Origin of the sequence: Mycolicibacterium austroafricanum, from assembly GCF_902705885.1 — a bacterium.
Taxonomy (GTDB): Bacteria; Actinomycetota; Actinomycetes; order Mycobacteriales; family Mycobacteriaceae; genus Mycobacterium; species Mycobacterium vanbaalenii_A.
This window is the reverse complement of the sequence record NZ_CACSIP010000017.1, coordinates 55134-105399: the sequence shown is the minus strand read 5'-3', so window position 1 is coordinate 105399 and position 50266 is coordinate 55134. Positions and strand designations below refer to the sequence as shown.

Genomic DNA, 50266 nt, shown 5'->3' with positions numbered 1-50266 from the left:
TGACCTTCAATCATTCGGCTACGACACGCCGGCGCTACTAATCAGGTCCGACTCGTACACCACTCTGCTGGACGCAACCGTGTGCCCCGTAACTATCAGCCAAGTCGCGAAACCCAGTTAGCGAGTTTCACATTGTCGATCAATAGACAGCCAGAACCTTCGGTCTGTACCAAGTTGCCTCATGCCAAGATGCGCGCGATCAGCGGTTCGTTCGTCGGCGATCGCAGGGCGACGGCCTGCCGCGACGGGTCGGCGAGCTTACGCGCGATGGAGCTGCCACCGGTAAGACTCGGATCCGTTCAGCGGCAGGAAACCCTCGTCATTCGGCCGTCGCTTCACCGATCTGTTGCACCGCGTTCCGGTAGTGCCGGGGTGAGGACCCGACTTCACGCCGAAACGCTGTGCTGAAGGCGCTTTCTGACTCATAGCCTGTTGCGGCTGCTAGCTCGGCGTTCGACCAACCGCCGTTGCGCAGGGCGTCGCGGGCTAGTCTCATTCGCCACTTGATCAGGTAGGTCAACGGCGGTGTACCGACCTTGGCCTTGAACGCTGCGGTGAATGCTGAACGTGACATCTGACCGATCTCAGCTAGTTCGGCGAGAGTCCATCGGCGGCCTACGTCGGCGTGCATCGCCCGCAGCGCCGCCCCGACGCCGTCATCGGCTAGTGCTGCGAGCCAGCCGCTGGGTTGTTCGGTGTGGTGGGCATGCGCCCGCAACATGTGGACGAGAATGATCTGTGCAAGGTGCTCCAACACGAGAGATTTTCCGACACTGGGCGATTCGATCTCGAAGACGAGTAGCGAGGCGAGATTCATGAACAGCGGTCCGCGAGGATCGCCGGCTCGGACATGGACTACCCGCGGGAGCACATCGAGCAGCACCGTAGCGTCGCTGGCGTCGAACGTGAAGTCGACACTGCACGTATAGGAGTCTTCATCCAACGTATTTCCGATGCGAAATCCTCTGCCTATCGTGTTGCGCGCGAGCGTGGTGGCCGGCCGCGCTGGCATCTCGTCGAGTGAGCTGCTCAGCGTGTAGGGCGGAGGGTGGCCGAGCAGATAGAAGTCCCCTTCGTTCAACTGCACCGGCTCGAGGCCGTCGAGGCTCAGCCAGCACTGGCCGTCGACGACGACGCCGAGTCGGACGTGTGGGAAAGGAGCAAACCGCACCGCCCATGGACTGGCGGCATGCAACGGCGCAGGCACAACCGTGCGCGGGCGTAGCAGTCCCATGACGTCGGTTATCGGATCGCGAGAACCGATCACCGCGGATTCGGTGGACGATGGATAAACAATTTCGGACTCCACGTTATGGACCGTACCGAAGGACGCGCTGCATAGTCAGTGTCAGTGCAGTACCTGGTGGCACGTCGTGGCGGGTGCCATTGCCGGGTGCGACCCCCTGATGCGAAGGAGTGAACTGTGCGTTATCGATATCTCGGCCGATCGGGACTGCGTGTTTCGACACTTTGTCTGGGGACCGGCAACTTCGGAACAGGCTGGGGACATGGCGCAGATCCCTCTGAGGCGCGAGCCATGTACGACCAATATCGTGCGGCCGGTGGAAATTTCATTGATTCCTCCAGCAACTATCAGTTCGGTGACGCGGAGGTGTATCTCGCCGACATGATCGCCTCTGATCGCGACGAGGTGGTGTTGGCAACCAAGTACTCAACGGGCACCACCATGGACAGCGGGCTGCAGATGACCGGTAACGGCAGGAAGGCAATGGTTCAGTCACTGGAGGCGAGCCTGCGGCGGTTGAATACCGATCGAGTGGATCTATTGTGGGCACACGCTCCCGACAACGGAACTCCTATCGAAGAGATCATGCGCGCATTCGATGATCTTGTCCGCTCTGGCAAGGTGCTTTATGTCGGACTTTCGAATTTCCCGGCATGGCGGGTGGCGACGGGCGCGACGATCGCCGCGGCACGCGGCTGGGCACCTGTGGTCGCCATTCAGACGGAATACAGCTTGGTCGAACGGGCTGCAGAACGCGATCTGTTGCCGATGGCCGAAGGCTTCGGACTAGGGGTACTGGGCTATTCGCCGCTCGGGGGAGGCATGTTGACCGGAAAGTATCGCCGGGGAGAAAGGGGTCGTGCGCAGAGTTCGATCAGCCAGTTTCTTCACCGAGAAGACGACGGCATCAAGGCTGCCATCGTCGACTCGGTTGAAGCACTCGCCAGAGACGCGAACGCCTCTGCCGAGACGGTGGCGATCAGCTGGTCGATGAGCAAAGGAGTCATCCCCATCGTCGGTCCACGAACGGCCGCGCAGCTGACCACCAATCTTGCAGCGGCACAACTTCATCTGCTCCCCGAGCAGATCGACCGGCTCGATACTGCCAGCGCGATCCAGTTGGGCTACCCGCATGACATGAAGGCCGACCCCGGTGCCGTCCACGCCGTCACGGGCGGGAAGGCGGGCCTTCTCGATACCCCTTCCGTCGCCACCCCATAGACCCATCAAGCTCAGTCCACCACGTCCGCTCAGTCTCATATCGGAAGAAAACAAGCAGCCCCCGAGACCGCGTTCAACGAAAGAGGTGACCGAGCACCTCGGCTGCTGTCGGATCCGGGAAAGGGTGGGTTCCTCAAGGGGACCGTTGGCTGAGACTCGCTGCACGTTGTTGGAGGCCGAACAGAGACCTCAATTGGTTGCTACTTGATCCCAGGCTGGCGCGGCGCGGGGGCGAGAGGCGCGCCAGCAAGGTTCTCGACGTCGGAGTGCCCACGTGATTGATTGTCAGCCAGGAAAGCTCGGCTGTTCCGAGAAGAAATGCGATGCAACGTCATTGCAACGTGCCGCGGCTACTATCTGGCTCCAACTCATCAAGGAATTGCCGAGATGGGCCATCCAACAAAACAATCGCCGGACGGATTAGGAGCACCATGTCCACTGTGCCTACGAATCAGCTCGAACTCATCGTCGCTGACTCGAGTCGTCTTCCCTGGGACATCCTCGAAGTTCCTCAGATCGAAGCCAAGATTCCGGTCAAGGTCCTGTTCAGCGACCCCGACACCGGCATGGAAGTGTTTCTCATCCGCTACGCGGCCGGCTTCACCAACACCTGGCACACCCACCCCCATGCGCACGGCATGTACGTGCTGGACGGAGTCCTCAACACGCACAAGGGCGAGTACGGGCCAGGAAGCTTCGTGTGGTTCCCGGAGGGCGGTTGGATGGAACACGGCGCCACCGCCGACAACGACTGCACCATCATCTTCATCACCAACAAACCCTTCGCCATCTGCTACGAGGTAGACGACGACCACCCGTACCCGATTCACAGCTGAGAGCTGACAGGTGGGCGATGTTTGAATTGGAATGGGCAAGAACCCATTCGCCTGGAAGCGTCCTAGTGCACAACGGAATCTGTGGTTGACCAGTAGCTGACATGCATGCGTTGAATCCCAAGGCCGCGACAGTGGGCTCGGCGGTCTGTGGGCGCGCGCCCCGAGCCGGCCTTGCCCACGTCGTTGTCTTGTGGACGGCGCCTGTTCTGACACCGACTCAGAAACCGCGCGGCCACCGGCGGCCCGATTCCGTATTACGCACATATTGCGCACCTATGCCGAGGGGAAACAGGGCCGTATTCCGCTGATAACCACCGCGCAACAGTCACGTTCTGTAATTGCATCTGGTCGGAATGGTTCGACCATCCAGGCTCGGTCGGGCAGCAGGACCCGCCGACACCGTCTAGCGCAACTACGGAGTGCACCATGGCTTTTGACGCATCCATCGCCGAGAACATCGCGACCTCCCTGGCCGAGATCCCGCACCCGTCGCTGCCCAAGGGCGCCAACATATATGGCGGCACGAAGATCTTTCCCGACTACCAGGCCGAAGAGGGCGAGAGTTACTTCACCCTGGTGCACGGCATCGCCCACGAGTCCTCGGTCAGCTTCGTCGCCGTCCTGCAGGCAACCCGCGCCTTGCGGAAGGGATTCGAATCCGCCATCTACTTCTACGGCCCCGGCGCCATCAACTGCCTGGCCACCCGCGGGTTCCCGACCACGGGCGATTCTGGCTTTCCCGGTGAGCAGAACATCAACGACGCATTGGCCACGTTCATCACGGAGGGCGGCACCGTGTTCGCGTGTCGATTCGGGCTTGCGCTGCACGGAGGCCGCGAAGAGGACCTGATCGAAGGTGTCATTCCCGCGCACCCACTCGACGTCCAGGATGCCCTCATCTACTACGCACGCAAGGGCGCCATCATCAATTCCACGTACATGGTGTGACGTCGTGATAACCACTCTTGCAGCGGTTTCCGCGAACTTCACTCGAGACCTGGACCAGAACTACGCCCTGATCGCGTCGCTGGCAGATCAGGCGCGCGACCGTGGTGTCGACTTCCTGGCGCTGCCGGAGGCGGCCATCGGAGGTTACCTCTCCTCGTTGGGCAATCACGGTGACACGGTGAAAACCACCAGCCGGTCGTTGCCACCGGCCATCCGGGTCGACGGACCCGAGCTCCGGCGGGTGCAGCAGCTGGCCGGCGGACTGGTGGTTGCCATCGGTTTCTGCGAACTGGCCGATGACGGCGAAACCCGTTACAACGCAGCCGCACTGCTCGACGGCGAAAACATCTACGGTGTCTACCGCAAGGTGCACCAGCCGCTGGGGGAGGGCATGTCGTACTCGGCGGGTGACCGCTACGACGTTCACGACACTCCAGCCGGTCGGATCGGACTGCAAATCTGCTACGACAAGGCTTTTCCCGAAGCGGCCCGCATGATGGCTCTCGACGGAGCGCAGATCATCGCCAGCCTGTCGGCGTGGCCGGCCGCACGCACCGCTACCGCGGGGAATCTGCAGGAAGACCGGTGGACATACCGCTTCAACCAGTTCGACATCGCCCGAGCACTGGACAATCAAGTGTTCTGGGTGTCGGCCAATCAGAGCGGCACGTTCGGCTCGCTGCGCTATGTCGGTAACGCCAAGGTGGTGGACCCGGGCGGCAATATTCTGGCCACCACCTTGCTGGACGGCGGGATGGCAGTCGCCGAGGTGGACGTTGACGCGACGTTCAGCACGGTGCGGGCGGGCATGTTCCACCTGCGCGACCGCAGACCAGACGTGTATGGCCCGCTGACCGACGCCGACGCCGCACGATGGGCGGAGCCCGCCCATGCCTGAGATGACCTTCGACATCCGCTGGCCCGACGGATCCACGCAGTCGTGCTACTCCCCGAGCCTGGCGATCCACGACTTCCTCACCACGGGGCAGCGCTACACCGTCGGTGAACTGCTGGACCGCACCAACACCGCGTTACAACAAGCCAGCGACCGGGTGCACGCCAAGTACGGCTTCGCGTGCACCTCCGCGGCAGCCACCGGTGAACAGATCATGCTCTCCGCCCGACGCTTCCCCGCAGACGCCGAGATCGTGGTCGTCGCCATGCAACCCGGATTGGAGCCGTCGTGACCACCTCAGCGCATGTTCCGGTCGCGATCGTCGGCGGCGGACAGGCCGGGCTATCGGTCAGCTGGCACCTCAGCCGCGCCGGTATCGCTCACGTGGTGCTCGAGTCCCACACGCCGGTGCACGCCTGGACCGACAGTCGTTGGGACAATTTCACACTCGTGACCCCGAACTGGCACTGCAAGCTTCCCGGTTACGTGTACGACGGCCCGGACCCGGACGGGTTCATGACCCGCGACGAGGTGGTGGCCTGGCTCCAGGGATGGTTGCAGACCTTCGAGGCGCCCGTCCGTACCCACACCCGCGTCAGCAAGCTGGTGCAGCGGGGGGAGGGCGGGTTCGCTCTCACACTCGAAACCCCCTCAGGGGCAGAGCTGCTCACGTGCGATGACGCCGTTGTCGCGACCGGCGGATACCCACTGCCGGTGATTCCGGCCTATGCGGGCTCGTTGGATGCGGGCGTCGTCCAGATCCACTCCGAGCAGTACCGCAACGCCGAGCAACTGCCGGACGGGGCGGTCCTGGTGGTGGGCACCGGGCAGTCCGGCGCCCAGATCGCCGAAGACCTGCACCTCGCCGGGCGTCAGGTGCACCTGGCCGTGGGCAACGCACCGCGGGTAGCCCGGTTCTACCGTGGTCGTGACTGCATGACATGGCTGTCCGACATGGGGCTGTATGACCGGCCGGCGCAACAGTATCCGGGTGGCAGAGCCGCGATCGAGAAGACCAACCACTACGTGACTGGACGTGACGGCGGGCGGGACGTGGATCTGCGGCAGTTCGCCGCGGAGGGGATGCGCCTCTACGGCACGCTGGCCGATGGCAAGGACACGACACTGCGCTTCGAGCCGACCCTGCGGTCAGCCCTCGACTACGCCGATTCGATTTACAACTCGATCTGCTCGGACATCGACGCCTACATCGAACGCGAGGGCATCGACGCGCCACCTGTCAGCCGTTACGAGCCGGTGTGGGAGCCTGACGCCGAGACCACCACGATGGATCTGGCGGCCGAAGGGGTCACGAGCATCGTGTGGGCCATCGGCTACCGACCGGACTACCGGTGGATCGAGGCGAGCGCTTTCGACGGTGGCGGCAGGCCCATGCAGACCCGTGGCATCACCTCCGTGCCGGGGCTGAGCTTCGTCGGCCTGCCGTGGATGCACACCTGGGGATCAGGCCGGTTCCTCGGGATCGACCGCGACGCCTCGCACATCGCGGCCACCATCACCAGCGGCTACCACGAATCAGTGCTGCAGCTCGCCGTTGGACACTGAGTCGGCCGTGAACTCCTGGCCGGCCGTCGATTCGAAACTCCGCAGGTAAGGTCCGCCGCAGTGCCTTCCGTACACCGATCCCGTCCATCGCGTAGGAGGGCCTGAGATGTCCGTATCCACCCGAGTTGATCTGGCGCTGCTGGGTTTTCGCGGCGCACCACCGGTCAGCCGCACCGCGGGTGCCGGTCCCAGCGGGGACGGCCATCTGGTGATCGATGGCCTCAATGCCGCCATCCCGCAAAATCCCGACAGTCCCTTCGTCTTCGACGGCACGCGGGTGATCCTCGACGGTGAGGACACCGGCCTGGATGTCGAGGTGGTCGACCGACCCCGGTTTTACGACTTGAGGACCGCCGAGGGCGTGCCGTACGAGAAGCTGGCCCGGCTGCACGGCCGCAACGTCCTGGCAACCACCGTGGTGCAGACGTGCATTCGCTACTCCGAAGACCAGCGCTGCCGGTTCTGCACCATCGAGGAGTCGCTTCGCTCCGGCGCCACGACCGCGGTCAAGCGGCCCGCCGAGCTGGCTGAAGTGGCCTCCGCTGCCGTGCGACTGGACGGCGTCACCCAGATGGTGATGACCACCGGAACCTCGGCGGGCAGTGACCGTGGGGCGCGCCACCTGGCCCGCTGCGTCCGGGCAGTGATGTCGGCGGTGCCGTCCCTGCCCATCCAAGTGCAGTGCGAGCCGCCGGATGACCTGTCGGTGCTGACCGACCTGCGGGACGCCGGCGCCGACGCCATCGGCATCCACATCGAGTCCCTTGACGAGGACGTGCGCAGGCGCTGGATGCCCGGCAAAGCCGGAGTGTCAGTGGAGCGCTACCGCGAGGCCTGGCGCGAGGCAGTCCGGGTGTTCGGCCGCAACCAGGTGTCCACCTATTTGCTCGTCGGGCTCGGCGAGGACCCCGAGGCGTTGATCGGCGGCGCGGCGGAACTCATCGACCTGGGCGTCTATCCGTTCGTGGTCCCGTTCCGTCCGCAGGCCGGTTCTCTTGCGGTGGACGTCGACGGAGCCCGGGCCCCGGCAGCCGGGGTGGTCGAGAAGGTCAGCCGGGAGGTGGCGCTGCTGCTGCAGTCCGCGGGCATGAGCGGTGCCGATCAACGGGCGGGGTGCGCGGCCTGCGGAGCGTGCAGCGTCCTCCAGAACCTGGGGGCCTGATGATTCCGTTCGCCGCAAGCGACCACGCCCCCGTCGGGCTGTCCATCCTGTGCGGAACCCCGCGCATTCCGGCGCCGTTCCTGATCAACCCCGCCTCGAACGCTGCTGAGCTCGCCGCATACCGGCGGCTGCGGCGGGAGGAGTTCGTGGCGCAGCAGGGCCTGTTCGCCGGCAGTGACCGCGACGACCTGGACGACGATCCCCGCACGGTGGTGCTGGTGGCCACCACTTCCGACGGGCAGGTGCTCGGCGGTGTGCGACTGGCGCCGGCCACCGCCACCGATATCGGCTGGTGGACCGGCAGCCGACTCGTCGTCGACCGCGCCGTCCGCGCCGGCGGGGTGGGTCCTTCGTTGGTGCGGGCCGCCTGCGCGTACGCCGAATCGGCGGGTGTGCTGCGCTTCGAGGCGGCGGTGCAGCCGCGCTACGCCCGACTGTTCGACAGCCTGGGCTGGACCCTGCTCGGCACCCGGCTGGTGGCCGGACAGGAGCACGCCTGGGTGTGCTGGCCCATGGACCCGATCCAGCGGCTGGCCGCGACCACCAAGTCGTTCCTCGGCGACGCTCTGGCGCCGCTGCGGGCAGTGCCCGGCGGTTTGGGCCCGGCCGGTTTCGTCGGCGACGACGGGGTTCCGGTTCCCGGAAGCGATCTCATCGCGGCCTGTGACGCGATCATGCCCTCGATGGTGGAACGCGATCCCGAGTGGGCGGGATGGTGCGCGGTCCTGGTCAACGTCAATGACCTGACCGCGATGGGCGCCAGCCCGGTGGGCCTGCTCGATGCCGTCGGCGCCCCCACCCGCTCCATCCTCGACCGGGTGATCGCCGGTGTCGCTCGCGCCTCCGCTGCCTGGCAGTTGCCGGTCCTCGGCGGGCACTCCCAGGTGGGCGTCCCCGCGGCGCTGTCCGTCACGGCGCTGGGACGAAGCAGTGCACCGGTGCGTGCGGGCGGGGCGGCGCCGGGCGATGCGGTTCGGCTGACAGCGGACACCACCGGCGGCTGGCGAACGGGCTATTCTGGCAGACAATGGGATTCGACCAGCGGACGCAGCAGTGCTGAGCTGGTCACAATGACAGCGATGGTGGCAAGGGCGGCCCCCAAGGCGGCCAAAGATGTCAGCATGGCCGGTATCGCCGGCACGCTCGGCATGATGGCGGAAGCATGCGGCACCGGCGCCGAACTCGACGTGGCGGCGGTGCCCCGCCCCGCCACGGCGACTATGGGCGAATGGCTGACGTGTTTTCCTGGCTACGGCATGCTGACGGCCGGGCCGCAGTCGCCCGCCCCGCAGCCCGCCGGAGTGGTGAGCGCCGAATGCGGTGTGCTGACAGCCGAACCCGGAGTGCGGCTGCGCTGGCCGGACGGGGTGATGACACGCGTGCTGGCGCCTGCGGTGACCAATCTGGGTCCGTCGTAAGGTTCACGCAATGACGTCGGTGATCCTGGCTGCGGTGGCTGCACACTTCGGGCGCGACCTGCCTCGGTGTATTGACAAGGTGGTCGGCATCGCCGCAGCCGCGCGGAAGGAGGGCGTCGACCTGCTGGTCTTCCCTGACGCCTGTCTCGGCGGTTACATCGGCGACTTCCGGACGCCCGACCCCGAGGATCCACCGCCCGCGCTCGACTCCGACGGACCCGAGATCGCCGCTGCGATCGCGGCGGCGGGACCCATGACAGTGTGCCTGGGGTACGCCGAAGCGGCCCCGGGCGGCGGCCGGTACAACGCCGCGATCTGCGTCACCGGCGACGGCGTGCTGGGCACTTACCGCAAGGTGCACCAGCCGGCGGGTGAAGCGTTCACCTACCTTCCCGGCGACGAATTCTCGACCTTCGACACTCCGGTGGGCAGACTCGGCATGCTGATCGACTACGACAAGACATTCCCGGAGGCTGCGCGCACGCTGGCCACCGCCGATGCGCAGATCATCACCGCGTTGTCGGCCTGGCCAGCGAGCATCACCGACCGCGCCTCGCGGCTGCCCGCCGACCGCCAGGCCCGGCTGTTCGACCTGTACGACTGTGCGCGGGCAGCCGAGAACCAGGTGGTGCTGGTGTCGTCGAACCAAACGGGTGTGATGGGTAATCTGCGATTTCTCGGCCAGGCCAAAGTGGTGGGACCGGGCGGTGACATTTTGGCCACCACCCGGGCCAAAGGCGGGCTGGCCAAGGCGGAGATCGACGTGGACGCCGAGATCAGCCGGGCCCGCAAAGTGCTCAATCATCTGGCCGAGCGACGGCCCGATACCTATCGGAGTGGGCTGTGACGATGCGCGTCGCGCTGCTCACCTATTCCACGAAACCGCGTGGCGGCGTGGTGCATACGCTGAATCTGGCAGAGGCGCTGGCCGCTCGTGGAGTGGCGGTGACGGTGTGGTCGCTGGCTCGCGCCGGGGACCGCGGTTTTTTCCGAGCTGTTGATCCCGCGGTGACGGTGAAATTGGTTGAGTTCACTGACCTGCCCGGCGACTCCGTGACCGACCGGATCGTGCGGTCCATTTCGACTCTGCGAGCGGCGTTCTGTGCCGACGACTTCGACATCATCCATGCGCAGGACTGCATCAGCGCCAATGCGGTGGGCCCGTGCATCCGCACCATCCATCACCTGGACCAGTTCACCACCCCGGTGTTGGCGCAGTGTCACGAGCGCGCCATCGTCGAACCGTACGTCCGGATCTGTGTCTCCGCGGCCGTGGCTGCCGAACTGCACGCCGGCTGGGGGCTCTCAGCCGAGATCATCCCTAATGGCGTTCAGGCGCAACGGTTCATCGACGCCGCTTCCGATACACCGGCGTTGGAGCGCTGGCAGACCCAGCTCGGTCGCTACGTGCTGGCAGTCGGCGGCATCGAACCCCGAAAAGGCACTATCGATTTGGTGGATGCCATGGGGCTGGTGCAGCAGCGAGACCCAAGTCTGTCCTTGGTGATCGCCGGCGGCGAGACGCTGTTCGACTACCGCGACTACCGGGCAGCGTTCGAGCAGCGATGCGCGCAGCGCGGTGTCGCGCCGGTGATTCTCGATACCGTCGAGGACGCGGAACTTCCGAGCCTGGTGGCCGCGTGCGAGGCATTCGCGTTTCCGTCCACCAAGGAAGGTTTCGGTCTGGCGGCCATGGAAGCCCTGGCGGCGGGGCGCCCGGTGGTTGCGCGGGACCTGCCGGTGCTGCGGGAGGTGTTCGGCGGCGCAGTGTCTTTCGCTGGTTCTGTATCCGGCTTCGCGGCCGAACTGCTGGCGGTCATCGACACGCCGCCGGATCCCGCGCCGGCATTGGCGTTGGCGACGAGCATGACCTGGGATGTCGCAGCTGCTGCGCACATCGACCTCTATCGGCGCCTGTGCTGAACTTCGATGCCGTCTCGGCGCAGGCAACCTTGCCCCACGCCAGTCGTCTCTTGGCGTTGGTGCGGGTGCGGGTGCGGGTGCGGGGGAGTGTTCGCCGAACGTCCGATTTGATCGGCCGGCAGATCGCCCTTGCCGGCACTCGGCATCGCCGCGCGCCGCGGTGAGGGGCAACCGACCTCGGCGTCCCTTGCCTGAGGCCACTTCGCACCGTTAGGAAACACTGATGGGTATCGAACAAAACAAGACGATTGCCCGCGAGTTGGTGCTAGGTCTGAGCCCAGAGCACGGCGACACAGCCTTTGACCTTCTCCATGAGGACGCCGTGTGGACCGTGATGGCACACCCTGAATCCTTCCCGGTCGCAGGTGACATGGCGAAGGCGGAGTTCGTCGAGCACATCAAGCGCTTCCGTCAAGCAATACCTGGCGGGATTCAAATCACCGTCACCGGGGTCACCGCCGAGGGTGACCGGGTAGCTGTCGAAGCGGAGTCGACGGCTACTCTCTCAAACGGCAGGATCCTTAATCAGTTCTACCACTTCCTCTTCGAGATCGAGGACGGCGAAGTGCGCAGGGCCAGAGAGTACATCGACACGGCGCACGGTGTCGCCGTCCACCGTGATTGACCCCTTCTTCGACGGGCGAAGTTGTCCCGTTCGTGACAGGCCGGCGTGGATCGATTGCCTAGCCGGTAGTGGCTGGAAATCAATGACGGCGTCGTCACAGTAACGAATTAATCGAGTTGACTAGCGCGGAAGCCGGACAGCTCTCCAGTTGTCCTAGCTTATGCCCCAAAACAAGGACCGTGAAACCAGAGATTTGTTATCTTCGCAGGGGAGGCGCCGACTCCGCTCGCGATTGGAGGGAAAGCATGGCACGCGTTGCCCAGTCGCCTCATGACAGCTGGACATGGATCTACCTGCGGCCGAACGCCAAGCTGACCTCCGGTGGCAACTCGAACCGCCGACAGGACCTCGTCGGTGCCTGACCGAGAACCAAGCCGATGAGCTACACGCGCCCGTCTATTTGCCGGTTGTGTCACAACGGCTGCGCGATCCTGGTGGAAGTCGACAATGGCAAGGCCGTGCGCGTTGTCGGTGACCGTGACAACCCGGTGTATGCGGGATACACGTGTCTGAAGGGTCGCCAGCTGCCACTGCAGCACAGCCATCCAGACCGGCTGCTGCATTCGCTCAAGCGGCGCCCTGACGGCACCTTCCAACCCATCCCGGTCGAGGAGGCGATGGATGAGATCGCCGAACGACTTGCACGGATCATCGACCGTCACGGTCCTGGTTCAGTGGCGAGCTACACCGGCACCATGGGTTACGTCGGTAGCGCGGCTACCGGACCCGTCGCGGAAGCGTTCATGGACGCCATCGGATCGCCGATGCGGTTCACTCCCAACACAATCGATCAACCCGGCAAAGCGATTGCGAAAGCTCTGCACGGGATGTGGATGGCTCCACCGCATGGGTTTCACGAACCGCGGGTGGCACTGCTTATCGGTGCCAATCCGCTGATCAGCCATTCGGCGGGAGCGCCGGCCGGGAATCCGCGAAAATGGCTGAAAACCGCGATTGCCCGCGGGCTCAAACTGATCGTGATCGACCCGCGCCGTACTGAGACCGCGCGCAACGCCTTCATCCACTTGCAGCCCAAACCCGGCCACGATATTTCGTTGCTCGCTTCGATGATGCGCATCATCATCGATGAGAATCTCTACGACAAAGACTTCGTTGACGATAACGTCTCCGGGTTCGACGAATTGCGTCGCGTCGTTGATCCCTTCGTTCCCACCGAAGTAGCACGGCAAGCTGACGTCATGGTCGAGGAGTTGATCGGCGCAGCACGGTTGTTCGCCGCCGCTGGACGTGGGTACACGATCGCCGGGACAGGCCCCAACATGAGCGGGCGGGGGACGTTGCTCGAGTATCTGATCCTGAACTTGGAGGCGTTGTGCGGACACTATCTGCGTGCCGGTGAGCGGGTACTCAATTCGTTGACATTCATGCAAGAGCAGCCCCCCAAGGCGCAAGCGATACCGCCGTTCCCCGGATACGGGTTCGGCGAGCAGATGCGTGTGCGTGGGTTGGGGATGACGCTCGCCGGCATGCCAACGGCCGCAGTATCGGACGAGATCTTGATCGATGGCGAAAAGCAAATACACGCTCTGTTTTCCATCGGCGGTAATCCGGTGGCGGCATGGCCGGATCAGCTCAAGACGATCGACGCGCTGAACCGGCTGGAGCTCCTCGTGCAGACCGATATCAAGATCTCTGCCACTGCCCGTCTCGCCGACTATGTCATAGCCCCCAAGGTCGGTCTTGAGACGCCCGGAATCTCGGCAGTGACTGAACTATTGAAACTCACAGCAACCGGCATCGGGTCGGCCGTGGCCAATGCCCAGTACACGCCCGCGATAGTGCAGCCGCCGGATGGGGCTGATGTTGTCGAGGATTGGGAGCTGTTCTACGGGTTGGCTCAGCGTCTAGGTCTCCAACTTACGCTCGACAAACTGGTTGCCCTGCCGCTGAGCGAAGCATTCCCACTTGACATGAAGAACAGACCCACCACCGACGACCTCTTCGACCTCATGACGCGTCAGGCTCGGATCCCATTCGCTGAGATCAAGGGTCATGTGCATGGGGCTGCGTTCACCGAGCCTGCTGTGACTGTGGCAGCCAAGGATCCTGATTGGCCCGGCCGACTCGAACTGGCCGACGCTCAGATGATGGCAGACCTCCGCGAAGTGGCACGAGAGCAGTTTGACACTGAAATCTCGCAATCAGCCACGGGTTTCGACTTCCGGCTGATAAGCAGACGTATGCTGCACGTCTACAATTCGTCGGCTCGGGACCTGCCCGGAAATGACGAATTTCACTACAACCCGGCATTCATGCATCCCGCCGATCTGAATCAGCTGGGCCTGACGCCTGGTGACGTTGTCCAGATCCGCTCTGAACGCTCCGCGATTCTCGGCGTAGTCCAGATCGACACCTCGTTGCGCCAAGGGGTGATTTCCATGACGCACGCGTTTGGTGACGCACCTCAGTACGACGATGCTCTCGGTCAGATCGGAAGTCCTACAGGGCGACTCAGTGCCAACGACCGCGACTACGAGCCTTACTCTGGTCAGCCGCGCATGAGCAACATCCCCGTCTCGGTACGAGGGTTCACGGAAGTCGCACTGAACTGACCAGTCATGCGGATACAGCCACCGGCTCACACCACCGACCAAGCGGCACACCGCTGTCCGCGCGGCGAAGGGGTCAGAGCACCGGCAGCAGGTGTCGTAGGATCGCCGCCGAGCTGGCGGCCACTTCGTCGACGAAGGCCGCGAAATCGAATCGCGAATCACGCCCGGCGAGATCGGACAGCGCCCGGATCAGCAGCCACGGAAGGCCGAACGCCGCGCACACCTGAGCGACAGCTGCGCCCTCCATGTCGACGGCGCAGCCGCCCAGGTCGGCGTACAGCCGCTCGCGGGTGCGCTCGTCGTGCAGGAACTGATCGCCGGTCAACACGGCACCGTGGGCGATGACGGGAGCGCCGCCGGCTCCGCCCGCCGCCCGCGACACCGGCGGCAGCGGAAACCCGGCGAGCCGATCACGGACCCGGGCATCCAGCTGCGGGTCCACCCGGTAACCCAGGTCTTCGGTGGGGTTGATGAACGGAACGTGACCGGCCTGGTAGAGCCGCAGCCCGTCGGCTTCGATGACGCCGGCATCATGATGGATCGCCCGGTCGGCGACAACGATGTCGCCGATGTTCAACGCAGGATCCAACCCACCGGCGACACCGGAGAACACGATTGCACGGCAACGGAAACGGTCGAGCAGCAGGGTAGCCACCACCGCGGCGTTCACCTTGCCCATGCCGCCGCCCACCAGGACGACGTCGTGCCCGTCGAGCTGGCCCGAGTCGAACCGGGCGTGCCCGATCAGCTCACTGCGGGCCCGGGTCAGCTCGCGACCCAGGTGGGCACGCTCCGGTTCGATCGCGCAGATCAGTCCGATGGTCACCCCACCATTGTCGACCCATTGTCGGCGACTTCGTCACCCGGGCCTCGGCCAGAGCCGGCCGACGGCCGCAAAACGGCAGTGTTGCGGCGTCATTGACGGTATTGGGGGCGGCCCGATGCGTCTGCACCGATAATTTCTCTATGCCCGAACCCTCCAAATCCTCCGATAGCTCGGAACCGACTGGTTCCCGTCGCAGTTTCCTACGCCACCCGCTGGTGATCGCCGGCCTCGCCGTACTGGTGATCGCCGCCGGTGTCGGCGCGTACTGGTTTCAGCCGTGGAAACTGTTCACCAACACCACGGTCGACGAGGCCCCGCCCACCGTGGCTACCGGCGAAGTGTCGCCCGGCCCACAGGTCGCCGCCACGGACGCCGCGACCACCGACGTGGTCGCACAAGGGGACCTGATCACCCAGGAGCACGAGACCACCGGAACGGTGCAACTGCTCCGGCTACCCGACGACTCCCTAGTGGTCCGTGTCGAGAACCTCAGCACCAGCGACGGCCCCGATCTGAAGGTGTGGCTGACCGATGCCCCGGTGACGCCGGGCCTCGAGGATGCGGGGGTCTTCGATGACGGCCGGTGGGTGGACCTGGGTCCGCTCAAGGGAAACCGTGGCAGCGCCAACTACCCGGTGCCCGCGGGCGCCGATGTCGATGGGCTGACCAGCGTGAGCATCTGGTGTGACCGGTTCAACGTGTCGTTCGGCGCCGCGGAGCTGTCTTCGGCGACCTGATCGCGGCGCTCGACGACGCAGCTGCGCCGAGCGGGATAGCACGCTAATAACGTCACAGTGACGAATTGACCGGGTGGAGTGCGCGGCGGCTGGGGGGCGGTGTCCGCCGGTAGCGTGGAACCATAGACGCCGGGGCGACGCGCTTTGCGGACCTACCGCGTACGGGAATCCGCGGCACGCCACAACGCGTCACAAGAAGCGCAGTCGACAGGCAGATGATCGACAACAGTCTGTGCCGGTCGCCGAATTGGTGAAAAGTCGGAGATCGACTGCAAACCCACACGGATCGGACTATGACGGTCGCAGCTGCGCCCAGGCTCGACTCTCAGCGCCTACTTGTTTGCCGATAAGCCACATTATGTCAAGTAAAGTGCGGCATATGACGTTGCCTCCCAATGCCATTCAGCGCGGCCCTATCGGCGATGCGGGTGTGTGACTGACCGTAGTTCCAGTCGCGGGATTCCTGTGAAGTCGGCGGGGTTGCATGTGTACAGCGGCATTGCATGTGCGATTGCGGTGGCCGCGATGAGCGCGTCGTAGGCGCGCGCGGCCGGCTTGCGTCCCGACGCGCGCAGCGCAGCCGCTACGGCTCCAAACGCCCGGGCGCAATCTCCATCGAACGGCAGGACGTCGAAGTCCGCCTCGGCCTGCTGTAGGTGCTGCTGCCGGGCGCTGCGCTCGGCATCGTCGTTGGCGACGTGTGGACCCACGGACAGTTCGGCCAGCGTTATCGCGCTGATCACCGATTCATCGGGAAGCTCGGCCGGGTCGGAGATCTGACCTAATAGGATCACAGTGGAGGTATCCAGCATCCCCCAGCTCTGGGTCTGTGTCATAGCGACGGGTCGATGAGGTTGTCGATGTCACGTCGGAGGGCATCCGGGTTTATCGGCGCAAGATTCTTGCGGCGACGAATCAGCTCCGCAGGTCTCGCGCTAGAACGAGGCAGCGGCCGTAGCTCGGCAACGGGTGTCCCGTCTCGAGTAATGACGATGCGCTCGCCAAGCTCGACACGCCGCAGAACGTCGCCTCCACTGTTACGCAGTTCGCGCACCGTGACCGTATCCATGTTCACATTGTATCACCGGTGAGACGTCCGCGTAGTCCACTTAGGGTGCGCCGTTTTGCACGCGAGAATATGCAGGGATCGAATATGCAGCATTACCAGTAAACCACTTCATATTGCACTGCGCACCAATGGGTTTCGACTCCACCATCACACCCCTGCCTCTGACCTAACTGATACTGCCCCGTTCCAACGCCCACCGATGCTGGAAGGGCAATACCTCGGCAGCGATCTCGAAATCAGCGTCGTAGTGGAGCAGTGTCACATCATGGGCGTTGGCAAGGGTGGCGATCAGGAGGTCGGCCATGCCGACGGCACGATGACGACCGGTGCCGGCCAGCGACCGCTGCGCATTCAATGCCGCCTGCCAGTGTTCATCGTTGGTCGGCAGGTACTCATATGCGAGGCGGCGATCTGACCATAATTGCGCATAGTCCGCGGCGGTCCGGGCGCTGTAGAGCGCCTCGGCATCGAGCTGCGCGGTGGTTGCGACCAATCCGGCCTCGATAAGCGGAGCAAGTCGGTCGGCGACCTCGGGGTGTGTCATCCGTGCCGCAGCACTGGTGTCGATGAGATACCGCGCTACTACCGCCACACGTCACCTCGTTGACCAGGGTCGGCCATCTCCCCCATACCGCCGGACTTTAGCCATGCGATTTGGCGCGCTCGAGCAGACGCCGCTGCAGCCTGCTGCAACGCGATGCGGACGGTATCGGATACGCCGGACGTCTTGAGTTCCTTCTGCGCGGCGGCCAACAAATCATCATCGAGGTCAATCAAACGCTTGGTCATCTCGCCACCCTCACGTATATACGAAGTCTTGATCAAGTATATACGCGCGCACCCTCGGTCGGCTACACCAGCCGTGAACGGAGAATATGCAGCAATCGAATATGCAGAGTTACCAGTACACTACGTCGTATTGCCCTGCTGCCCAACGGTTCTTGGTTACCGCGCAAGGCCGAGAAATGCCATCATCGCTCGCTCGACTTCGACGACTTGTTCCGCAGTCAGTCGACCGACTCGCGCGTGGACGTTCGATCTCCTGACAGTTGTGAGCTTGTCGATCATCACGTCACTGTCTTGGTCGAGTCCGGATAACCGACCGTCTCCGCCGGCTATCCGAATGCGCATCAAAGGCGCATCCAACAGAATGCTGGTCATCGGTGCCACAGTCACTGAACTCGTGGCGTCAAATAGGTCATCCTGAACGATCACTGCCGGACGCGGCTTCGCCGCGTAGACACCTCCCGCTACGGTCCAGACCTCTCCTCGGTTCACTCCTCGTCCCATGGCGTCGAAACAGCCTCGATGAAGTCCTGGTCATCGCTGCTTTCATCCGCCCGCGCCACCAGCGAGGATTGGCGATGAGCCTCGGCGGCAAAACTCTCGGTACGCACGTCAGGCACCCAGACCTGCAGCGGGCGCAGGCCCCGCTCCCGCATGCGCCGTCGGTACTCGCTGACCCTTTCTCTCACCGCCATGGCGACATGTTACATGTAACACTGAATCGAGGTAGCCGGACGGTCAGATTGGCCGCCCGTGGAGCTGCTCCAACCTCGACGCCGCACTTACTGCGCGCTGAAATATGCAGGAATCGAATATGCAGGGTTACCGAGTATTACTCGGTTTTCATCAGATGAATCACGGGCGTCCCGAATTCCCCTCACCCGCCAGAGCTCGATGAATCAGACATCAACCCTCTTGCGAATCCTCAATTTCGATTCGGGGCTAGTAACCATTATAGTCAAGGGCCTCGTCCAAGAAATCAAACTCCACCTGGAACCGCAACGACAGGTTGTTGATCTGGCAATGGAAATCGGCACCATCCTCTGCTTTTCCTATCCACAAGGATTTATTTTTGGAGGATGCTTTTTCATAACACTCGGTTGCCTGCCTCACAAGCTCTGGGCCCTCAGCCTTCGCATATATCGACAGGAATGCGCATGTGATATCTCGCGGGTCGAGCTCCATGTTATTCTCAGCTGCGGGCAGCCATTCTGTCAGGCTATCGAAACCATGCATCCAGCAGACACGATGTAGCGTTGTTCGGGGAAGCCACGGCAGACTATTCACGGCCCTCTTCGAATCTTCTGCGTCCCCCATAACGAACTGGCGGGGCATCACGCCGTTCTTAATCGCAAGTGGCCACGAATATACTGGCGGACTAGCGACCAACGCGGCAAAACGGTCATCATTAGCTGCATTCAACGTACTCTTCAAGCCGCCATAACTATCGCCAGATACCACTAGCCGTTTGGCGTCTACGTCAGGACGAGCGACGAGGAAATCGGTGACTGCATGATAGGCGCCTAACAAATCGGTCTTGGGAAAGTTCTTTGCTGTGATCTCGGGGTTATAGGACCTTGGTTGTACATCGTAAGGCAGATCTATCAGTAATGCATTATACCCTCGCTCTACGGCGTCTTTTCCCCCGAGGAAGAAGGTGTCCTCCTTGTGTGACTCACCGCCGTTGTGGAAAAATATTGTCGGCTTTGGCTTGCTACTGTTCTCTGCCTTAAGGAAAACGCCGGGGAATTTATACCCTTTGTATTCTATTTCCACATACTCATGTGGAAGCTGTTTGGACATGGCGTCAAGGTATTTAGTGAAGCAATGTACGGTCTTGAAATAGACTGGGAAGAACGATTCGTCCGCCGGGTCTATTGCGCAGTAGGCTGCTCGGTAGTACGCGAAGGCTCGCAAGAACGTCTGGCCAGCGCTGATCCTATGCCCTTTCTCCAGGCAGGCTTCAGCGATCGCTTCGTTCTTTTTTGCCTCATTTCCGAATTCCGTCGTCCAGCTCACCGCGGACTTCGGATCGATCTTGCGAGCGACTTTAAACAGCTCTCCTGGCGTACCAGCACCGTAAGCTATCCACCCCACGAACCATTGAAATATGAAATCGAGGTCTTCGTCTTCGGGGTCCATGAAAAATAGCCTGCTCTTCGGATTCATTCGTTGGGCTACAATGTCGCCCTTTTCAACTGATCCCATTTCTCCGGCTCCTTTGGTATTCCAAGGACATCAACCCTCGTTGATGCCGTTCGCTGATATGCTCACGCGCGCCAGGTCGACGCTCGCCGCAGCGGTGAAGATGGCCTCGCGTTGGGCGGCCGATAGCGTATTTCCTCATTCTTCATCCGCGGGCCTGGCCGCCAATCCCCGGTTGCGCGTGTCGATCTCGTCCTGGGTGGCGGGGGCCAGGAGCTCGCCCCCCGGTGCCGCGGTCGCCTGGTGGCGGATGACGTGGGGTCGCTGATCGCGTTCGTATTGCTCCCACGCCTGGCCGAGATCGCCGGGATGCTCGCGCAGGGCCTTCGCGAGGAACCAGGCGCCGGTCAGGGCCAGGCTGGTGCCGCGGCCAGAGAGGGTCGAGGCGCAGTATGCGGCATCGCCGACGAGGGCGACGCGACCGTTGTGCCAGCCCGGCATCTTGATCTGACTCTCGGAGTCGAAGTAGAGGTGTGTGTCCTGCACGGCGGCGTCGACCAATTCCGGGACTCGCCATTCGTGGTGACCGGCGAAGGCGTCGGCAAGTATTCGCTTCTTTATCGCGAGGTCGTGGTAGTCGTAGTCGATCCACGATGATCGAAACATGAAGAATGCCAGGGTCTTTTTGTTGTACGACATGATGCCGACTATGTGCCCCGGGAAGCTGTACATCGGGTTTATGCGGTCGCTCGGGTGATAGCCGGGTAGCCGGGCCATCGCGGTGTAGAAGCCGAGGTGGTGCAGGAACAGCCGTTCAGGTCCGAACGTGAGCCGCCTTACGGCCGAATGCATTCCGTCCGCCCCGACGACCAGGTCGTAGCGGTCGACCGTGCCCGAGGAGAACCTGACGTCGACGCCGGATTCACCGTCGTCGAGTTCGGCGATGGACTCGCCGAGCCGCAATTCCGTCGATGACCCCAGCCGGTCGCGTAGGAGGTTGGTGATGTCGTCGCGGGCAATCTCGATGTCATCGGGGCTGTCGTTGATCTCGTCCACCGGCAGCTCCGCCACCACCGTGCCGTCGCGATCGATGAATTGCACCCGCTGGGTCATGTCGATCCTGCGTTCACGAATCTGCCCGAGCAGCCCCATCTTGTCGGCCACGTCGAGCGCGTCGCCCCGAATGTCGATCGGCGGGGCGTTGCCCCCCAAGTGTTCCGCGCGCTCGACGATGGTGACGTCATGGCCGTCGGCATCGAGGTTGACCGCCGTGCTCAGGCCCGCGACACCGGCACCGGAGATGAGAAAGCGCACCTGGCAGCCCCCTCGTAGATAGGATCCTATGCGTATCCAATGAACGGTAGCGATCATCCTTAGGAAACGCAATGCCTCTTATCCCTGACGCCGCTCCGCAGCGTCGCCGCGGTCGCGCGCTCGAGAAAGCACTTCTGGCTGCGGCATGGGACGAACTGAATGAGCGCGGCTACGATGACTTCACCATCGACGGCGTCGCCGCTCGGGCCCGCACCAGTCGCGCTGTGCTGTACCGGCGCTGGCCGGGAAAGCCGGAACTGGTGCACGCCGCATTGATTGCCGCGATGAAAGAGGATCCAATCATCGTTCCCGACACCGGTAGTTTGCGCGGCGACGTGATCAATCTGCTCCGGCAGGCCAACAGCCAACGCGGCCATCTCGCCGTCACCGTCATGACGCGGCTCGGTGCTTTCTCCCGTGACACCGGCACCAACCTCGCCGACCTGCGCGACCTGCTGGAGGGCGAGCGCGGCGCCACCATGACCAAACTCATCGCCCGTGCGGTCGCCCGTGGGGAGATCCGGTCCGATCAGATCCACGGCCGAGTTGCGCAGCTACCCGCCGACCTGCTCCGTCACGACGTATTGGTCACGCTGGCTCCCCTGAACGACGCAGCGATCGAGGAGATTGTGGACACGGTGTTCTTACCACTCGTCCGGCTCGGCGCCGACGACAACATCTAGATCAGTGTCATCGGCCCACAGGCATTTTGCAGTGCAGGCCAACCTTGGCAGGTTAAATGCATGCACACCAACCATATTCGGCCTGGGGTGGCCAGTAAGGTACGCCGAATTGCCCCTGTGGCAGTGCCGAATGCCCTGCGGTTATTTTGCAACGGTAGACGCGGTGCTGCGGGGGCCGTCGTTTGTCCCGGAACCCGCGGGTCAGGTCGGAGGCAGGTCATTATTCAAGAAGCGTGGCAAAACAACGTCGCCGGCGGCGCGTGTTGCTCGGTCGGCGAGGTCAGCGAATGCGGCCCTGAGCTCCGCAGGACTGACCACCTCGATGTCAGCGTCCCACCGTGCGAGCGTCGCCGCCAGCCCGGCCCAGGACCATGCACCGAGCCGCACGCGGCTGCGGTTGGAATCCAGCGCCTCGACAACACCGTCGCGCACGTAGGGGATGATCTCGTGCGCTGGTCTGTCGAGGATGACCTCGGCGTGGCACGGCCAGGTGTTGATGCTGTCGGAACCTTTGAACCTGGCCTCGAGATAGGACGCTGGGTCCCCGCCGGGGACGTCGCGGGGTGTGAAACGTGGCCCAGTGGGGACGCGGGGTGTCATCCGGTCTACACGGTAGATTCGCCAGTTCTCGCGTTCCGGGACCCACGCCACGACATACCACCTCCCGCCCTTGGCGATCAGGTGGTGAGGGTGAACGCGGCGGCGATTGGGCTGTCCGGCGCTGGTCGAGTCGGTGTCGACCTTGGGTGAGAGATAGTCAAATCGGAGCTCCTCGTGGTTCTGGATCGCTGCGCTGATTGCAAGCAGGGTCTGTGTTTCCGGAGGTGGGGCTTCGTCGGTGGGCGGAGGTACGACGACCATGTCGAGGGCGTCAAGCTGTGTCCGTAGCCGGGCGGGCATGACCTGGCGCAGGGTGGCGAGCGCCCGAGTCGCGGCTTCGTCGATCCCCGCACCCGTCAACGACGCACCGCGCAGAGCGATCGCCAGGGCCACGGTCTGGTCGTCGTCGAACAGCAGTGGCGGCATCTGGCTGCCGGCGTCGAGGCGGTAGCCACCGTCAGGCCCTTTGGTCGTGTGGATCGGGTAACCCAGCTCGCGGAGGCGGTCGACGTCGCGGCGCACGGTCCGGGGGCTGACCTCAAGTCGCTCCGCGAGTTGCTCACCGCTCCACCCGCGGCGGATCTGCAGCAGCGAGAGCAGCGACAGGAGTCGCTGCGACCCGGAAGGAATGGAGCTGGCTGGCATGACTCCATCATCCAGTAGTAGAGGTCATTCACTGTCCTCTTCTGCTGCCACGATGGCGCCGCGTTCCGGAACAAGCCGGATGCCGATGATCAGGAGCCAGTACATGACAGTGACCGCAGTCGCTCACCTCAACTTCCACGGCCAGGCGCGCGAGGCGCTGGAGTTCTACCGATCAGTGTTCGGCGGGGAGGTCAGCATCGCTACGTACGGCCAGTTCGGGATCCCGGTGGGGCCGACCGACGTCGACAAGGTGGTGTTCGGACAAATCCAAGCGGGCAACGGGTTCCGGGTGCTGGCCTACGACGTGCCGGGTGAGGACGCTGTTGCCGGCCCATCCCCTACCACCTATCGCAAGAACGGCACGACCATCACCACCGAGACGTTCTTCCTTTCCGCACAGTCGCAGACTCTCGAAGAGGCCACGAGCTATTGGGATGGCCTGTCCGACGGCGCCAGCGTCATCGAGCCGTTCGGGCCGGCGCCATGGGGTCCCGGTTTCGGGATGCTCACCGACCGATACGGCGTCACCTGGATCGTTGACGTCGCCGCCGCTCCCTGACACCACAATGTCACCGTTCGAGGAGACCACATGCAGTTGCGCAACCTAGGGCAAACCGGTATCAAGGTCACGCCCTACTGCCTGGGCACCATGCTGTTCGGGCCGAACGGCAACGAGGATCGCGCCGATTGCGCCCGGATCATCCATCGCGCTGTCGATGCCGGTATCAACTTCATCGACACCGCAGATGTTTACGGAGGTGGCGTGTCCGAAGAGATCATCGGCGAAGCACTCCGACCCCGCCGCCACGAGGTCGTCCTGGCCACCAAAGTGAACGGCCAAATGGGTGATAATCCCAACCATGCCGGGAACTCTCGCCGCTGGATCGTCACTGAGGTAGAGAACTCGCTGCGCCGACTCGGCACCGACTACATCGACCTCTACCAAATCCATCACCCCGACCCGACCACCGACATCGAGGAGACACTCAGCGCGCTCACCAGCCTGCTCACCAGCGGGAAGATCAGGGCCATCGGCTCTTCGAACTTCCCGGCGTCGCAGATCGTGGAAGCACAATGGGTCGCCGAGCGCCGCGGTCTGTCGCGATTCCGCACCGAACAACCTCCCTACTCCATCCTCAACCGCGGCGCCGAGAAGGAAGTTTTTCCGATCTGCGAGAAGTACGGGATCGGCACAATGGTGTGGAGCCCCTTAGCGATGGGAATGCTGACTGGCAAATACCGCAAGGGCACGCATGTCGATACTCCGCGACTGCACTGGGTGCCGCGACATCTCACCGACGAACACACCCTCAACGTCGTCGAGGAGCTCATCGGGGTGGCAGCAGCCGCCGACCTCTCGATCACCGCGATGGCGATGGCCTTCGCGGTCGCACACCCGGCCGTAACCTCGGCGATCATCGGCCCCCGCACCATGGAACAGCTCGACGGTCTGCTGACGGCAGCCGAGACGGCGCTCGACGATGACGTCCTCGACCGCATCGACCAGATAGCCCCGCCTGGTTCTGATATCGGCCTACTCGACGTCGCGTACCGGACGCCCGCCCAGCGGGATCCACAGCTGCGACGTAGACGCCACGGCTCCCGGTCCGCCGCCTGACACAGCCGACGGCACGATTCACACGAAAGTCGCTGCGGACCAGGCTGTCCGGCCGCTCCCCTGGTCTTAGTGGGTGGCGCAGATCGCGGCGGTCTTGTCACGGCTGCTGGTCGGCGAGATGCCATGCGATCAGCGAGTGCGAAAGACCCCTGAAGGTGCGAGGGTCCATACCGGTGAGATCAGCCCAGCGGTCGAGGCGGTAGGTGACAGTGTTGGCGTGCAGGTGAACGGCGTTTGCCGTTTTGGCAATAGACATGTCAGCTGCAGCGAATGCATGGACGGTCTCTGCAAGGTGCGGGTGAGTTCGAGATGTTGCCACCGCCACTTGGAGGACATCGTGTAGCCGGTCACTGCCGGCGACCACTAGTGCTTCCAGCCAGTTGTCGGCAAACCATGCCACCTTGCCGGCCCCTGTTGTAGTACCTAGCGCGAGATGCGCGTCGGTGAGACTCGTGAGGGCGCCCGCGATTCCCCTTCTAGCCATACCAATTCCGAGCCGCCCGTCGTCCAGTTCCCGCGCAACGAGTTCGGTCCACGAGTCAGGATCAGGGGTTTGGGCCAGAAGCTCGAAGCGACCATCACCGGCTGCACGTGCAACCAGGGGGATGTGGGCTGATCCGACAGCCGAAACCGACTCGTAGGCGACCGCGGGCGCGCCGTCGCGAGGCTGCCAGGCGCAAGCGACGAACATCCCCGAGGGATCGAACCCCAGCCTGGCGGCAACGACCGCAGCTTCTGGGTGCGTACCGCGATCTCCCAGTAATTCGAGAAACTGATGGGCCAAGGTGATGCGTCCCGCATCGATGTCTCGCGCCGCTCTGCTGTGTGCGGCAGCCATCACCTCGGTGGTCCGACTGGTCGCTGCGAACATCAATCGACCCAGTTCGGGCATCACTATGGCGGTTTCGGCGGTGGCCCGCTCGGCGATCAGATTCCAGATCACCTGGTCCCCCGCCTGATAGGCAGCGATCACTGCGTCGATGGGCAGACCTTGTCCTGCGCGTTTCACACTCAGCTCAGCTGCTGCCGCCAACTCCGCGTCGCTGAGTCGGCGGCGCTGCGCCAGCGCGGTCAATCGATTCCGTAACTGTTCCGCCACGTGTGCAACATGCTCTTGATGGGGCACGGCGACGTACGCCGGGACTGCCGACCTGATGCTGTCGGTGACCTGACGAGACATCAGCGGCAACTGACCGATCAGCTCGTCGCAGAGCGACCTGACGGACGACCAGTGTGATGGTTCTTCATGATTTTCACGAGACATGTGCCCTCCTGGCTCAATCTTTGCCGAGTCTGACAATTGTGGACCAGGCGCTGCACCCCGCACACTTAGGTGATATCACGAAGACGCCACGGAATGGATTACACCGACACATGGGCGCAGTTCAGAATGTTCCAGCTCTCGGCTCCACGGTCGTCCCCCGGCGGGACAACCCGACCGAGGAGCGGTACGACCTGCAGGACGGCGCGGTTCAGCTCAGCGGACTGCAAGCCCTGGTGAGGCTGCCGCTGGATCAGCGCCGACTCGATCAGCGCCGCGGCCTCGACACCGGAATTTTCATCTCCGGTTACGAAGGCTCTCCCCTCGCCGGTTTGGATCTTCAGTTGACGCGGCAGTCGGCACGGCTGGACGACCATCGGGTGGTATTCCGTCCCGCCGTCAACGAGGAGCTGGCTGCCTCGGCAGTGCAGGGCAGTCAGATTGCATCGGCGTCCCCGCAGCGGGTGGGAGACGGCGTGGTCGGCATCTGGTACGGAAAAGCGCCCGGGCTGGACAGAGCGACGGATGCCATTCGGCACGGAAACCTCGGTGGAACCGATGGCAACGGCGGCGTTCTCGCACTTGTGGGCGATGACTCGATCGCCAAGTCGTCGACGGTTCCGAGCAGCTCCGAGCCGGCCATCGCCGAACTGGGCATGCCCTGCGTGGTGCCGGCGGACCCGCAAGACATCCTCGATCTCGGCTTGCACGCGATCGCGATGTCACGGATCTGCGGCCTGTGGGTCGCGATGAAACTGAGCACCAACGTGGTGGACGGGTCCAACGAAGTGGCCGTGGACCCACACCGAATCCTGCCCGTTGCACCGGATCGGACCTTCGACGGTCGCGAGTTCGAGCACAAAGTGACCGCCGACCTACTGCAACCCACGCTCGGCCAGCTCGAGTCCACCCAGGTACGCCAGCGGCTGGAGCTGGCACGACGGTACGCCTCGGCCAACCGGCTCGACCGGATCATCGGCGACCCCGACGCGAAGATCGGCGTGGTATGCGCCGGCGCAACTTATCTGGAAGTGCGCGAGGCCCTTTCGATCATCGGAGTCGATGCCGCAACGATCTCCACCAGCGGCCTGCGCGTGCTGAAACTCGGCATGGTGCACCCGCTCGAACCGGGCATCATCGCCGAATTCACATCCGGACTCACCGAGATTCTCGTGATCGAGGAGAAGAAGGCGTTCATCGAACTCGCTCTCAAGAATCTGCTGTACGGCACCCCGAATGCGCCACGCATACTGGGCAAGAGTGACGCCGAGGGCGGCGAGTTGCTCCGCGGCGATTCTGATCTGCCTGCCGACTACATTGCACCGCGTCTGGCCCACGCACTCATCCGGCACAGAGCCGACTCCCCCGCACGGCGCTGGCTCGACCAGCGACAGTCAGCCAGACGCGCACCGAAGATGCTGCCGATCCTGCAGCGGACCCCGTATTTCTGTTCGGGCTGTCCCCATAACAGCTCCACGCGAGTCCCAGACGGGGCACTGGTCGGTGGTGGAATCGGGTGCCACGGGCTGATCACTCTGCAACCTCCGGAGCGAGTCGGCAGCAGCATCGGACTGTCTGCGATGGGCGCAGAAGGTGCCGCATGGACGGGAATGTCACCATTTGTCACCCAAGAGCACCTATTCCAGAATCTGGGTGACGGCACTTATCACCACTCGGGCTCACTGGCTATCCGCGCAGCCATCGCAAGTGGAGTGAACATCACCTACAAGATCCTCTACAACGACACCGTCGCCATGACAGGCGGTCAGGATGCGGTCGGAAAGCTGCGCGTCCCACAGCTTGTCGACGAGTTGCTCGCGGAGGGTGTGAACAAGGTTGTCGTCACCAGCGACTCCCCAAAAGACAGCCGTCACGCTTTCGGCCGGACTCGACGGTTGCCGGGCAAAGTCAGCATCCGACATCGCGACGACCTCATCGAAGTCCAGGAAGAGCTGGCCGAGATCAGCGGTGTCACCGTCCTCATCCATGAGCAGGAATGCGCTACCGAGCTCCGCCGCAAACGCAAACGTGGACTCATCGAGGCGCCCGTGCAACGGATTTTCATCAACGAGCGGGTCTGTGAGGGGTGCGGAGACTGCGGCGACAAGTCCAACTGCTTGTCAGTGCAACCGGTCGACACCGAGTTCGGCAGAAAGACCCAGATCCACCAGTCTTCATGCAATCTCGACTTCTCATGCATCAAGGGTGACTGCCCGTCGTTCGTCGAAGTCCGGCCCCGCGCATCCAAGCGCACACCGTTCACGTCGGCCACCCAGCAGCTAAAAGATTCAGATCTGCCGGCGCCGATCCCCGTCGTGGGAGCAGACGACTTCTCGATGCGTATCACCGGCGTCGGCGGTACGGGGGTCGTCACCGTAGCCCAGGTCATCGGCGCCGCTGCGACTCACATGGGGCTCAAGGTCACCGGACTTGATCAGCTCGGACTGGCGCAGAAGGGGGGTGCGGTTGTCTCCGATGTTCGCATCTCGTCCACGCAACGGCCGGGAAGCAACCGAATCGGAGCCGGAGGCTGTGACCTCTATCTGGGATTCGACTCTCTCGTCGCGGCGACGCAGAGCAATCTCGAAGTCATTGCACCACAACGCACGTACACGGTGGTATCGACCTCAGCCACCCCCACCGGAGCCATGGTCACTGACATCAGGGCCCAGTTTCCACCGACCCAGGATCTGATCGATCGAATCGAGTGGGCAGGCACCCGCCCCGAGAACATCTTCGTTGACGTTCGCACCCAACTCCGCAAACCATTCGATGGCGATCAGTTCGCCAATGTGTTCTTGCTGGGGACAGCGGTCCAAGCCGGCCTGTTGCCGGTCACCCCCGCAGCCGTCGAATGGGCGCTGCGCCTCAACGGAGTACAGGTCGAGGCCAACCATCAAGCATTTCGGCAGGGTCGGCGCTACGTTGTTGACCAGGCTCGGAAAGACACGGCACGAGTGGCTGCGGCCGCTGACACGGCAGCCATCGTTGACTGTGACAGCGGTTCGTTACGAAACCTGCTCGTCCGCAACCTCTCCGAGCTCATTGCCTACCAGAACAATGCGTATGCGCGTCGCTATGCCGAGGCGGTCGAACGCATGCGAGCAGCCGAGATGCTGGCGTTGGGGTCCAGCACTGTCACCACGGAATACGCACGCCAACTCTATAAGGTAATGGCCTACAAGGACGAGTACGAGGTCGGTCGGCTCCATCTCGACCCCCACCTCGAGCAACGGATTCGCGAAGAGTTCGGCGACGGCGCCCAGTACTCGTTCCTCCTGCATCCACCCGTCTTCCGCGTGATGGGGCTGGACCGAAAGATCAAGCTCGACGCACGCTGGGCCAAAGCAGCATTTCGCCTCCTGTACGCACTACGCATTCTGCGAGGAACCCCTTTGGACGTCTTCGGGCTGGGCAAGGTGCGACGGGCCGAGCGGGCGCTGATCACCGACTACCTGCAGGCGGCCGACGAGGCGGCAGCACGACTCAGCCCAGAGAACGCAGACTTGATCCGCGAACTCATCTCGTTGCCGGAATGGGTTCGCGGATATGAAGAGATCAAGATGAGATCTCTTCAAACCTATTACACCCGACGGACCGCGATCATCGAACGTCTAACAGCGGATGCTGCCAACACCCCCACCACTTCGACCTCGAACACCTGAGGAACCTATGACCACAGATGCCGAATCCATCCAGAACCTTTACACCTCAGGCCAATACGAGATCGACGCAGACCGTTCCAGCATCTCCTTTCAAGGCAGATCACTGTGGGGAATGATGCCTGTCAGGGGCAGATTCGACGACTTCGCCGGTACCGGACGACTACGGGGAGGCGGCGAAGTGACGGGACAGCTCGTTATCGACGTACCGTCTCTGCGCACGGGGATGGCCAAACGCGATCGTCACCTCACCTCGCAAGATTTTTTCCACGCCGACCGGTATCCCATCATCACTTTTACGCTGGCGGAGGTGCGTTTCCTGCCTTCCGACATGGTCGTCGTCGAAGGAAGCCTGCAGGTCAAGGACGTCGTCAAGCAGGTCTCGCTTTCCGCCACATTGCACGCTCCGGACAGCGAATCAGTGCACATCGGTTGTCGGAAACTCTTTGACCGCACCGAATTCGACATTTCCGCCAACCAACTCGGGATGGTCTCAAACGAAGTGGTGATCGACGCGCAACTGCGCTGGACACGCTCCGACTGAACGCCGGATCACATCCCGCGGACAACACCCATCCGAAAGGCAACCCCAGTGCGAACGCCATTATCGAGTGTGGATCATCCGCCAGTCACGTGGCGGCCCACCCAAGAGGAGATACAGAACTCCCGGCTCGCACAGTTCTTGACATGGTGTGGCGCGAACAAGAGGTGTCACGCCATGACCTACCGGCAAGCATGGCATTGGTCAGTGTCCGAGCCGTCAGATTTCTGGGCAGCGGTGCGCGAGTACTTCGATGTCATCGGTGATGATCTTGATGGGCCCGCGTTGGCGGTCGACACCATGCCAGGTGCCGTTTGGTTTCCCGGGGCCCGACTCAACTTTGCCGAGAACGTGCTACGTCACGCGTCCACTCCGAGCATCGCGGACAGGCCTGCCATCATCACCCTGACCGAGGCCAACGAGGAGACGCAGATCAGCTGGCGTGAACTCGAGGCACGTGTCGCCGCGGTGGCTGGAGCGTTCCGCGACCTGGGTATCGGACCGGGCGACTCGGTGGCGGCGGTACTGCCGAACATTCCCGAGGCCATCGTTGCCCTGCTCGCGACGGCGGCGGTCGGGGCCCTGTGGACCATCAGCTCACCGGAGCTGTCTGAGCGTGCGACGCTCGACCGGTTGTCTCAGGTAAAGCCCAAGCTGCTGATCGGCGCGGCAGCGTATCGGTTCGGCGGCAGGGATATCCAGTGCAGGACGGCGCTCGATGGGCTCCGGTCCCTGCTCCCCTCGGTACAACTTGCTGTCCTGGTCGGTGGTGACCCGACAGACGTCGCGGGCCCGGGCAGCAGCTGGATCGACTTTCGGTCATTGACCGCGCATGTGGTGCCCACCCGCTACGAACGGGTCGCTTTCGAGCATCCGCTGTGGGTGCTGTTCACCTCCGGAACGACCGGCCTGCCGAAGGGCGTCGTGCACGGTCATGGCGGGATCACCCTGGAGGCCCTGAAGAGTGGAGCACTCAACCACGACATCGGCGTTGACGACATCTGCTACGTCGCCGCCAATACGTCGTGGATGGTGTGGAACGTCCTGCTGTGCAACATGGCCTGCGGCGCATCGGTGGTGACGTACTCGGGCTCGCCGATCTATCCTGGCGTCGATCGTCAGTTCGAGATTCTCGCCCGGACTCGTGCCACAAAGTTCGCCACCGGCGCTGCCTACCTGACACGAGTGCAGCAACAGATGACCACACCGCCCAAGGACACCTGGGACCTCAGTGCACTCACCCAGATCCTCTCGACGGGATCTCCACTACCTGCCTCGACATGGGAATGGGTGCACGAGAACGTGAAACGCCGCGTTCAGCTCGGCTCATCGTCCGGGGGTACCGAGATCTGCAGCTCCTTCATCGGGCTGAATCCGCTCGATCCGGTCTACCTCGGAGAACTCCAGGGGCCGGCGCTCGGTGCGGCGGTAGAGTCGTGGAATCCCCTTGGCGAGCCGGTGGTAGGCGAAGTCGGCGAGATGGTGATCAGGCGCCCCATGCCGTCGATGCCGATACGCTTTCTCGACGACGACGGAACACGCTACCGCGCAGCCTACTTCGAGCAATTTCCGGGCGTCTGGACGCACGGAGACTGGATCACCGAAACATCGCGGAACGGATTCATCGTCCATGGCCGAAGCGATGCGACGCTGAACCGCGCTGGTGTGCGATTCGGCAGCAGCGACATCTACAACGCACTCGACGACGTCCCCGAGGTTCTTGATGCGCTCGTCGTCGGCGTCGAGTCCGCAACGGCCGGAGGCTACTACATGCCCCTGTTCGTTGTTCTCGCCCCCGATCAGGACCTCGACGACTCCCTCCGAGAACGAATCCGAACAACCATCCGCCGTCACGCCTCGCCACGTCACATTCCAGACGAGATCATCCAGGTGCCGGCGGTGCCCGTCACACACACCGGCAAGAAGGCAGAGGTTCCCGTCAAGCGGATCCTGCAGACACCACCAGGTCTGACCGCAAGCGTTTCGCGCAACTCCTTGGCCGACCCCGACGCGGTGGACTGGTACATCGCCTTCTCCCGCCGTCGAGCCATTGACTGATTCAGCCTTGGGTGATCACACCGGCCCGCCTAGTCTGAGCGCATGCCCAAGAACCGCCAGGAAGTCCCCCACGCCGAGCGCAGAACGCTTGTTGTCGACGAGGCTCGACGGCAGTTCGCTGACAAAGGCTATCGAGGCACGACGGTGACGTCGATCGCCAAAGCGGTCGACCTCACCTCGGCGGCGATCCACTGGTATTTCCCCACCAAGGACGACCTGTTCGCCGCGGCCCTCGCCGCGATGTTCCAGGAGGCGACGACGCGGGTGTCCACTCGCCCGGAGTCGCGCGACGATCCGCGCGCCGAACTCGTGGGCGTGCTCGAGGAAATGCATCCCTACAAAGGACTCTTCCGGGAAGCCTATGAGCGCATGACGTTCTCGGCGGAGTTGCGTGAGACCTACTCCGACGTGATGGGCTGGGTTGACCAGCGACTCATCGCTGCGATTTCCCGCCGAGCCCCGGAAGGCGACATCGGCCTGCTGGCCGACACGGCACACGTTCTGCTGGAGGGACTTTTGGTCAGCGTACGAGAGATCGACCGGCCGATGGCCGACATGATCGACCTTCTGATCGACCCACTCGCCGCGGCCGCAGCGGCACGTTCACCGAGATGCACATGACCTATTGACTGTGACCCGCCTCTCATGACACCCTCTTAACTAGTAGTTAAGAGAGTGGCCGCGCGGTCGCGCGCATGAGAGAAAGCAGATGTAGTGGTCTCCCCAGCCAAACTTGCCCACGTCGTCCTACGTACCGGCGACATCGAACGAATGACCCAGTGGTACGTACAGGTTCTCGACGGCCGCGTCGTGTATGCCAACGATGCGTTGGCGTTCATCACGTATGACGATGAGCACCATCGAGTTGCTTTCCTCAACGCCGGTGCGACCGAACGCCCGGGCCCTACGCACTCCGGTCTCGAGCACATCGCGTTCACCTACTCAGAACTCGGCGACCTACTGGACAACTATCAGCGGCTCAAGAACGACGAAGTCACACCTTTTTGGTGCATCAACCATGGACCCACCACATCCATCTACTATCGCGATCCCGACAACAATCAGATCGAATTGCAGATCGACAACTTCGACACCGAGGATGCGCTAGAGGAATTCTTCGCCTCCGGTGCGTTTGCTGCCAACCCGATTGGAGTTGAGTTCGACCCCGACGAACTCCACCGAAGGCTGCTGGCCGGTGAACCGATCAGCGAGCTGGTGAAGCAGTCCGGCAATCCAGTTGCGCTCAAGGACATTCCGTGACCGCCATCGACACACCCGTTTTGATCGTTGGCGCCGGCCCCGTGGGCTTGGCTACGGCCTACGTCCTCGGCCGGCACGGAGTGCCCAGCCTGGTGTGCGAAAAATTCGACGGAGTCAATCCCCATCCGCGCGCGCACGTCCTCACCCTCCGCACCATGGAGATCCTCCGGGACTGGGGACTTGCCGACAAAGTTCTCGACGAAGCTGTCGGACCGGAATGGAAAAACGTGTTGTGGCGGACCACCTTCAGCGGGGAAGAACTCGGCCGCATCGTCCTGCCCACCGAGTCACAAGAGCATCTTGACTTCGTCTCACCGGTCTCGACGACCTCCTGTGCCCAAGATCGGGTCCAGCAGATTCTGCTCGACGCCGTACACGAGCAAGGAGTCGCGGAGGTCCGGTTCGGCACCGAGATCATTGATGTCGACGATAAGGGCGATGTGGTACACGCCCAGCTCCTGAAGGCCGGCAACGTGGCCGAAAGCGTTGCTGCCCGATATGCCGTCTTGGCCCACGGTGCGTCGGGCCTGTTGCGTGATCGGCTGGCCATCGACATGGACGGCATTCCCGAGTTCGGACGTCAAATCAATGTCTACTTCCACGCCGATCTCACGCGCTGGACTGACAACGATCCGGCTCTGCTCGTATGGCTACTCAACACTGCCGCTCCCGGCGGCATGATCGGCATGGACGGAAAACGGCGGTGGACCTACAACTTCGGGTACGACCCCGACACCGAGTCAGTCGCGGACTACACTCGCGCCCGCTGCGCCGATCTGATTCGCCAAGCCATCGGAGACGACGATGTCGAGATCGACGTTCAGTCGATCGGTACCTGGCGACTGGCTTCGCGCATTGCTCGTACGTACCGCACCGGGAATATCTTCCTGGCTGGTGACGCAGCCCATGAGTTCCCCCCGACCGGAGGCTTGGGCATGAACACCGGGATCGCGGACGCGCACAACATCGCCTGGAAGCTGGCTGGGACTCTGAACGGCTGGGCACCGGAGTCCCTGCTCAGCACCTACGAAAGCGAGCGAAAACCGGTAGCCGAGAGCAACGCCGAATTCAGCGTGCATAATGCGCTCAAGATGGCTGAATGCGGATTGGGCCCCACCACCGAAGCCATTGCATCGCTGCTCGAAAGTGGAAATGCAGCGACCGCGGCCGCAGAGCGTGCCCGTCTAGCCGAAGCCATCCCACGGCAGCGCGATCATTTCGGCTCTGTCGATCAGGAGATCGGACACATCTACGGAACCGACTGTGCGCCAATCGCTCCGATCTATCCACACAGTCGCGGGGTGGTGGGAGGCCGCCCGGTCCATCGATGGATCACACGAGCGGGCCGGAGAGTTTCCACCCTTGATCTCACGATCAGCGGGTTCACCCTGATCGCCGGTCCCGATGGGATGGCATGGGTCGGTGCCTTCGAACAGGCCGCTACCGGAATCCCTCACCAAGTGCTGGTGATGGACCGCGACATCGACACCGGCGGCGAGGATCCGTTCGGTATCGCCGAATGCGGCGCCGTCCTCATCCGTCCCGACGGGCACATTGGCTGGCGTGCCGAAGCCCGCTCCGGCACTTCGGTGGTCGACCTGGCACAGGCGCTCGACAAGATCTTCGGTGCTCATCAACTCATCAGCTGATCCGACAGAAATGCTACGTCCACATCCCAGCGTCACCCCGGTGGTGTTGGGAAATTCTGTCGAACCGCAATTTTGGAGAATGGAACAGCGTGCGCATCTATACCACCAGTGAAGGTCTCGCCAAGGAAAACACACCGGGCCATCTCACGCTGCTCGATCTGCCCTACGGGGACATCGGGGCCCTGCTGAGAGGCGCCGGTCTACAGGCCGTCGAAACCGCGTCAGTGCGATCCATGGTGCCGCTGGCTGAGGTCGAACTCGATGCGCCAGTGGCACGCCCCGGAAAGATCATGATCGTCGGCTACAACTATCCAAGTCACGGAGACGAGGTCCGCGAGGCACGCGGTGAGGTCGACCTCCCCGACGACGAACCGAACTTTCAGATCGTCGCGGGCTCGGCAGTGATCGGGCCATATGCTCCGATCGCTCTTCCGCGGACAGCGAGCGAGAAGGTCGATTATGAAGGCGAGGTCGCCGTAGTCATCGGAAGCACCGCCAAGGACGTCCCGACCGACACGGCCTGGGGCCATGTCGCAGGCCTCACCGTCATCAACGATGTCTCTGCCCGCGACATCCAAGCACGGGCCATGAGTGGCGACCTCACGATGTCGATAGCAACGGCCAAGAGCTTCGACAGCTTCAAACCCATGGGCCCGTGCATGGTGACCGCTGACGAGTTCGACCAGGGCAACCTCGCCCTACGACTGGTGACACGCGTCAACGGCCAACTGCGGCAGGATGACAACACGGGCACCTTCGTTCACTCGATCGCCAAACTCGTTTCTTACTTGTCGGCATTCACATCTTTGGAACCTGGTGACGTCATCTGCACCGGAACTCCGCGAGGGGTCGGCTTCTTCGCCAACCGATTCCTACAACCCGGCGATGTCGTCGAGGTCGAAGTGGACCGAATCGGCACGATCCGAAACATGGTCGTCGCACCCTGATCGCCCGTTCTCCACCGTCGCAATGCACGCAGTACCGCGGAATCTGTTGCACCAACCACACGTCCTTCCAGCAGAGAGGCACCAATCACTTTGATGAACAACCCATTCGACCTGTTCGCACTCCCCGACGAACATGAAGCGCTCCGCGAGGCGATTCGCGCACTCGCAGAGAAGGAGATAGAACCATTCGCCTCCGAAGTTGACGAGGACTCCCGCTTCCCGAGTGAAGCCCTCACAGCGCTGAACGCCTCGGGTTTCAATGCGATCCATGTGCCTGACGAGTTCGGTGGACAGGGCGCGGATTCCGTCGCGGCCTGCATCGTCATCGAAGAGGTGGCCCGAGTCGACGCCTCGGCATCTCTCATCCCCGCGGTGAACAAGCTGGGCACCATGGGGCTGATACTCAACGGCTCCAATGAACTCAAGCATCAGGTGCTGCCGGCCATTGCCGACGGTGAGATGGCGTCCTACGGTCTCTCGGAGCGCGAGGCCGGCTCGGATGCGGCGGCGATGCGAACGCGTGCAAAAAGGACCGACCACGGCTGGGTCCTCAACGGCACAAAGGCATGGATCACCAATGGTGGCAGATCCAGCTGGTACACCGTCATGGCAGTGACCGACCCGGACCGAGGCGCGAACGGCATTTCGGCGTTCATGGTCCATAAGGATGACCCGGGCTTCTCGGTGGGCAACCACGAGCGCAAGCTCGGCATCAAAGGTTCCCCCACCACCGAATTACACTTCGAACAGTGCGAACTCCCCCGTGAACGCATCATCGGGGAGCCCGGCACCGGATTCAAGACCGCGCTACAAACTCTCGACCACACCCGCCCGACCATCGGTGCGCAGGCCGTCGGCATTGCACAAGGCGCACTGGATAACACCATTGCGTACGTCAAAGAACGTAGGCAGTTTGGTAAACCCATCGCACAGTTCCAGGGCGTGGAATTCATGATCGCCGACATGGCCATGAAGATCGAGGCAGCCCGTCTGATGGTCTACACATCGGCGGCGCGCGCCGAACGCGCAGAGAAGAACCTGGGATTCATCTCTGCGGCGTCGAAGTGCTTCGCCTCGGACGTAGCCATGTCCGTCACCACCGATGCGGTGCAGCTGTTTGGTGGCGCGGGCTATACCCGTGACTTCCCCGTTGAGCGGATGATGCGCGATGCCAAGATCACCCAGATCTACGAAGGAACCAATCAGATTCAGCGCCTGGTGATGTCGCGGGCCCTCCTGCGCTGACGGCACAGTAAGACGAGGTAGATTCGTGACAGGTCCTGCGCCGCCGCCAACCAAGGCTACCGACACCGACAGCCGAACCGCTGTCGAGAAGGCATGTGTACTACTGTCGGCGTTCAATCATCGGCCCGGCAGCATTGTCGGAGTCAGCGAGCTGGCGCGACGATCGGGGTTGACCAAATCGACGGCGTTCCGGCAGCTCGCCATTCTCGAACGCGCCGACATGGTGGAACGTGTCGGACGCGGCTACCGCATCGGCCGCACTCTCAAGACCCTGGCTGGCAGCGCGGTCGAATACGAGCACAGCCCGCTGACTGCAGAGCTCCTGCCCTACCTTGTCGAAGTCTTCGAACACACGCGTCACACAGTTCAACTCGGCATCCTCGATGGAAACGACATCGTCTTTCTGAGCACCGTTCGGGGACACCACACCCTGGCCCCCCCGACCCACCCGCGGTTGCCCGCGCACACCACAGCAGCGGGCAAAGTGCTGCTTGCGTACCGCGGAATTGACGCCGCAGCGCCCGACATCGCAGCGTCGATGGCGGCTGGTAGGTCTACTGGAATACCCAGACAGCCAGTCGCATTCGACATCGGTGAGACCAACAAGACGGTGTGTTGCGTCGCTGCTCCCATCACCACCGGTGACAGGGCGCCCACGGCGGCGATATCGGTCTGTGCACCCAACGGCGCTCCTCTCCGTGGTCCCGCCAACGTGCTCGTCAGGATCTCGCAAGTGGCGTCGAGGCAACTTCACACCAGCCTCGCGGGCTGTCAATCGCCCTAGCGGATCACGCTGTTCACCCCGACCCCTCGTTTGCACACCCCGGCAGTCCTCCGGTCGTGTCACGTGCAAGAACTGCCGTACCGCCTGACGGCACAACATCTTTCCGAAATATGCGATGTGGATCACCATTGGTAATCGAGTGGGCTGCGCATCACGCCACGTGCTTCCCCATGGAGCCCGGGGCCCGCCAACGCTGCCGCCAACGACTCGCGAGAGAAACCCCGACACCAGCTGATCCGCGTATCGCGCTGTTCACATTCCCGAGGAACTGACATGCAAATCTTGATCCGCCGGTATCCGCCGGTTGAAGCAGAGCATCGCCCACGTACCCGTAGACACGCGAAACATGTTCTGCAAGAGCGGAACAAACGGTCTCTAGCCGCCGTCGCCATCTTCACGCGGGTACTGATGTCCTGTGCAGTCGCCATGACGCTGGCCGTCCCTGTCACATCGGCGCCAGCAGCCGGCGCTGACCCCGACTGCCCGCCGAACATCGGGTACCAACCGGAGTGCGCATACCGCCCCTTCTACACCCCACCTACTCCCCTGCCCGACGGAGTCGCCGGAGACATCATCCGAACCGAACCGTCGCGCATCGCACTCGACCCGGCAGGGCATGGAAACTATTCTGGAACCGGTACGCGCATCATGTACCGGAGCACCGACGGCCGCGGCCAACCGGTTGCCGTATCGGGGACCTATATCGAGCCGGACCGCCCCTGGGCAGGGAGCGGCCCGCGGCCACTCATCGCATTCGCCCCGTTCCATCAAGGGCTTGGCGACCAATGCGCAGTCTCGCGTCTGCTCAGCGAAGGCAGTTTTCATTACGGCGGGTTCTTGGATTTCGTATTCTACTTCGAGGCAGGGTTTGTCGCGACGATGCTCGATCGCGGTTTTGCCCTCGTAATCACCGACTACCAGGGCACCGGAACCTACGGGCCCCCCACCGCCGGTATCCGGGTCCCCACCGCAACCGCTGTCCTCGACTCCGCGCGCGCGGCCAAACGCTTGCCCGGAACGTCTCTGACTGCCGATGGACCCGTCGCACTGTGGGGATACGGCCCCGGCGGCACCGCTGCCGGCGCGGCGGCGGAGATGGCACCGAGCTACGCCCCTGAACTCGACGTCGTCGGCGCCTGGATCGGGGCGCCCATGGCCGATCCCTCGCTCAGTCTGGACTACGCCGACGGTTCCGCGATGGTCGCAACTGTGGGCTACGCGCTGAACTCCTTCGTCGCCGCGTTTCCCGAAGCCGCACCCAGCCTCCGCCAAGCTCTGACCCCCCGGGGCCTGGACTTCGTCAACAAGACCCGATACGAGTGCGCCGACGAGGTCATTCTGAAGTTCCAATTTCGGCACCTGCAGCCGTATTTCAACCAGGACATCCGGCAGATGTTCACCGCTGAGCCCGTCAGGTCGATGCTGGCTGCGCAGAAGTTGGGCACACTCAAACCCTCTGCGCCGGTCAACATCGACATCAACAGATTCGACCCTCTCAACCCGTGGGTGGGCGCACGACAACTCGCCTCGGATTGGTGCTCACAGGGCGCCGATGTTGAGTTCTGGACCAATCAGCAGCCACCGTTCCTCAACAAAGTGGGTGTGAATCACCTGCTCACCTACTTCGTCGACGGGGAACGCGGAATGCAGTGGATCGCGGACCGTTTCAACGGCGTGCCCACCACACCCAACTGTGATCGGCTGCCGCCCTTCGAGTTACCCGGTGGGTAGTCAAATGACTCACAGTCCGATCCAACCGAGGTGTGGTCATTGGTGGTGAGTCTTCTGCGATGGGCCGGCATGAGGCCGACCGCTTTCAAGCGGTGCCGACCGCATACACCCGGGGCGCCCAAGTTCACTAAGGAGTTGGATAGAAACTCCCCGTCGTATTCAGCGCGATTCAATTGCTGCATAGCGGGAGGAATACGGCGGGATCGAATATGGCGGGTTACCAGTCACGGTCATTGCCGCACTCGAGGTCATTGTTTTCGGCGTCCCGGGTGGTGATGCTGGCGCCGCAGCATTACAGATCGAGGACGATACGCAGGGCCGCATCGACGCGGCGCAATTCGTCGAAGCTTAGGGACCCGACGCTCTCGCCGAGCCGGCCCGGGTCGACCGCCGCGGTCTGCTCAGCAAGCACCCGCGTTTTCACTCCGCCGACTTCGACCTCTGGTCGGAAGCTGGCAGCACGAGCCGATGTGGATGTCGGCGCAACCAGCCAGGTGGACAGCGGCAGTTGATCAGACTGGACGGCTACGGCGTATCGGGAACCGGCCTGCTCGTGACCGCGACTCCCTCTCGCGGCACGCAACCGAAAGATCTCACCACGCACGTAGCGTCTCCATATCGCGCAGCACCTGGATGGCCTCAGCGCGATCAGACGCGTCTTCGGCGAGCCTTTCCGCCTCGGCACGAATCGCCGCGCCGGCCTTCCGTCGTGCGGCATCGATAAGAGCAGACCGAACGGCTGCCGACACGGCCGTACCGTCCCTGGTCAGTACGTCCAGCGCCTTCGATGTGTCTTCGTCGGTTCGGAAGGTAATGGTGTGAGCCATGGCAACAGTGTACGACGTTTTGTAAGACGGTTGCCGGGCTCCACGTGAGCGCAGTTTTCACATAACTGCGAAACCCGTGCCCTCCCTCTCTAGACCGTTCGGCTACCGTTCGACCACTGGATATCACATTGCTGCCCAACGGGTCTCGCCTATCAAGCTGTCCGTGTCGCATCGGACTTGACGGCTCATCATCGAACCTGGGCGCCCCGCGGCTGTCGGGTCGCGTGTCACCCGAGCCGCCGAGTGCTCCACCGCGACAGGTCTGCGTCCAGCACCGCAGAATCGCGTTCGGGAGACACCTCTCCGGTGATCTCGAGGTGCCGGATGCGGTCGAGTTGAAATCCTCGGATGCCTTCGCGCAGCCGACACCATCCCACGAACAGCCACGCATCACCTCCGCGCAGCAGACCCATCGCCTCCACGTCACGGGTGGTGTGGGTCTCGCCGTCCTCTCCGGTGTATTCCAACCGTACGACCCGGCGGGCAGCGATCGCCTCGGGAATCAGTGCGATCGCCGCCTCGGACGGCGACTGGGCGTCGATGACGAACATCGACGCCAACGCCTCATCGACTGGCGCGAGCTGATCCTCGCGGCTGATCGCCAGGACCTTCGCCCGCGCCCGACGCGCCGCCGAACCATACGGCGAGGTCTCCAGTAAGCCAAGTCCCGCGAGTACCGCCAGCGACTCCGGCACCGTGAGATTCAGCGGCGGCAGGGAGTGTTCCCGCAGGATCGAATACCCGCCCGACGCGCCATGGTCGGCATAAATCGGGACCCCGGCGAGCTGAAGCGACTGGATGTCACGCTCAATAGTGCGCTTGGACACGTCGAACTCCTCGGAGAGCCGAGCGGCTGACAGCGGCCGGCGTGATCCCCGCAGCAGATCGACCAGCGCGTACAACCGCTCGGCTCTCCTCATGAATGTGAGTCTCCCCGATCTCAGGTGAGGTGCGCGCGCGTCCCGTTCACCGACCACACCTCGCGGATCAGCCCATCGTCGGTGAAGTCGAAGACATCGATCCCGCCCGCAGCCAGATCCCCGGCCTGCATGTTCCACAGCATCCGCCCATGCGCGCCGTCTACGGCGCGCGCCACCTCGGTGAACACCACATCCGGATGGCGCTTGCGATACACCTCCAGAAACCGAGCGAAACTCTGCGCGCCCAGCACGTCGTCGCCCGGGTTGGACCCGTCGGTCTCGGAGATCAGGAAATGAATCCGGAAATCATCACTACAGATCCGACGCGCGGTCTCACTATCCGTGTTCCACATCTCCAACCACACCGCGAGCGCCGCATCCGCAGCAACCAAGGTCGTGTCAACCATGTTCTTGTTCATGCCACCAGCGTCCGGCACCGTCGCGACAACGGTATGTCGGTGTTCGAAGTCCAAGTCGAGGTGCATAAAACCTGCGTCTGGCAGGCCAGCTGATGACGCGCGAGGAGGCGCTGGCAATGCGGGGTGCGCGCGCAATCGGTGAGGTTCCGGCCGATACCGAGCCCGGCGTCGGCGGGTGATCCTGGCCGATACCTCTGCGTGGGTTGAGTACGACCGGGCCACGGGCAGCAAAGCCGACCAGCGGGTTGCCGAGTTGATCGCCACCGATGGGCCGCTGATGTTCACCGAGCCGGTGCTGATGGAGGTGTTGGCCGGCGCATGCTGCTGCGGTTCGGTTTAGCGCACTTCGATCCAGTCGCCGATTTCGACGCCGCGACGAGAATCTATCGTCGGTGTCGACAAGTGGGCGTCGCCCCTCGCGGGATGGTCGACTGCATGATTGCGGCGTGGGCGGACCGTCGCGGTCTGGCACTGCTCGCCGGGGACGCTGACATATCCCGCGTCGCCCGAGTCATCGGGATCGAACTGGACGAGGGGTCGTTGAGCGTTTGACCCTGCGGCTCTGCCGAATCCGACATTGCGCCGGTGATCCACCGCCAGTTCCAAGTGTGCGCGGGGCGCGCCCTTCACCTGATGAGTTGTCGTCCAGCGCCTTTGAGATGTCTTCATCGGGCCGGCAGATCACAGGGTCAACGACGTTCATGCTGCCGACGCCGACGGATGTGCGACGACGACCTTGCCCATCTGCTCCCCCCGCTCGAGGTGGCGGTGTGCATCGGCGACCTCGGCGAACGGAAACACCCGGTCGACGGTGGGCCGCAGTGCTCCCGTGCGCAGCCCAGCGTCCAGGAATGAGGCGATCCGTCGAACGGCGGCGGGATCGAGGGTGTGCTCAAAGCTCGCGTACCGGTAGATCGTGAGGGGATTCATCGGGAAGGACGCCGGTCGTGGGTCCAACCACCCCACCGTGACCAGGGTTCCCCCCATCTTCGCCGCGGTGGCCAGCTGGGCAAGCCCGGGGCCCATCACCGAGTCGACGACGATGTCCACGCCCGCACCGCCGGTGTGGGTTCTGGCAGCCTCGGAGACATCTGTGGCGTCGGGGCCGATTACAGTGGCCGCACCCGCGCGCAGTAGTGCGTCGGTTTTCTCGGGGCTGCGCGTGACGGCCAGTGGAATGGCGCCGATCTGGTTGGCGATCTGAATGGCCGCCAGGCCCAGGCCGCTTGAGGCGGCGGTGATCAACACATGGTCGCCGGGTCGCATCGAGGCCTTCTCGACGAGAGCGCCGTAGGCGGTGGAGTACGACACCCAGAGCGCTGCGGCGCCGACCGCGTCGAGGGCGTCGGGCCGCGCAATGACTCGGTTGGCCGGAACGTTCACATACTCGGCGTAGGTCCCGCGAGTGTCGGCGTCGGGCACGGCGGTGATGATGACGTCGTCTCCGATGGAGAAGTCTTCAACGCCTGGACCGACTGCGTCGACGGTACCGGTCCCCTCAACGCCGAGATGGGCGTGGGGCAGTCGGATCGGCGCGGGATACTCCCCTGCGCGCATCATCTGGTCGAGACGATTGATTCCGAAGGCCTGGACCTTCACCCGCAGTTCGGCCGCGCCCGGCTCGCTGATCGGTTCGTCGATGATCCGCAGGACATCGGCACCGCCGAACTCGTCGAACACTACGACTTGGGCCATGGTTGTCTCCTTCATGATTGGTCTGGCCGAACCTCCGCAACGGCGGCGGGCCGTGTCGCCCTATTAGTTATACACTCGCACAAGGAATACGCAACCACGCCAGGAGGTACTCGATGGCCGGACGGCCGGTAGACCACCGGCGACGGGCCGAACTGCTCGACGCCATCACCGACTACGCGGTCACGCAGGGGTTCTCGGAGCTGACCTGGCGCCCCGTCGCTGCTGCCGTCGGGGTCACCTCCAACACACTCGTGCATCACTTCGGCACGAAGGAGCAGATGTTTCAGGCGGTCCTGCAACGTCTGCGGGAGCGCCTCGTGGTGGCCACCGGTGACATGCTCACCGACACTCCCGACCTGGCGGCAGCGGCGCGCTCGACCTGGGAATGGACATCCGACCCGGATCGGGGCCCGGAGTTTCGACTGTTCTTCGCGGTCTACGGGCGCGCTCTGCAAGCACCACAGCGGTTCTCGGCGTTCCTCGAGCAGGTAGTGTCCGACTGGATGGGCTCACTGTGCAAGGTGCAAGGCCCCGACGTTGACCCGGCGACAGCCGCGCAGAGGGCGACGCTGGTGATCGCCACGATCCGCGGGCTCCTGCTCGACCTACTGGCCACCGGTGAGCACGACCGGGTCCACGACGCGGCTGAGGCCTTCCTCGAGAGCCTCTGACCATCGCGTCGGCAATCGCCCACCGCGAACAAGTTCGTGGAACGGGAGCATCTGGCAGATGTGTCCACACGGGCAGTCGCTTTGTCGCCGTTCCCATCCTGAACCGTGCTGGGGCCTATCGGTGGCGCTCAAACCGACGGCTGGCGCGGCGCCCTGACCGCTCGAAGTGGCCTGACTGCTCGGGGAACGCCACCAGGATGGACACTATGACGTGGCCCTTTCTGCAACGGTATTCAAAGTCGAACTTGGCGTCTCCGATATCGATCACGGTTACTACGCCGATCACACGCTGACCGTGGCCCGTCATCCCAGCGAGACCGATGAGCGGATGGTGGTGCGGTTGTTGGCGTTTGGGCTGCGCGCACATCGGCTCAGCGACGTCGACGGCGAGTTGGCGTTCGGGGCGGGCCTGTCCACCCCTGGCGTACCGGACTTGCGGCTCGCGGACTACACGGGCCGGATCCTGGAGTGGATCAACGTTGGCCAGCCCGATGAACGCGCCTTGAGCAAGGCGGCCAGCCAGGCTGACCAGGTACTGCTGTTCCCGTTCGCCGCCGGCGTGGCCACCTGGTGGCGCACCGTGAGACCCAAAGTGGGACGGTTGGCGAACCTGTCGGTGGTGCAGATACCGCATCCGCCGGTGCAGCAGCTGGCCCAGACCGTCGATCGACGGGTCTCGGCGCAGGTGATGGTGATGGAAGGTCTGGTGACCATGACCGTTGGCGGAGTCGACGTCACCTTCACGCCCGAGCCATTGGAGTGAACGTCTGGGGTGCTCCCGCCTCGCCTCTCCCCCGAATAGACCGTGCCAAGACCAATAGCATGTGGCCCAACGGGTTTGGACGTCCGACCGCCCCGCCGGACAGCCACGACGTCGAGCCGCATCTGTCCGTACCGTCAGGATCAGCGGCGCGGATCCCGGCCATTCCAGGCAACGAGGCGGTCGATGGCGGGGGCGTCGTCGGAGATCGGGACAGCCTCCGCGAACGGGACGGTGACCTCTTCGAGCCCCCTCGCGGCCGAGATCTCCGCATAGAGCGCTCGGCGGTTCTCGGCCGGGAGCATCTGGCGGGCTGCTCCGAGCGCCGCGGTGACGACCGTGACGTCCCAGTCGGGCTGCTGACCGGTCGCCGTCGCAAGGTCCCACGTGTGGACGGTCAGCTCGGAGAAGTAGGACGCCAGTACCTGGGCGCCGCTGCCTTCGATCCACGGCAGTGCCATGGGTCGTTCGAGCACGGCGTCTTCGCTCCAGGCATCCAAGGCTCGTCTCCCCGACTGCCTCCACGCATCGGACCAGCGGTCGTCCGGGACAGTGGTTTCGGAGACTGCGAAGGGATTTTCGCCGTTGCCGAGCGCAGCAACTCGGTTCAGCACGCCGATGAGGTGGGCGAGCAGTGCTCGCACGTCCATGTCTGTGCACGGCGTGGGGTCCGTCAGTTGCTCTGGCCGGACGCCGGCGACGACGAACCCACCGGTGGCGATGGCGCGGTCGAGCATTGGCCTGGGATCGTTGAGGTGGTCCGTGGTGACACTGGTCTGTGTGGTCATGACGGCATTGTGCCGACTCAAACCGGTCATCTGCTGGCCGGTTTGATATGGGAGTGTGGTTGGGTGCGAGCTGACCGGCTGATAGCCATCCTCCTGCTGCTCCAGCAGCGCGAGCAGGTCACCGCATCGGAGGTCGCCCTGGAGCTGGAGGTGTCCGAGCGCACCGCCCGCCGCGACCTCGAAGCGTTGAGCATCGCCGGGGTGCCGGTGTACTCCATGCAAGGCAGAGGGGGCGGCTGGCGCCTGCTGGGCGGCGCTCGCACCGACCTTTCCGGCCTGACCGCGAGCGAGGCTCGCGCCCTCTTTCTGGTAGCCGGGCCCGCTTCGACGGCAACCCCGGACGCGAAGGCCGCTCTGCGCAAGCTCGTACGCGCGCTTCCTGAGCCCTTCCGGGAGCAGGCCGCGAGAGCCGCGACATCAGTCGTCGTGGACCCGCGACACTGGGGATCCAGCCGGCTCGAGCCCCAACCGCCCCGGTTTCTCGACGAACTTCAAGAGGCGGTGATCCGCGGCGTCCAGGTGCGGCTCGGCTACGTCGACCGCAAGGGCTCGGAGACCGAGCGGACCGTCCACCCGCTGGGCGTCGTCGCCAAGGGGCCGACGTGGTACCTGCTCTCCCATACGGAGACCGGTCGACGGTCCTTCCGGATCGACCGTGTGTCATCAGTCGAGTTGACCGAGGACCCCGTCCAACGGCCCCAGGGATTCGACCTTGCTGAGAGCTGGCGCGAGATCGCCGACGAGGTGGACCGAAGACGCACCCCTCTCGAGGCCCGGGCCATCTGCGCTCCCGACGGTCTCGGCCTGCTCCGGAGGGTGCTCGGGGGTCGCCTCGAAGTTGGCGGTTCCACGCCGGACGGCCGGATCGACATCGTGATCCGCGGCCACGACGAGTACGCCCTGGCCGGCGAACTTGCCTGGCTCACCGAATGGCTCGAAGTCACCGGCCCGCAGGGCGTACGCGACCATCTCGCCGCGATCGGCGGCGCGCTTGTAGCGCGGTACAGCTGAGCGGGGTGGCCCGGACCGGAACGGTGGACGTGCAGATGTGCACCGGCGAACCCTGGAGCCTCTGTCGAGTACTACCCGAGTGGGATGCCGCGGCGGCGTGCGCTGGCTTCCAAGCGTTTCTGTTCGCGGCCCAACCGGCGACTGACTTCACGGAGGCCGCTGATCTGCTCGTCGACCCGCGCGCGTTTGTCGGCCAGCAGTCGGGCGCCGTCCGCGCAGTTGATGTCGCTGGCGCGCACCCCGTCGAGGACCTCCCGGAGCTCGCTCAACGAGAAACCCATCGCCTGCATGCTGCGTAACAGCTTCACCTCGTCGACCAGGGAATCCGGATACTCGCGATAGTTGTTGCCATCGCTGCGGGGAATCTCGCCGAGCAGGCCACGGCGCTCGTAATAGCGGAGGGCGTGGCGGCCGACGCCGGTGCGCGCTTCCAGTTCGCTGATCTTCATCGGGTATCCCGGCCTTGACTATAGACCTACGTCTATAGCTTAACGTTCGTCGATCCCAGTCGTGAGGAGTCGTATGTACCAGTTGGCCAGTTCCGCCGTCATCGTCGACTGTTCCCGGATACAGGCGTTTGCCTACGCGGCTGACCTCGAGAACTTCGGCGACTGGTTTCCCGGCGTGATCGCAATCGTCGGGCAGGACGAGTTGTCGTTCGCGACTGTCGGAAAAACCTACTCGGAGACTGTGGCAGTACCTCTACGCGGTAACCGGCAGGTGCTGATCCAGGTGGTGGAGGTCGAGGCGTCACGACGGCTGGTCACCGAGGGTGACCTGCCATTCCTACTGCCGCGCATGGAGATCGAGTTCCGCGACGTGGGCCCGGACGCGTGCGAGGTCCGTTGGCGTATGTGCAGCCGAAGCGATGGCGCGCTGACTCGACATCTCCTGCTGCCCGTGGCCGGGCAACTGATGCGTCGACGTGCGGAAAGGGGCCTGGGTCGCCTCAAGCGGCACCTCGAAGGCAAAGCACCGTAGCGCCTCACCAGATCCGCCTCAGCACTTCTTCACCGGCGGTCGTCAACGATGCACGGTCCACTGCTGGGGTCGAGCTTGCGTTCGAGCGCGCTCGAACTTCTACCGTCACGGCCATGACAACACCGACGGCAGCACAGACGTGGATCATCACCGGAGCCTCGAACGGACTCGGACGTGCAATGGCCGAGGCTGCCCTTGCCGCGGGCGATCACGTCGTGGCCGCGGTCCGTAATCCTGACGCCGTGGCCGACCTGAACACCACCTTCGGCGACCGCGTCACAAGCGTCCAGTTCGACGTCCGAGACACCACCAACGCCGCCAGCCTCGTTCAGGCCACTGTCGACCGTTACGGCCGACTCGACGTCCTGGTGAACAACGCGGGGCGAGCCATCGTCGGCGCCGCCGAGGAAGTCACCGACGCGCAACTGCGCGACCTGATGGACCTGCACCTATTCGGTCCCGCCGCCCTCGTTCGTGCAGCATTACCGATCATGCGGGCCCAGGGGGGCGGGACGATCGTGCAGATGAGCAGCCAGGGCGGCCGGATGTCGTTCCCCGGTGTCTCGACCTACTCGGCGTCGAAGTTCGCGTTGGAGGGATGGTCTGAGGCCCTCGCCGGCGAGGTCGCGCCGTTCGGGATTCGTGTGATGCTGGTGGAACCCAGCCGGTTCCGCACCACGTTCAACGCCGCGGACGTCCTCGACTTCACCGCCATCTCACCCACCTACCGGGAGGGTTTGACCGATGTGCGAGCCGACATGGCCACAGCGGACGGCAACCAGGAAGGCGACCCGGTGAAGGCCGCGCAGATCGTTGTCTCCCTGGCCCATTCCGAGGACGTGCCGCTGCGGCTGCCGCTCGGCGCCGAGGCCGTCGAGCGGCTCACAGCCACCTACCAGCGTGGTCTGGATGGGGTGAGCCGGTGGGCTGAGCTGGCTCGCAGCGCCGACTTCACCGACGTCGCCGCTTCAGTACGTCCGATCTAGGATCGGGTATGTCCACCGACGACCTGATGAGCAGGGCGCTCGCCGCACTCGGCGAGATCGACGGCCCGATGTCAGTCGAGGTCATCCACCGCCTCGCCGACACCAGTGAGGTCCGCGCGCCGATGAGTATCACCGAGGTCGCCGAGCTGCTCGACGTGTCTGCGCACACCTTGCGCTACTACGAACGTGCCGGTCTGGTCGCGGTTGACCGCGACAGCAGCGGCCACCGCAGCTACCAGCCCGAGGCGGTGCGTCGGCTTGTCTTCCTCACCCGGATGAGGTTGTCCGGCATGGCTATCCGCGATCTGCAGCATTACATCGAGCTGGTCGACAGCGGCGATCAGACGGTACCTGAACGGCTCGACATGCTCCTCGAACACCGCGACACCATCCGCCGCCAGATTCGCGAACTCACCCTCTCCCTCGCCGCGACCGAATACAAGATCACCACGTACGGAGGCACCACCGGCGACACCCGCTAACCGTGGAACCCACCGCCCGATCACTCGCGGCACAACCCCTGCCGAACCACACGGCGACTGAACCGACAAGTGCGTGGGAATTGTTTCGCCTGACGGGGTCTGAGGACCCTCGTCGTCGGGCAAGATCGACCCATGCGAAATCTATATGTCCGTTCGACCATCGCCACTCTCGCCGCCGCCCCCATTGCTGCCGTGTCGCTGTTCGGGGCCGGAATCGGGTCCGCACAGCCGCTGAACTGCATCAACGGCCAGTTCTGGGATCCGATCACCAACACCTGCCAGACGCCGCGTCCGGCGGGCGATTGTGCACCCGGTGAGTACTGGAACGCCTTGTCCAATGTCTGCCGGCCTCTGGGGCAACTCTAGTCCGCTGCCCTGCCCAACGAGCCGCACTGTCAACCGTCCATCCGGGCGTGGACATCCAGTCAAGTTCGCGTCCGAGATCGAGGACGAACCGCAGCGCTGGTCTGGATAGTCGGCCGTTGCTTATCCCCATTCCGCCCAGGGTTTCTCGCGTGTTAGGCAATATCGGGTCGGGCGTCACATCGAGCCGCCGAACGACACAACAACGGAGAGTTCGCCGCATCTGGTCCTCATCGGGCGAGCCGGAGCCTACGGCGACATCTTGCTCCGAGTGCACGATCGAGCTGGTTCCGGCGATGAGCAGCACGGTGGGCGCGTAGTGGAGCAGCCACGACAGGCCGACCTGGGCGGGGCCAGCTTCCGGAATAAACTCCGCGCCGTCGAACTTG

The 50266-nt window shown here is 63.6% G+C and carries 54 protein-coding genes; 35 read left to right on the top strand and 19 right to left on the bottom strand.

Annotated elements, in window-relative coordinates:
• Window positions 1–319 precede the first annotated feature (319 nt).
• A complete protein-coding gene (locus BEMPMBAN_RS13345; RefSeq protein ID WP_200845969.1) occupies window positions 320–1309 on the bottom strand; it encodes an AraC family transcriptional regulator in 990 nt (329 codons plus the stop codon).
• A gap of 114 nt (window positions 1310–1423) precedes the next feature.
• Here BEMPMBAN_RS13345 and BEMPMBAN_RS13340 point away from each other — a divergent pair, with 114 nt between their 5' ends.
• The 12 genes from BEMPMBAN_RS13340 (at window position 1424) to BEMPMBAN_RS13285 (ending at window position 14413) form a co-directional block, all read left to right on the top strand.
• Window positions 1424–2467, top strand: a complete 1044-nt coding sequence (locus BEMPMBAN_RS13340; protein WP_159230857.1) for an aldo/keto reductase — start codon at window positions 1424–1426, stop codon at window positions 2465–2467.
• Window positions 2468–2898: 431 nt separating this feature from the next.
• A complete protein-coding gene (locus BEMPMBAN_RS13335) occupies window positions 2899–3303 on the top strand; it encodes a cupin domain-containing protein (protein WP_159230856.1) in 405 nt (134 codons plus the stop codon).
• 426 nt (window positions 3304–3729) lie between these two features.
• Window positions 3730–4251 (top strand): MSMEG_0572/Sll0783 family nitrogen starvation response protein, encoded by a 522-nt coding sequence (locus tag BEMPMBAN_RS13330; protein ID WP_159230855.1) that lies wholly within the window; start codon window positions 3730–3732, stop codon window positions 4249–4251.
• Window positions 4252–4258: 7 nt separating this feature from the next.
• Window positions 4259–5149: a carbon-nitrogen hydrolase family protein gene (locus BEMPMBAN_RS13325; protein ID WP_200845970.1), complete on the top strand. Its 891-nt coding sequence runs from the start codon at window positions 4259–4261 to the stop codon at window positions 5147–5149.
• Entirely contained in the window at window positions 5142–5438 is a 297-nt protein-coding gene (locus BEMPMBAN_RS13320; protein ID WP_159230853.1) for an MSMEG_0570 family nitrogen starvation response protein, read from the top strand. The genes BEMPMBAN_RS13325 and BEMPMBAN_RS13320 overlap by 8 nt, the downstream gene beginning before the upstream one ends.
• A complete protein-coding gene (locus BEMPMBAN_RS13315; RefSeq protein WP_159230852.1) occupies window positions 5435–6712 on the top strand; it encodes an MSMEG_0569 family flavin-dependent oxidoreductase in 1278 nt (425 codons plus the stop codon). The genes BEMPMBAN_RS13320 and BEMPMBAN_RS13315 overlap by 4 nt, the downstream gene beginning before the upstream one ends.
• Before the next feature lie 106 nt (window positions 6713–6818).
• Entirely contained in the window at window positions 6819–7874 is a 1056-nt protein-coding gene (locus BEMPMBAN_RS13310; RefSeq protein ID WP_159230851.1) for an MSMEG_0568 family radical SAM protein, read from the top strand.
• Window positions 7874–9292, top strand: a complete 1419-nt coding sequence (locus BEMPMBAN_RS13305; RefSeq protein ID WP_159230850.1) for an MSMEG_0567/sll0787 family protein — start codon at window positions 7874–7876, stop codon at window positions 9290–9292. Before BEMPMBAN_RS13310 ends, BEMPMBAN_RS13305 begins: the two co-directional genes overlap by 1 nt.
• A 10-nt stretch (window positions 9293–9302) precedes the next feature.
• A complete protein-coding gene (locus tag BEMPMBAN_RS13300; protein ID WP_159230849.1) occupies window positions 9303–10139 on the top strand; it encodes a carbon-nitrogen hydrolase family protein in 837 nt (278 codons plus the stop codon).
• A 2-nt stretch (window positions 10140–10141) separates the two neighbouring features.
• Window positions 10142–11215, top strand: a complete 1074-nt coding sequence (locus BEMPMBAN_RS13295) for an MSMEG_0565 family glycosyltransferase (RefSeq protein WP_159230866.1) — start codon at window positions 10142–10144, stop codon at window positions 11213–11215.
• 223 nt (window positions 11216–11438) lie between these two features.
• Window positions 11439–11840 (top strand): nuclear transport factor 2 family protein, encoded by a 402-nt coding sequence (locus BEMPMBAN_RS13290; protein ID WP_159230848.1) that lies wholly within the window; start codon window positions 11439–11441, stop codon window positions 11838–11840.
• A 377-nt stretch (window positions 11841–12217) separates the two neighbouring features.
• Window positions 12218–14413 carry a molybdopterin-containing oxidoreductase family protein gene (locus BEMPMBAN_RS13285; RefSeq protein ID WP_159230847.1) on the top strand — a complete coding sequence of 732 codons (2196 nt, stop codon included), beginning with the start codon at window positions 12218–12220 and terminating at the stop codon, window positions 14411–14413.
• Between the two features lie 73 nt (window positions 14414–14486).
• Here BEMPMBAN_RS13285 and BEMPMBAN_RS13280 read toward each other — a convergent pair whose 3' ends face one another.
• Window positions 14487–15239, bottom strand: a complete 753-nt coding sequence (locus tag BEMPMBAN_RS13280) for a 5'-methylthioadenosine/adenosylhomocysteine nucleosidase (RefSeq protein WP_159230846.1) — start codon at window positions 15237–15239, stop codon at window positions 14487–14489.
• A 140-nt stretch (window positions 15240–15379) separates the two neighbouring features.
• On the opposite strand from BEMPMBAN_RS13280, the gene BEMPMBAN_RS13275 reads away from it, so the two are divergent.
• Window positions 15380–15976: a DM13 domain-containing protein gene (locus tag BEMPMBAN_RS13275; RefSeq protein WP_159230845.1), complete on the top strand. Its 597-nt coding sequence runs from the start codon at window positions 15380–15382 to the stop codon at window positions 15974–15976.
• Between the two features lie 413 nt (window positions 15977–16389).
• Here BEMPMBAN_RS13275 and BEMPMBAN_RS13270 read toward each other — a convergent pair whose 3' ends face one another.
• The 8 genes from BEMPMBAN_RS13270 to BEMPMBAN_RS13235 all read right to left on the bottom strand — a co-directional run bounded on the left by BEMPMBAN_RS13270 (window position 16390) and on the right by BEMPMBAN_RS13235 (window position 21347).
• Window positions 16390–16812 (bottom strand): type II toxin-antitoxin system VapC family toxin, encoded by a 423-nt coding sequence (locus tag BEMPMBAN_RS13270; protein ID WP_159230844.1) that lies wholly within the window; start codon window positions 16810–16812, stop codon window positions 16390–16392.
• Window positions 16809–17045: a type II toxin-antitoxin system Phd/YefM family antitoxin gene (locus tag BEMPMBAN_RS13265; protein WP_159230843.1), complete on the bottom strand. Its 237-nt coding sequence runs from the start codon at window positions 17043–17045 to the stop codon at window positions 16809–16811. Before BEMPMBAN_RS13265 ends, BEMPMBAN_RS13270 begins: the two co-directional genes overlap by 4 nt.
• A 166-nt stretch (window positions 17046–17211) precedes the next feature.
• Window positions 17212–17637 (bottom strand): PIN domain-containing protein, encoded by a 426-nt coding sequence (locus tag BEMPMBAN_RS13260; protein WP_159230842.1) that lies wholly within the window; start codon window positions 17635–17637, stop codon window positions 17212–17214.
• On the bottom strand, window positions 17628–17834 hold the full coding sequence (locus BEMPMBAN_RS13255; RefSeq protein ID WP_159230841.1) for a DUF2191 domain-containing protein: 207 nt from the start codon (window positions 17832–17834) through the stop codon (window positions 17628–17630). Before BEMPMBAN_RS13255 ends, BEMPMBAN_RS13260 begins: the two co-directional genes overlap by 10 nt.
• Window positions 17835–17990: 156 nt before the next feature.
• Complete coding sequence (locus BEMPMBAN_RS13250; RefSeq protein ID WP_159230840.1) at window positions 17991–18323, bottom strand: type II toxin-antitoxin system PemK/MazF family toxin; 333 nt, start codon at window positions 18321–18323, stop codon at window positions 17991–17993.
• A complete protein-coding gene (locus BEMPMBAN_RS13245) occupies window positions 18320–18526 on the bottom strand; it encodes an antitoxin MazE family protein (protein WP_159230839.1) in 207 nt (68 codons plus the stop codon). The genes BEMPMBAN_RS13250 and BEMPMBAN_RS13245 overlap by 4 nt, the downstream gene beginning before the upstream one ends.
• 247 nt (window positions 18527–18773) lie before the next feature.
• The gene (locus BEMPMBAN_RS13240) at window positions 18774–20039 is read right to left on the bottom strand and encodes an alpha/beta hydrolase family protein (RefSeq protein WP_159230838.1); all 1266 of its coding nucleotides are present in this window, start codon (window positions 20037–20039) and stop codon (window positions 18774–18776) included.
• A gap of 135 nt (window positions 20040–20174) precedes the next feature.
• On the bottom strand, window positions 20175–21347 hold the full coding sequence (locus tag BEMPMBAN_RS13235) for an FAD-dependent monooxygenase (protein ID WP_159230837.1): 1173 nt from the start codon (window positions 21345–21347) through the stop codon (window positions 20175–20177).
• A 14-nt stretch (window positions 21348–21361) separates the two neighbouring features.
• Here BEMPMBAN_RS13235 and BEMPMBAN_RS13230 point away from each other — a divergent pair, with 14 nt between their 5' ends.
• The gene (locus tag BEMPMBAN_RS13230) at window positions 21362–21973 is read left to right on the top strand and encodes a TetR/AcrR family transcriptional regulator (protein ID WP_159230836.1); all 612 of its coding nucleotides are present in this window, start codon (window positions 21362–21364) and stop codon (window positions 21971–21973) included.
• A 201-nt stretch (window positions 21974–22174) separates the two neighbouring features.
• Here BEMPMBAN_RS13230 and BEMPMBAN_RS13225 read toward each other — a convergent pair whose 3' ends face one another.
• Window positions 22175–23218, bottom strand: a complete 1044-nt coding sequence (locus BEMPMBAN_RS13225; RefSeq protein ID WP_159230835.1) for a helix-turn-helix transcriptional regulator — start codon at window positions 23216–23218, stop codon at window positions 22175–22177.
• A gap of 103 nt (window positions 23219–23321) precedes the next feature.
• Here BEMPMBAN_RS13225 and BEMPMBAN_RS13220 point away from each other — a divergent pair, with 103 nt between their 5' ends.
• Together BEMPMBAN_RS13220 and BEMPMBAN_RS13215 are read left to right on the top strand one after the other, a co-directional pair.
• A complete protein-coding gene (locus BEMPMBAN_RS13220; protein WP_159230834.1) occupies window positions 23322–23777 on the top strand; it encodes a VOC family protein in 456 nt (151 codons plus the stop codon).
• A gap of 30 nt (window positions 23778–23807) precedes the next feature.
• Window positions 23808–24836 carry an aldo/keto reductase gene (locus BEMPMBAN_RS13215; protein WP_159230833.1) on the top strand — a complete coding sequence of 343 codons (1029 nt, stop codon included), beginning with the start codon at window positions 23808–23810 and terminating at the stop codon, window positions 24834–24836.
• 97 nt (window positions 24837–24933) lie between these two features.
• Here the strand turns inward: BEMPMBAN_RS13215 and BEMPMBAN_RS13210 are convergent, their stop codons facing one another.
• On the bottom strand, window positions 24934–26136 hold the full coding sequence (locus tag BEMPMBAN_RS13210; protein ID WP_159230832.1) for a PucR family transcriptional regulator: 1203 nt from the start codon (window positions 26134–26136) through the stop codon (window positions 24934–24936).
• A gap of 74 nt (window positions 26137–26210) precedes the next feature.
• Here BEMPMBAN_RS13210 and BEMPMBAN_RS13205 point away from each other — a divergent pair, with 74 nt between their 5' ends.
• The 10 genes from BEMPMBAN_RS13205 (at window position 26211) to BEMPMBAN_RS13160 (ending at window position 39974) form a co-directional block, all read left to right on the top strand.
• Window positions 26211–29762 (top strand): indolepyruvate ferredoxin oxidoreductase family protein, encoded by a 3552-nt coding sequence (locus tag BEMPMBAN_RS13205; protein ID WP_159230831.1) that lies wholly within the window; start codon window positions 26211–26213, stop codon window positions 29760–29762.
• Window positions 29763–29769: 7 nt separating this feature from the next.
• Complete coding sequence (locus BEMPMBAN_RS13200; protein WP_159230830.1) at window positions 29770–30303, top strand: YceI family protein; 534 nt, start codon at window positions 29770–29772, stop codon at window positions 30301–30303.
• Window positions 30304–30351: 48 nt separating this feature from the next.
• On the top strand, window positions 30352–32358 hold the full coding sequence (locus tag BEMPMBAN_RS13195) for an acetoacetate--CoA ligase (protein ID WP_159230829.1): 2007 nt from the start codon (window positions 30352–30354) through the stop codon (window positions 32356–32358).
• Between the two features lie 42 nt (window positions 32359–32400).
• Window positions 32401–32979, top strand: coding sequence for a TetR/AcrR family transcriptional regulator (locus tag BEMPMBAN_RS13190; protein WP_159230828.1), 579 nt, complete (start codon window positions 32401–32403; stop codon window positions 32977–32979).
• Window positions 32980–33072: 93 nt separating this feature from the next.
• Window positions 33073–33618 carry a VOC family protein gene (locus BEMPMBAN_RS13185; protein ID WP_159230827.1) on the top strand — a complete coding sequence of 182 codons (546 nt, stop codon included), beginning with the start codon at window positions 33073–33075 and terminating at the stop codon, window positions 33616–33618.
• Window positions 33615–35267 (top strand): FAD-dependent monooxygenase, encoded by a 1653-nt coding sequence (locus BEMPMBAN_RS13180; protein WP_159230826.1) that lies wholly within the window; start codon window positions 33615–33617, stop codon window positions 35265–35267. The genes BEMPMBAN_RS13185 and BEMPMBAN_RS13180 overlap by 4 nt, the downstream gene beginning before the upstream one ends.
• An 89-nt stretch (window positions 35268–35356) precedes the next feature.
• A complete protein-coding gene (locus BEMPMBAN_RS13175; RefSeq protein ID WP_159230825.1) occupies window positions 35357–36214 on the top strand; it encodes a fumarylacetoacetate hydrolase family protein in 858 nt (285 codons plus the stop codon).
• A gap of 93 nt (window positions 36215–36307) precedes the next feature.
• Window positions 36308–37459, top strand: a complete 1152-nt coding sequence (locus BEMPMBAN_RS13170) for an acyl-CoA dehydrogenase (protein ID WP_159230824.1) — start codon at window positions 36308–36310, stop codon at window positions 37457–37459.
• A 25-nt stretch (window positions 37460–37484) separates the two neighbouring features.
• Complete coding sequence (locus BEMPMBAN_RS33155; RefSeq protein ID WP_159230823.1) at window positions 37485–38243, top strand: IclR family transcriptional regulator; 759 nt, start codon at window positions 37485–37487, stop codon at window positions 38241–38243.
• Between the two features lie 408 nt (window positions 38244–38651).
• A complete protein-coding gene (locus BEMPMBAN_RS13160; RefSeq protein WP_159230822.1) occupies window positions 38652–39974 on the top strand; it encodes a lipase family protein in 1323 nt (440 codons plus the stop codon).
• Window positions 39975–40266: 292 nt separating this feature from the next.
• Here the strand turns inward: BEMPMBAN_RS13160 and BEMPMBAN_RS13155 are convergent, their stop codons facing one another.
• The 4 genes from BEMPMBAN_RS13155 to BEMPMBAN_RS13140 all read right to left on the bottom strand — a co-directional run bounded on the left by BEMPMBAN_RS13155 (window position 40267) and on the right by BEMPMBAN_RS13140 (window position 42140).
• Window positions 40267–40578: a type II toxin-antitoxin system PemK/MazF family toxin gene (locus BEMPMBAN_RS13155; RefSeq protein WP_159230821.1), complete on the bottom strand. Its 312-nt coding sequence runs from the start codon at window positions 40576–40578 to the stop codon at window positions 40267–40269.
• On the bottom strand, window positions 40568–40801 hold the full coding sequence (locus BEMPMBAN_RS13150; protein ID WP_159230820.1) for a hypothetical protein: 234 nt from the start codon (window positions 40799–40801) through the stop codon (window positions 40568–40570). Before BEMPMBAN_RS13150 ends, BEMPMBAN_RS13155 begins: the two co-directional genes overlap by 11 nt.
• Window positions 40802–41028: 227 nt before the next feature.
• Window positions 41029–41721 (bottom strand): helix-turn-helix transcriptional regulator, encoded by a 693-nt coding sequence (locus BEMPMBAN_RS13145; protein WP_200845968.1) that lies wholly within the window; start codon window positions 41719–41721, stop codon window positions 41029–41031.
• A 20-nt stretch (window positions 41722–41741) separates the two neighbouring features.
• Window positions 41742–42140 carry a nuclear transport factor 2 family protein gene (locus BEMPMBAN_RS13140; protein ID WP_159230819.1) on the bottom strand — a complete coding sequence of 133 codons (399 nt, stop codon included), beginning with the start codon at window positions 42138–42140 and terminating at the stop codon, window positions 41742–41744.
• Between the two features lie 175 nt (window positions 42141–42315).
• Between BEMPMBAN_RS13140 and BEMPMBAN_RS13135 the strand changes: the two genes are divergently transcribed.
• Both BEMPMBAN_RS13135 and BEMPMBAN_RS13130 read left to right on the top strand, forming a co-directional pair.
• Window positions 42316–42480 (top strand): PIN domain-containing protein, encoded by a 165-nt coding sequence (locus BEMPMBAN_RS13135; protein WP_200845967.1) that lies wholly within the window; start codon window positions 42316–42318, stop codon window positions 42478–42480.
• A gap of 62 nt (window positions 42481–42542) precedes the next feature.
• Window positions 42543–42692 carry a PIN domain-containing protein gene (locus BEMPMBAN_RS13130; protein ID WP_200845966.1) on the top strand — a complete coding sequence of 50 codons (150 nt, stop codon included), beginning with the start codon at window positions 42543–42545 and terminating at the stop codon, window positions 42690–42692.
• A 147-nt stretch (window positions 42693–42839) separates the two neighbouring features.
• Here the strand turns inward: BEMPMBAN_RS13130 and BEMPMBAN_RS13125 are convergent, their stop codons facing one another.
• Entirely contained in the window at window positions 42840–43835 is a 996-nt protein-coding gene (locus BEMPMBAN_RS13125; protein WP_159230818.1) for a zinc-dependent alcohol dehydrogenase family protein, read from the bottom strand.
• A 113-nt stretch (window positions 43836–43948) separates the two neighbouring features.
• On the opposite strand from BEMPMBAN_RS13125, the gene BEMPMBAN_RS13120 reads away from it, so the two are divergent.
• Both BEMPMBAN_RS13120 and BEMPMBAN_RS13115 read left to right on the top strand, forming a co-directional pair.
• A complete protein-coding gene (locus BEMPMBAN_RS13120) occupies window positions 43949–44506 on the top strand; it encodes a TetR/AcrR family transcriptional regulator (protein WP_159230817.1) in 558 nt (185 codons plus the stop codon).
• Window positions 44507–44717: 211 nt separating this feature from the next.
• Window positions 44718–45269, top strand: a complete 552-nt coding sequence (locus tag BEMPMBAN_RS13115) for a YaeQ family protein (protein ID WP_159230816.1) — start codon at window positions 44718–44720, stop codon at window positions 45267–45269.
• 140 nt (window positions 45270–45409) lie between these two features.
• Here the strand turns inward: BEMPMBAN_RS13115 and BEMPMBAN_RS13110 are convergent, their stop codons facing one another.
• Entirely contained in the window at window positions 45410–46054 is a 645-nt protein-coding gene (locus BEMPMBAN_RS13110) for a TIGR03086 family metal-binding protein (RefSeq protein ID WP_234897439.1), read from the bottom strand.
• 63 nt (window positions 46055–46117) lie between these two features.
• Between BEMPMBAN_RS13110 and BEMPMBAN_RS13105 the strand changes: the two genes are divergently transcribed.
• Complete coding sequence (locus BEMPMBAN_RS13105; RefSeq protein WP_159230814.1) at window positions 46118–47065, top strand: helix-turn-helix transcriptional regulator; 948 nt, start codon at window positions 46118–46120, stop codon at window positions 47063–47065.
• 71 nt (window positions 47066–47136) lie between these two features.
• On the opposite strand, the gene BEMPMBAN_RS13100 is transcribed toward BEMPMBAN_RS13105, so the two are convergent.
• Window positions 47137–47514, bottom strand: coding sequence for a MerR family transcriptional regulator (locus tag BEMPMBAN_RS13100; RefSeq protein WP_159230813.1), 378 nt, complete (start codon window positions 47512–47514; stop codon window positions 47137–47139).
• A 73-nt stretch (window positions 47515–47587) separates the two neighbouring features.
• On the opposite strand from BEMPMBAN_RS13100, the gene BEMPMBAN_RS13095 reads away from it, so the two are divergent.
• From BEMPMBAN_RS13095 to BEMPMBAN_RS13080, 4 genes are all read left to right on the top strand, one after another.
• Window positions 47588–48046: an SRPBCC family protein gene (locus BEMPMBAN_RS13095; protein WP_159230812.1), complete on the top strand. Its 459-nt coding sequence runs from the start codon at window positions 47588–47590 to the stop codon at window positions 48044–48046.
• Window positions 48047–48159: 113 nt separating this feature from the next.
• On the top strand, window positions 48160–49032 hold the full coding sequence (locus tag BEMPMBAN_RS13090) for an SDR family oxidoreductase (protein ID WP_159230811.1): 873 nt from the start codon (window positions 48160–48162) through the stop codon (window positions 49030–49032).
• 8 nt (window positions 49033–49040) lie between these two features.
• On the top strand, window positions 49041–49514 hold the full coding sequence (locus tag BEMPMBAN_RS13085; protein ID WP_159230810.1) for a MerR family transcriptional regulator: 474 nt from the start codon (window positions 49041–49043) through the stop codon (window positions 49512–49514).
• Between the two features lie 132 nt (window positions 49515–49646).
• Window positions 49647–49880, top strand: a complete 234-nt coding sequence (locus BEMPMBAN_RS13080; protein WP_159230809.1) for a hypothetical protein — start codon at window positions 49647–49649, stop codon at window positions 49878–49880.
• The last annotated feature ends 386 nt before the right edge of the window (window positions 49881–50266 follow it).

Excerpts from the sequence above, each read along its gene's own strand:
- BEMPMBAN_RS13170 (WP_159230824.1), top strand. The coding sequence starts at position 36,308 with ATGAACAACCCATTCGACCTGTTCGCACTCCCCGACGAACATGAAGCG.
- BEMPMBAN_RS13255 (WP_159230841.1), bottom strand. The coding sequence starts at position 17,834 with ATGACCAAGCGTTTGATTGACCTCGATGATGATTTGTTGGCCGCCGCG.
- BEMPMBAN_RS13090 (WP_159230811.1), top strand. The coding sequence starts at position 48,160 with ATGACAACACCGACGGCAGCACAGACGTGGATCATCACCGGAGCCTCG.
- BEMPMBAN_RS13125 (WP_159230818.1), bottom strand. The coding sequence starts at position 43,835 with ATGGCCCAAGTCGTAGTGTTCGACGAGTTCGGCGGTGCCGATGTCCTG.
- BEMPMBAN_RS13295 (WP_159230866.1), top strand. The coding sequence starts at position 10,142 with ATGCGCGTCGCGCTGCTCACCTATTCCACGAAACCGCGTGGCGGCGTG.
- BEMPMBAN_RS13100 (WP_159230813.1), bottom strand. The coding sequence starts at position 47,514 with ATGAAGATCAGCGAACTGGAAGCGCGCACCGGCGTCGGCCGCCACGCC.
- BEMPMBAN_RS13145 (WP_200845968.1), bottom strand. The coding sequence starts at position 41,721 with ATGAGGAGAGCCGAGCGGTTGTACGCGCTGGTCGATCTGCTGCGGGGA.
- BEMPMBAN_RS13160 (WP_159230822.1), top strand. The coding sequence starts at position 38,652 with ATGTCCTGTGCAGTCGCCATGACGCTGGCCGTCCCTGTCACATCGGCG.
- BEMPMBAN_RS13190 (WP_159230828.1), top strand. The coding sequence starts at position 32,401 with ATGCCCAAGAACCGCCAGGAAGTCCCCCACGCCGAGCGCAGAACGCTT.
- BEMPMBAN_RS13200 (WP_159230830.1), top strand. The coding sequence starts at position 29,770 with ATGACCACAGATGCCGAATCCATCCAGAACCTTTACACCTCAGGCCAA.
- BEMPMBAN_RS13305 (WP_159230850.1), top strand. The coding sequence starts at position 7,874 with ATGATTCCGTTCGCCGCAAGCGACCACGCCCCCGTCGGGCTGTCCATC.
- BEMPMBAN_RS13205 (WP_159230831.1), top strand. The coding sequence starts at position 26,211 with ATGGGCGCAGTTCAGAATGTTCCAGCTCTCGGCTCCACGGTCGTCCCC.
- BEMPMBAN_RS13290 (WP_159230848.1), top strand. The coding sequence starts at position 11,439 with ATGGGTATCGAACAAAACAAGACGATTGCCCGCGAGTTGGTGCTAGGT.
- BEMPMBAN_RS13140 (WP_159230819.1), bottom strand. The coding sequence starts at position 42,140 with ATGAACAAGAACATGGTTGACACGACCTTGGTTGCTGCGGATGCGGCG.
- BEMPMBAN_RS13300 (WP_159230849.1), top strand. The coding sequence starts at position 9,303 with ATGACGTCGGTGATCCTGGCTGCGGTGGCTGCACACTTCGGGCGCGAC.
- BEMPMBAN_RS13285 (WP_159230847.1), top strand. The coding sequence starts at position 12,218 with ATGAGCTACACGCGCCCGTCTATTTGCCGGTTGTGTCACAACGGCTGC.
- BEMPMBAN_RS13335 (WP_159230856.1), top strand. The coding sequence starts at position 2,899 with ATGTCCACTGTGCCTACGAATCAGCTCGAACTCATCGTCGCTGACTCG.
- BEMPMBAN_RS13265 (WP_159230843.1), bottom strand. The coding sequence starts at position 17,045 with ATGGATACGGTCACGGTGCGCGAACTGCGTAACAGTGGAGGCGACGTT.
- BEMPMBAN_RS13095 (WP_159230812.1), top strand. The coding sequence starts at position 47,588 with ATGTACCAGTTGGCCAGTTCCGCCGTCATCGTCGACTGTTCCCGGATA.
- BEMPMBAN_RS13240 (WP_159230838.1), bottom strand. The coding sequence starts at position 20,039 with ATGGGATCAGTTGAAAAGGGCGACATTGTAGCCCAACGAATGAATCCG.
- BEMPMBAN_RS13270 (WP_159230844.1), bottom strand. The coding sequence starts at position 16,812 with ATGACACAGACCCAGAGCTGGGGGATGCTGGATACCTCCACTGTGATC.
- BEMPMBAN_RS13320 (WP_159230853.1), top strand. The coding sequence starts at position 5,142 with ATGCCTGAGATGACCTTCGACATCCGCTGGCCCGACGGATCCACGCAG.
- BEMPMBAN_RS13330 (WP_159230855.1), top strand. The coding sequence starts at position 3,730 with ATGGCTTTTGACGCATCCATCGCCGAGAACATCGCGACCTCCCTGGCC.
- BEMPMBAN_RS13085 (WP_159230810.1), top strand. The coding sequence starts at position 49,041 with ATGTCCACCGACGACCTGATGAGCAGGGCGCTCGCCGCACTCGGCGAG.
- BEMPMBAN_RS13245 (WP_159230839.1), bottom strand. The coding sequence starts at position 18,526 with ATGGCGGTGAGAGAAAGGGTCAGCGAGTACCGACGGCGCATGCGGGAG.
- BEMPMBAN_RS13150 (WP_159230820.1), bottom strand. The coding sequence starts at position 40,801 with ATGGCTCACACCATTACCTTCCGAACCGACGAAGACACATCGAAGGCG.
- BEMPMBAN_RS13110 (WP_234897439.1), bottom strand. The coding sequence starts at position 46,054 with ATGACCACACAGACCAGTGTCACCACGGACCACCTCAACGATCCCAGG.
- BEMPMBAN_RS13275 (WP_159230845.1), top strand. The coding sequence starts at position 15,380 with ATGCCCGAACCCTCCAAATCCTCCGATAGCTCGGAACCGACTGGTTCC.
- BEMPMBAN_RS13120 (WP_159230817.1), top strand. The coding sequence starts at position 43,949 with ATGGCCGGACGGCCGGTAGACCACCGGCGACGGGCCGAACTGCTCGAC.
- BEMPMBAN_RS13230 (WP_159230836.1), top strand. The coding sequence starts at position 21,362 with ATGCCTCTTATCCCTGACGCCGCTCCGCAGCGTCGCCGCGGTCGCGCG.
- BEMPMBAN_RS13235 (WP_159230837.1), bottom strand. The coding sequence starts at position 21,347 with ATGATCGCTACCGTTCATTGGATACGCATAGGATCCTATCTACGAGGG.
- BEMPMBAN_RS13220 (WP_159230834.1), top strand. The coding sequence starts at position 23,322 with ATGACAGTGACCGCAGTCGCTCACCTCAACTTCCACGGCCAGGCGCGC.
- BEMPMBAN_RS13225 (WP_159230835.1), bottom strand. The coding sequence starts at position 23,218 with ATGCCAGCCAGCTCCATTCCTTCCGGGTCGCAGCGACTCCTGTCGCTG.
- BEMPMBAN_RS13310 (WP_159230851.1), top strand. The coding sequence starts at position 6,819 with ATGTCCGTATCCACCCGAGTTGATCTGGCGCTGCTGGGTTTTCGCGGC.
- BEMPMBAN_RS13080 (WP_159230809.1), top strand. The coding sequence starts at position 49,647 with ATGCGAAATCTATATGTCCGTTCGACCATCGCCACTCTCGCCGCCGCC.
- BEMPMBAN_RS13215 (WP_159230833.1), top strand. The coding sequence starts at position 23,808 with ATGCAGTTGCGCAACCTAGGGCAAACCGGTATCAAGGTCACGCCCTAC.